The organism is Pseudomonas palmensis (assembly GCF_017848315.1).
Lineage (GTDB): Bacteria > Pseudomonadota > Gammaproteobacteria > Pseudomonadales > Pseudomonadaceae > Aquipseudomonas > Aquipseudomonas palmensis.
Window position 1 is genome coordinate 1 of record NZ_JAFKEC010000022.1, and the last position, 53,282, is coordinate 53,282.

Genomic DNA, 53,282 nt, shown 5'->3' on the forward strand with positions numbered 1-53,282 from the left:
GTTGATTCTCGCTGCCGTGTGGGGGGCCAGTTTTCTGTTCATGCGCATCATTGCGCCGGTGCTGGGCACCCTGCCCACCGCCTTCTTTCGCGTCTCCATCGCCTGCGCCGGGTTGCTGGTGATTCTCGCCCTGCTGCGCGTGCGCTGGGACTTCCAGGGCAAACTCAAGGCCTGCCTGTTTCTGGGCATGATCAACTCGGGAATACCCGCAACGCTCTACTCGGTGGCCGCCCAGGTGCTGCCCGCCGGCTACTCGGCGATCTTCAACGCCACCACGCCGCTGATGGGCGTGCTGATCGGCGCGCTGTTCTTTCGCGAGGCCATGACCCTGCCCAAGCTGGGCGGCATCTTCCTGGGCCTGTTCGGGGTCGGCATTCTCAGTGGTGCGGGGCCGGTGGCCTTCGACGCCAGGCTCATGCAGGGCGCCCTCTCGTGCCTGGCGGCCACCACCTGCTATGGCTTCTCGGGGTATCTGGCGCGGCGCTGGCTCGACCAGCAGGGCGGCCTGGACAGTCGCCTGTCGGCGCTGGGCAGCATGATGGGTGCCACCTTGCTGTTGCTGCCGCTGTTCGGCTTCAGCGTGATCACCCAGCCACCTGCCAGCTGGGGCGGCTGGCAGGTGTGGTTGTCGCTGCTGGGGCTGGGCCTGTTGTGCACCGCCTTCGCCTACACCCTGTACTTTCGCCTGATCAGCGAAATCGGCCCGGTAAAATCCACCACCGTGACCTTCATGATCCCGGCCTTCGGCGTGCTGTGGGGCGCGTGGCTGCTGGACGAGCCCCTGTCGATGGCGCACCTGTATGGCGGGCTGCTGATTGCCGTGGCCTTGTGGCTGGTGCTCAAGCCGGCCCGCCAGGCCCGTCAGCTGGCCAGCGACTGATCCACCGTGTCAGGCTTGGTCGCGGGCTTGCGGAACACGAACAGCAGGCCCACCACGATCAAGCCCATGCCCAGCAGGCTCAAGGCCGCCAGGCGATTACCGAAGATCAGGTAGTCCATCACCGCCGTCACCGCCGGCACCAGGTAGAACAGGCTGGTGACATTGACCAGGTTGCCCTTGGCGATCAGCCGGTACAGCAGCAAGGTCGCCAGCAACGACACCACCAGGCCCATCCACAACACCGAGAACACAAAGCTGGCATTGGGGTTGACCGCCAGCGGCTGGAACGGTGCAAACAGCGCGCACATCAGCAGGCCCGCCAGGTACTGCAAGGGCAGCGTGCCCACCGGGTTGCTGGTGATGCGCTTCTGCATGATCGAGCCGAACGTCATGCTGGCCAGCGCCAGCAGCGCGAACAGCATGCCCGCCAGCGAGATGCCGCCCAGGCCGATGCCCTGGTACACCACCATCACCAGCCCGATCAGCCCCAGGCTCAGGCCGAACAGCCGGCTGAACGAACGCTTGCGCTCCATCAGCACCACCGTGAGGATCGGCTGCACGCCCATCACGGTGGCCATGATGCCGGGCGTCACCTTCAGGTCCAGCGCCAGCAGGTAGAAGATCTGGTAGGCACCGAGCAGCACGCAGCCGGTGGCGATGGCTTGCAGCAACGGGCCGCGACCGCGTGGCCAGTGCAGGCGCAGCAACGGGCCGAGCAGCAGCAGGCCGACAAAGGCAATCGCAAAGCGGATCAGCAGAAAGGCAAAGGGCGAGGCCTGCGCCAGGCCGAGCTTGGAGACGATGGCGCCGCTGCTCCAGAGCAGGACGAACAGGCTGGTGGTGGCCGCCGAGGCCACGGATTGTTTCGAGATAACTGACATGAAATGCCACCTGTATTCGGGCAAGTAAGCCGAACGGTCGAGCTGCGCGGTGCAGCCGGCCGTATTCAGTAGGGTTCAGGTGTGGTGGGGGCGCAGCCAGTGGCCGCTCAGCCCAGCACTACAACCACGCCGGGTGGTGCGACAACGCACGCCACGGGGCTACTGACAGGTGGTGGGTAGTGACTGATCATGACCGGCTGCTGGGACCCACGCACGACCACGACCGCGTCGGGCGCGGTAGCGAATACGGTGGTGGGGCAGGAAGCTGGCATGTGCAGGTCTTCGGTGAGGTGAACTGTGGGTGAATATAGCCACACTCGCGACACGGTGCAAGGCCCGCCCCGGCAGGGGCCAACCTTGCACCGAGTGTGGTCAGAACAGCCAGCGGTACAGCAGGTAAGCAACCAGCACCGCCAGCACCGGGCGCAGCACGCGGTAGGCCTTGGGGTTGGCGCGCTTGAAGGTCTTGACCCGGCTGCTGATCACGGTACTGAAGCGTTTGCTCCAGGCATACGCCTGGTTGATGCCGCCCACGCGCTCGTCGTCGGTGTTCTGCGGCGCGGTGGCCCGGCCCAGGAAGGCACTGACCTTGCGGTTGATGCGGGTCATCAGCGGGCTGGTCAGCGGTCGCTCGATATCGCAGAACAGGATCACCCGGGTGGTCTCGGTTTCGTTCTTCACCCAGTGCACGTAGGTTTCATCGAACATCACGTCTTCGCCATCGCGCCAGGCGTACACCTGGCCGTCGACATAGATGCGGCAGTCGTCCGAGTTCGGCGTGGACAGCCCCAGGTGATAGCGCAGCGAACCGCCGAACGGGTCGCGGTGCGGGTTCAGGTGGCTGCCGCCCGGCAGCAGGGCGAACATCGCGCCCTTGACGTTGGGGATGCTGTTGACCAGCTCGACGGTGCGGGGGCACAGCGCCTCGGCCGATGGCAGCGCCTTGTCGTACCACTTCAGGTAGAAGCGCTTCCAACCCTTCTTGAAGAACGAACCGAAGCCGGCATCGTTGTCTTTTTCGGCGGCGCGGATGTAGCCCTCGTCGAACAGGTGCATGGCCTCCTCGCGGATCACCTGCCAGTTGTCCTTGAGCACGTCCAGCTCGGGGAAGCGGCTACGGTCCAGGTAGGGCTTGGAAGGCACCCCGGAAAACAGGTACATAAGGGCGTTATAGGGGGCGAACAGCGCCGAATGGTTGACGAACTGGCGCAACACGGGCAAACGCGCCTTGCCGCGCAGGTGCACGTACAGGGTGCTGCCGAAGAACAGCAGCAGTACACCTGCCTTGGCGACAAAGGAAAAGGTCATGCAACACTCCTTGAATTTCGATCAGGCCATCGCTGCCGGATAATCGGACATGATAAACCGATCCGGCCCCGGTAAAAACAACCGGGGCCGGACATTCAGTGTTGGCAATTGTGCAACAACGCAGTGCGCCGAACATTGAGGCGGATCAGCCTCGGTGGAGCCTGGCGGTGGTTACTGCTGGTTTTCCTGCTCGGTAAACAGGTCGCTGAAGAGCATGCTCGACAGGTAGCGCTCGCCCGAATCGGGCAGGATCACCACGATGGTCTTGCCCTGCATTTCCGGCTTTTCGGCCAGGCGTACCGCCACGGCCATCGCCGCGCCACAGGAGATACCGCACAGGATGCCTTCCTCCTGCATCAGGCGCAGGGCCATGGCCTTGGACTCCTCGTCGCTGGCCAGCTCGACCTGGTCGACCATCGACAGGTCCAGGTTGTTGGGTACGAAACCTGCGCCGATGCCCTGGATCTTGTGCGGGTTGGGCTTGATTTCCTGGCCGGCCAGGGCCTGGGTGATCACCGGAGACACCAGCGGCTCGACCGCCACCGACAGAATCGGCTTGCCCTGGGTGTTCTTGATGTAGCGCGACACACCGGTGATGGTGCCGCCGGTGCCCACGCCGGCAACCAGCACGTCGACCCCGCCGTCGGTGTCGTTCCAGATTTCCGGACCGGTGGTCTTCTCGTGAATGGCCGGGTTGGCCGGGTTGTCGAACTGCGCCGGCATGAAGTAGGTGGCCGGGTCGCTGGCTACGATTTCGGCGGCCTTCTCGATCGCGCCCTTCATGCCCTTGGCAGGCTCGGTCAGCACCAGCTCGGCGCCCAGCGCCTTGAGTACCTTGCGCCGCTCGATGCTCATCGAGGCCGGCATGGTCAGCATCAGCTTGTAGCCGCGCGCAGCGGCCACGAAGGCCAGGCCGATACCGGTGTTGCCCGAGGTCGGCTCGACGATGGTCATGCCCGGCTTGAGCCGGCCGCTGCTTTCGGCGTCCCAGATCATGTTCGCGCCGATCCGGCACTTGACCGAATAGCCGGGGTTGCGCCCCTCGATCTTGGCCAGGATGGTCACGCCCCGCGGGGCGATGCGGTTGATCTGCACCAGCGGCGTGTTGCCGATGGAGTGCGCGTTGTCAGCGAAGATACGGCTCATGGCTTGGGTCCTTTTGGCACCGTGCGAAAACTTCAAGGGTATGCCTGCCCCTGCGGTGCGTCCACCCCGAACGAACCGATGCGCCCGTGCGGCGGTCAACCGATCATCCTCAATCACGGAACCCACGCCGATGAAACGCCGCTACCGCTGGCCCCTGTGGGGGCTGCTGGGCATTGCACTGTTGCTGCTGGCCCTGCACCTGACGCTGCCGATCCTGGTACGCAACTACTTGAACGAAAAGCTCGCCGACATGGGCGACTACCGCGGTCAGGTCACCGATGTCGACCTGGCCCTGTGGCGGGGTGCCTACAAGATCAACGGCCTGACCATCGTCAAGACCACGGGCAAGGTGCCGGTGCCGTTTCTGGAGGCGCCGCTGATCGACCTGTCGGTGAGCTGGCATTCACTGTGGTACGACCATGCCGTGGTGGCCGAAGTGACCTTCCTGCGCCCGAAACTGAACTTCGTCGATGGCGGCAACACCCAGGCGTCGCAGACCGGTAAGGGCACCGACTGGCGCGCGCAGCTGAGCAAGCTGCTGCCGATCACCCTCAACGAGCTGCGCATAGACGACGGCACCCTGACCTTTCGCAACTTCAATTCCAAACCGCCGGTCAGCCTTGAAGCGACCCAGCTCAACGCCAGCGTCTACAACCTGACCAACGTGGTGGACGTCGAAGGCAAGCGCGACGCCCGCTTCGAGGGCAAGGCCCGGCTGCTGGGCGACGCGCGGGTGGAAAGCACGGCCACCTTCGACCCACTGAGCAACTTCGAGGACTTCCAGTTCCGCCTGCGCGCCACCGGCATCCAGCTGCGCCAGATGAACGACTTTGCCAGCGCCTACGGCAAGTTCGACTTCAATGCCGGGCACGGCGACGTGGTGATCGAGGCCGAGGCGAACAAGGGCCAGCTCAAGGGCTACATCAAGCCGTTGTTGCGCGATGTCGAAGTGTTCAACTGGCAGCAGGACGTGGACAACAAGAACAAGGGGTTTCTGCGCTCGATCTGGGAAGCCCTGGTGGGCGGTACCGAAACGGTGCTCAAGAACCAGCGCAAGAACCAGTTCGCCACGCGCGTGGAGCTTAGCGGCAGCGTGCATCACAGCGATATCAGCGCGTTCGAGGCGTTTTTGCAGATTCTGCGCAACGGCTTCGTGCAGGCATTCAATGCGCGGTATGAACAGGGGCCGCCGAAAGCTGACTGATCCATGGCGGTACTGGCCCTTTCGCTGGCAAGCCAGCGACTAGGCCAGGCCTGCCACCCCGGTTCCATGACCAATCATCCACAGACTGAATACCCCGTCCGCGTTCACAGCCACGCAAGCCCCGCGTTATAGTCGTCGCATGATAGTCACCGCATGACCATTTTTTGAGGATCGGTACATGAAGTTCGAAGGCACCAGCGCATACGTCGCCACAGATGACCTGAAACTGGCCGTCAACGCGGCGATCACCCTGGAGCGCCCGCTGCTGGTCAAGGGCGAACCCGGCACCGGCAAGACCATGCTCGCCGAGCAACTGGCCGAAGCCTTCGGTGCCAAGCTGATCACCTGGCACATCAAGTCCACCACCAAGGCCCACCAGGGCCTCTACGAGTACGATGCGGTCAGCCGCCTGCGCGACTCGCAGCTGGGCGTGGACAAGGTGCACGACGTGCGCAACTACCTGAAAAAGGGCAAGTTGTGGGAGGCCTTCAAAGCCGAGGAGCGGGTCATCCTGCTGATCGACGAAATCGACAAGGCCGACATCGAGTTCCCCAACGACCTGCTGCAGGAACTCGACAAGATGGAGTTCTACGTCTACGAGATCGACGAGACCATCAAGGCCAAACAGCGCCCGATCATCATCATTACCTCCAACAACGAGAAGGAACTGCCCGACGCCTTCCTGCGTCGCTGCTTCTTCCACTACATCGCCTTCCCCGATCGCGCCACGCTGCAGCAGATCGTCGACGTGCACTACCCCAACATCAAGCAGGACCTGGTCAGCGAGGCGCTGGACGTGTTCTTCGACGTGCGCAAGGTGCCGGGCCTGAAGAAAAAACCCTCCACCTCCGAGCTGGTCGACTGGCTCAAGCTGCTGATGGCCGACAACATCGGCGAAGCGGTATTGCGCGAGCGCGACCCGACCAAGGCCATCCCGCCGCTGGCCGGTGCGCTGGTCAAGAACGAGCAGGACGTGCAGTTGCTGGAGCGCCTGGCGTTCATGAGCCGGCGCGGCAACCGCTGAGCCAACGGGGTCATTGCCATGCTGCTGAACCTGTTCAATGAAATGCGCGCGGCCAAGGTGCCGGTGTCGGTACGCGAGTTGCTCGACCTGCTCAATGCCTTGAAGCAGCGGGTGATCTTCGCCGACATGGACGAGTTCTACTATTTGGCGCGCGCCATCCTGGTCAAGGACGAGCGCCACTTCGACAAGTTCGACCGGGCCTTCTCGGCCTACTTCAAGGGCCTTGAAAACCTCGACCACCACCTGGAGGCGCTGATCCCCGAAGACTGGCTGCGCAAGGAATTCGAGCGTTCCCTGACGGATGAAGAGCGTGCGCAGATCCAGTCCCTGGGCGGTCTGGACAAGCTGATCGAAGCGTTCAAGAAACGCCTGGAAGAACAGAAGGAACGCCATGCCGGCGGCAACAAGTGGATCGGTACCGGCGGTACCAGCCCGTTCGGCTCGGGCGGCTTCAACCCCGAGGGCATTCGCGTGGGCGATGCCGGCAAGCGCCAGGGCAAGGCGGTCAAGGTATGGGACCAGCGCGAGTACAAGAACCTTGACGACGGGGTGGAACTGGGTACGCGCAACATCAAGCTGGCCTTGCGCCGGCTGCGCAAGTTCGCCCGTCAGGGCGCGGCCGAAGAGCTGGATATCGACGGCACCATCGACCACACCGCGCGCGATGCCGGGCTGCTCAACATCCAGATGCGTCCGGAGCGGCGCAACAGCGTGAAGTTGCTGCTGCTGTTCGACATCGGCGGTTCGATGGACGCCCACGTGAAGATCTGCGAAGAGCTGTTTTCGGCCTGCAAGACCGAGTTCAAGCACCTGGAGTACTACTACTTCCACAACTTCGTGTACGAGTCGGTGTGGAAGAACAACCTGCGCCGCACCTCCGAGCGCACCTCGACCATGGACCTGCTGCACAAGTACGGCGCCGACTACAAGGTGGTGTTCGTGGGCGATGCGGCCATGGCGCCCTACGAGATCACCCAGCCCGGTGGCAGCGTGGAGCACTGGAACGAGGAAGCCGGGTATGTGTGGATGCGCCGCTTCATGGAGAAATACAAGAAGCTGATCTGGATAAACCCCTACCCCAAAGACACCTGGGGCTATACCGCTTCGACCAACATCGTGCGCGAGCTGGTCGAGGACCGGATGTTCCCGCTGACCTTGCGCGGGCTGGAGGAAGGGATGCGGTTTCTGTCCAAATAGCGGTGAACCCTTCGCCGGCCTTGCCGGCGAAGAGGCCCTGTCAGTCGGCAAACCTCTGCAGATAAACCTGCTGCTCTCGCCATGCCATCTCCTGCACCACGGCCCGCAACCGCACCACACGCCCCGGCAGCAACTGCGCCAGGCCGGCCAGCGCCAGCGGGGTCAGCGCCCCCAGTCGCGGATAGCCGCCAATCGTCTGCCGATCATTGAGCAACACGATCGGCTGCCCATCCGGCGGTACCTGCACCGCGCCCAGCGGTATCCCCTCCGAGATCATCGGTTGCCCCTGATACTGCAACGCCGGGCCCAGCAGGCGCATGCCCATGCGGTCGGCGCGGGTGTCCAGGGTCCAGTCGCGGTTGAAGGCATCGAACAGGCTCTGCCCGGCAAATTCGCCGATCTGCGCCCCCATCACCAGGTCCAGCACGGTGCAGGTGCCAGGCACGGGTCGAAGCCCTTCGGGCACCTCACGCACACCCGGCGCGTTGCCGGCGTAGCCCAGGCACTCGCCTCGGGCCAATGCCCTGCCCAGTCCCGTCAGCCCACCCAGCTCCTCGCGCACCACCGTAGCGCAACTGCCCAGCACCTGTGGCGCAGCGAATCCCCCTGGCGCCGCCAGGTAGGCCCGCACACCCTGCAGCGGCTGGGTGAACTGCAGGCGCTGCCCCTTGGCCATCACGAAACTGCGCCACGGCGCCAGCGGCTGGTCGTCGAGCCGTGCGCCCAGGTCAGCACCGGCCAGTGCCAGGCAGCACGCCTGCTCGGCCACCAGCATCAGCCCGCCCAGGGTGATCTCCACCACCGCCGCCTGCGGTGCATTGCCCAGCAGCCAGTTGGCCCAGCGCATCGATACCCAGTCCAGACCACCGCCCTGGGTCACGCCCAGGTGGCGCACGCCAAAGCGCCCGGAATCCTGCAACAGGCACAGCGGCGTGCTGGACTCGATCAGCAAGCGGCTCACGGCGACACCTGCAGGGGCGTGTCGTCGCCGCCGAGTGCAAGGAATTCGGCACGCTCCACCGCCACGAAGCGCACCCGGTCGCCCGGCTGCAGCAGGCTGTAGCCCTCGCGCTGGCGATCGAACAGGCGGCTGGGGGTACGCCCGATCAGGTTCCAGCCCCCGGGCGACACCGCCGGGTAGGCCGCCGTCTGGCGCTCGGCGATGCCCACACTGCCGGCTGCCACGCGCTTGCGCGGGGTGGCCAGGCGCGGCGCGGCCAGCGCCTCCTCGACCAGCCCCATGAACGCGAAACCCGGGGCGAAGCCCAGGGCGAACACCTGGTACTCGCGCGCGCTGTGGCGGCGGATCACCCCCGCCACGGAGTCGCCGCTGCGCTGCGCCAGCAAGGCCAGCTCGGGCCCGACGCTGGGGTCGTACCACACCGGAATGTCGTGGCGCTGCCCTGCCCCGCCCTCGTCGGGGCGAAGACCTTCGAGCGCCTGCGCGATACGCTCGCGGGCCTGGGTGGGCGACAGGTCGAAATGCACCATCACGGTGGTGTACGACGGCACCAGATCGATCAGCTGCGCCGCAAAGGCTGCACGCAGACGCTGAGTGGCAGCGAGCATCCAGGGCATGTTGGACTCGTCGATCGCATCGAACAGGCGCACCATCAGGCAATCGACAGCAACCACCTCGACGCGCCACTTCATGGCGCCGCCTGCGCATCGAGAGCCTGACGAATCTGCCGCACCGCAGCCACCGAGCTGGCATTGTCGCCATGCACACACAGCGTATGGGCCTGCAGGCGCAGTGCGCTGCCATCACTGGCAACCAGCGGCTCGCCCCGTGCCAGGCGCAGGGCCTGCTCGACGATCAGGGCCGGGTCGTGGTGCACGGCACCGGGCAGGCGCCGCGACAGCAGGCGTCCGGCGGGGTCGTAGGCACGGTCGGCAAAGGCCTCGAACCACAACGTGACGCCATATTCGTCACCCAGTGCCTGGGCCGCGCGATTGTCGGCCGTGGCCATCAGCATCAGCGGCAGGCTGCGGTCGTAGGCGGCCACCGCCTCGATCACCGCACGCAGCTTGCCCGGCTCGGCCATCATGTCGTTGTACAGCGCGCCGTGGGGTTTGACGTAGGCCACCTGGGTCTTCTGGGTACGGCAGATACCGTCCAGCGCGCCGATCTGGTAATGCAGCAGGTCGCGAATCTCTTCATTGCTGCAGGCCATCGAGCGGCGCCCGAAACCGGCCAGGTCCTGGTACGCCGGGTGCGCCCCCACCAGCACGCCCCCGGCCACGGCCAGCGCCACGGTGGCGCGCATGATGCCCGGGTCGCCAGCATGAAAACCGCAGGCGATGTTGGCGCAATCGATAAAGGGCATCACTTCGGCATCCAGCCCCATGCTCCAGCTGCCGAAACTTTCACCCATGTCGCAATTGAGTAGCAGGCGGCTCACGCGCGTTGCTCCTGTGTCGGGTGGGGGGCGGCCCGGAGGCCGTCTAGCGCCAGCTCGGCTCCACCGGCTTGCGCCGACCGCCGAGGATCGCCCAGCCGATCAGCATCAGCAGGCTCTCGATCACCAGTGCCAGCAGCATGGCGCTGGCCAGGCCCCAGGCCATCGCCTCGGGCGCCAGCAGGATCTGGTAGCTGTAGCCCTTGAGGGTTTCCTCGCGCAAGGCCGGGTCGGCCGCCACCAGTACGTGCCAGGTGCGTACCAGCCACGGGCGCTGCAGGGTCTGCCACTCTTCTTCAAGCAGGCGATTGCGCGCCACCAGGCTGTCGATGCTGTCGGCATCGCTGTTGAACACCGGGTCGTCGCTGGCACGGTAGTGACGTACCAGCGCCTGCAGGTCGCCATTGAAAAAGCGCTGCGCGGTCTGGTTGAAGCCCTTGAGGCCCTCGCGCGATTCGAGCAGGTGCGCCTCGACCCGCTGGGTGTAATCGTTGATCAGCCCGGGGATCTGCACACCGACCAGCAGGCCGAAGGTAAACAACAGCAAACGCAGGTAACTTCTGAACATGAAGGCTGATCCTTAGCTGGCCTGACCCTGGGCAATGCATTCACCGCGCCGCCACAGGCCCCACTGGCCAGGCTCGTAGCGGTGCCAGATCTCGTCCTCGGTCAAGGCCTCGGTGGCAATGACGGTGACCACGTCGTTGGGCGTGGTCTCGGCCTGGAAGTCGACGATCATGTCCACGTCCTTGAGCCGCGCCGGGCCGAACGGTGCACGCCGGGTGATGTGTACCAGCTTGGTCGAACAGAAGCAGAACAGCCAGTCGCCATCGCTGAGCAGGCAGTTGAACACGCCCTTGCCACGGAACTCGGCGCAGGCCTGCACCAGCACCGGGATCAGCTCCTCGACCTCGACCGGTTCGGGGAATGCCTCGCGGATGCGGTTGAGCAGGTCGCAGAAGGCGGCCTCGCTGTCGGTATCGCCCACCGGGCGGTAGAAGGTGCGTTGCCCCTGGAAGTCGCCCAGCTGGCCGTTGTGTGCGAAGCACCAGTTGCGCCCCCACAGTTCGCGCACGAACGGGTGGGTGTTGGACAGGCACACCTTGCCCACGTTGGCCTGGCGAATGTGGCCGATGACCACCTCGCTCTTGATCGGATAACGCTGCACCAGGTTGGCGACTTCCGACTCGCAGCTGGCCGCCGGGTCCTGGAACAGGCGCAGGCCACGGCCTTCATAGAAGCCGATGCCCCAGCCGTCACGGTGCGGCCCGGTACGTCCGCCACGCTGCATCAGCCCGGTGAAGCTGAACACGATATCGGTAGGGACATTGGCGCTCATGCCCAGTAATTCACACATGCAGGGGTCGCTCCAGGGCGGATCTTACAAACGCGGTTCGAGGCGCTCGCGGCTGCCGCCGGCGGGTGCTTCAGGGGGTTCGCTGCGGTAGCGGTCACGGCTGTCGGCGGCGAACGGCTGGTCGTCCAGCGGCTCGTCGGCATCGCGCCTGGCGGCGGCTTCGGCAGCGGCGCGGCGGGCCTTGGCACGGCGCTCCAGCGGCCAGCGCAGCAGCACGAACACGGCATACAGGATGAACGCGATCATGCCGTACATGGCCAGGTCGGACGCGGCGCGCAGAACGTTGTTGCCGACCTTGAAGGCCAGGTCCAGGGCAGTGATGGCAATGGCCGGGGCAAACTTCTCCTTCACCGGGTCGATGATGGTCGGGGTCAGCAGCAGCACTGCCATGATCACCCGCAGCGGCTCGCGCAACCAGCGCCACATCCACGCGGTCAGGCGAAAGCCCACCAGCAGGCAACCCAGGGCGGCCAGGGCATAGAGTCCCCAGGCGAGCAGATAATCGTTCTCGGTCATGGCGTCCGTGGCAAGCTAGGCAAATAGATGCTTATGATAACGACTTTTCAGCGCGCAGGCGCGCCCCAGCAAAGAGAACCCCGCATGTCCGCAGCTGCCAACGCCCCCCAAGCCCCGATCGCCCGCCAGGATGCCGGCACCGATCCCTATGCCTGGTTGCAGGCCCGGGACACCCCCGAGGTGCTGGCCTACCTGAACGCGGAAAACGCCTATCAGGAGGCGCAACTGGCCGACCAGGCCGGGTTGCGCGAGCAGCTGTTCGAAGAGATCCGTGGCCGCATTCTCGAAACCGACCTGTCGCTGGCCTCGCCCTGGGGCCCCTACCTTTACTACACCCGCACCACCACCGGCGACGAGTACCCGCGTCATTACCGCTGCCCACGCCCGGCCGACGATTCGCCGACGGTCGATGAAAGCCGCGAAGAGCTGCTGCTGGACCCCAACCTGCTGGCCGCCGGTGGCTTCCTCAGCCTGGGCGCCTTCAACATCAGCCCCGACCACCAGCGCCTGGCCTACAGCCTGGATACCAGCGGCGACGAGGTCTACACCCTGTACGTCAAGGACCTGGCCAGCGGCGCGGTCGAGCAGCTGCCGTTCGAAGACTGCGACGGCAGCATGACCTGGGCTAACGACAGCCAGACGCTGTTCTTCGCCGAACTGGACGACACCCACCGCCCGCACCGGCTGATGCGTCATCGCCTGGGCACCCAAGGGGCGGTGCAGGTGTTCGAGGAGGCCGACGGTCGCTTCTTCCTGCACTGCTACCGCGCCAGCTCCGAGCGCCAGCTGATCCTGCTGCTCAACAGCAAGACCACCAGCGAGGCCTGGGTACTGGATGCGCACACCCCGGAACAGGCGTTCACCTGCCTGGCACCACGGGTCGAAGGCCATGAGTACTACCCTGACCATGGCCAGTTGAACGGCCACTGGCACTGGTTCATCCGCAGCAACCAGCAAGGCATCAATTTCGCCCTGTTCCACGGCCCGGCCGACACCCTGCCAACCCACGAGCAGTGGCAGGTACTGGTGCCGCACCGCGACACCGTGATGCTCGAGGGACTGACCCTGAACGCCAGCGCCCTGACCCTGAGCCTGCGCGAGGGCGGCCTGCCGATCATCGAGGTGCGCCCCCACGGCCTGCCCACCTACCGCGTCGAGCTGCCGGATGCAGCCTACAGCCTGTACGTGCAGGACAGCCTGGAGTTCGACAGCCCACGCATCCGCCTGCGCTACGAGGCGCTGAACCGCCCTGCGCAGGTACGCCAGCTGACGCTTGCCGATGGTCAGCAGCAGGTGCTCAAGCAGACCCCGGTGCTCGGCCCGTTCGACCCCGACGCCTACGTCAGCCAGCGCCTGTGGGCCACCGCCGGCGACGGCACGCAGGTACCGATCAGCCTGGTTCAGCGCCGTGAGGACCTCGGCAAGCCGGTGCCGCTGTACCTGTACGGCTACGGTGCCTACGGCGAAAGCCTGGACCCGTGGTTTTCCCATGCGCGCCTGAGCCTGCTGGAGCGCGGCGTGGCCTTCGCCATTGCCCACGTGCGCGGCGGCGGCGAACTGGGCGAGGCCTGGTACCGGGCCGGCAAGCAGGAGCACAAGCCCAACACCTTCAGCGACTTCATCGCCTGCGCCGAACACCTGATCGCCACCGGCGTGACCGATGCCGAGCACCTGGCGATCAGTGGCGGCAGTGCCGGCGGGCTGCTGATCGGCGCGGTGCTCAACCAGCGTCCCGAGCTGTTCAAGGCGGCGATTGCCGAGGTGCCGTTCGTCGACGTGCTCAACACCATGCTCGACCCCGATCTGCCGCTGACCGTCACCGAGTATGACGAGTGGGGCAACCCGCAGGAGCCCGAGGTGCACGCGCGCATCAAGGCGTATGCGCCCTACGAGAACGTGAAGGCCCAGGCCTACCCTGCCCTGTTGGTGGTGGCCGGTTACAACGACAGCCGCGTGCAGTACTGGGAGGCGGCCAAGTGGGTGGCCAAGCTGCGCGTGCACAAGACCGATGACAACCTGCTGCTGCTCAAGACCGAGATGGGCGCCGGGCATGGCGGCATGAGCGGGCGCTACCAGGGGCTCAAGGACGTGGCACTGGAGTACGCGTTCGTATTTAAAGTGCTGGGCCTGGTGTAATTCAGGATTTCTGTTGTCTGAATCAGCAATTCGCCGGCAAGGCCGGCTCCTGCAAGCTATGCACTGGCCATTGCAGGAGCCGGCCTTGACGGCGAAAACCAGACACCACAAACCTCCAAGAAAAAGACCAACCGCGATGCCCGACCCGACCTCCCTGAACAACGAAATTCGCGACATGCTCATGGACTGCGGCCTGTTCGACCAACTGCTGCCGCCTGACTTTCAGACCGCTGCCGGCTACTTCAGCATCAGCACCATCGCCCAGGGCGAGGAAATCTTCCACGAAGGCGATGCCGGCACCTTCATGTGCATCATCCACTCGGGCCAGGTATCGGTACGCAAGACCGACCCCGACGAGCATCAGGTGGAGATCGCCACCCTGCGCAAGGGCCGCGCCTTTGGCGAGATGGCCGTGCTGGACGGCGAACGCCGATCGGCCAGCTGCGTGGCCGCCAGCGACTGTCAACTGCTCAACCTGGGCAAGGACTCACTGGAAAAAATGCTCAACGAAACGCCCAAGGTGGCCGCCAAGATCATCCGCGCCCTGGCCGTGGCACTGTCGCGTCGCCTGCGCATGCTCGACGGCCAGCGTCTCTCGCAGCAGGTCTAGCCCTCGCGCGGTTCCTTGCCGGCATCCGGCGCAAGCCCTGGCAGCGGCTGGTCCTTCGGCGGGCTGGGCAAGGGAATCGGCGGCAACAGCGGCGCACCCGACGAGCCCTGCCCTGCACGGGGGATGGTCGACGGGGCCACCTGCGGGTAAGGGGTGGGCGTGGGCGTACCCGGTGCACCCGGTACCGGTGCGAGGGTGCGTGGCTGCAGGTCCGCAGCCTGGGCCTGGCCGAGCCAGGCAATCAACAGCAGGGCAATGCTCGCATGGCGCATGGGGCGGGCTCCTGGAGAGTGCTGCCTACAGGCTACGCGCAAGCGCTGCGGTTTGCCTGTCCGAAATGCCCGTCATGGCGCTAAACTTCACGGCATAACCGTAACAAGCCCGAGAAAGGTACAACCATGAGTTCGGCAACCTCTTCCGCCGCCGCCACCGCGCGGCTGGACCGCATCCTCGCCGATGCCAAGCGCGACAAGGAAATGGGCTACCGCGACAAGGCCCTGCGCATGTACCCCCACGTGTGCGGCCGCTGCGCCCGCGAATTCGCCGGCAAGCGCCTGAGCGAACTGACCGTGCACCACCGCGACCACAACCACGACAACAACCCCCAGGACGGTTCGAACTGGGAACTGCTGTGCCTGTACTGCCACGACAACGAGCACTCGCGCTACACCGACCAGCAGTACTTCAGCGAAGGCTCCACCGCCAGCCCAAGCATCGCCAAGGCCACCCATAACCCGTTCGCCGGGCTGGCCGGGCTGCTCAAGAAAGACTGACCCTGCGCCCCACCCGTGCCGGCAAGCCCGTATAATCGCGTCTTTTTTCTCAAGGGCCCCGGCACGTGGCGAACAAACGGTACAGCTGCATTGGTCTGTTCAACCCCAAATCAGCGGAGAACGTCGGTTCGGTGATGCGTGCGGCGGGTTGCTATGGCGTGAACTCGGTGTTCTACACCGGCAAGCGCTACGAGCGCGCCCGCGACTTCGTCACCGACACCAAGCGGGTGCACTATGACATCCCGCTGATCGGCATCGACGACCTGCAGAAGATCATCCCGCTGGGCTGCACACCGGTTGCCGTCGAACTGGTCGAGGGCGCCCGCCCGCTGCCCGAATACACCCACCCCGACCGCGCGATCTACATCTTCGGCCCTGAAGACGGCTCTCTGGATGCCGACGTGCGCGCCTGGTGCGAAGAGACCATCTACATCCCGACCAATGGCTGCATGAACCTCGCTGCCACCGTCAACGTGGTGCTCTACGACCGCATGGCCAAGGGCCTGAACACCCGCTCCGGGCCCAAATTCAAGTAATCCGCGGGAACGTCCTGGCGGCCCTGGCGGTCTGCTGACTATCCATGCCCCCACAGGAGTACGACCATGTCCCAGAACAAGACCCTGACCCTGGCCACACCGTTTCAGAGCAAGACCGAACACAACGTGCAAGGCTGGGAGCGCGCTGGCTCCCTGGCCACGGGTGTGGTGATGGTCGGCAAGGGGCTGCGTCGCGGCGGTTTCTTCGGCCTGATCCAGATCGCCATCGGCGGCGTGGCGCTGGCCCGGGGCATCACCGGACACAGTTCGGCCAAGAGCCTGATCGAGCGCGGGCGCCGCGACCTGGATCAGATCCGCAGCAAGATCGAACGCACCGGTGAAGAGCTCAGCGTGCTGAAGGCCAATGCGCAAGCGGCCACCCACAGCGCCACGGTCACCGGCAACGACTCGCTCAAAAGCCCCAAGGCCTAACGCAACAGCTTGGTGTCCAGCACCTCGGAGCCACGTCCCAGCACGTTTTCACTGAGCTGGATGAACTCTGCGGTGCTGACGCTGTTGAGGCGCATCAGGCCCTGGGTCACGTCGTCCAGCGAACGCTGGTTATGCGTGTGCAGGCGGATCTCGCGGTCCAGCGCCTGCAGCAGCAACACCGCACGGGCCACCCCCGCATCGGTGATCTGCTCGCCGCGCAGCGTGGTGACCTTTTCACCCTGCCTGGCCAGCCGGGCCTGCACGGCCTGGTAGCGGTCCTCGGTGATGCCGCCGGCACGGCGCAGCAGTTCGATGCCGTAGTATTCGGCCAGCCCCTCGCCAATCCAGTCACTGCGCTCCTGGTCGTTGACCTGGGCGAACACCCGCACCAGTTCGCGCAACAACGGGCTGCTGCCGTTCTCGTTGACCAACGGGCGATTGCTGTTGAGGTAGATCGAGTGGTAGCCGGCCCGGGTGCCGCGCCACAACTGGTCGCGGGCGCCCACCAGCAGCAGCTTGGGCGGGTTGCGCGGGAACACGCTCTGCAGCTGTGGCCACACGAACGTCAGCAGGGTCAGGGTGTCCATGCGCCGCAGGCCCTGGCCCTGGGGCCCGGCGACGGTGACCTCGGTCTCGCCCAGACGGGTGCGCCGGCTGCCCAGGTTGCCGGCGAGCATCCAGCCGGTAGGTCGGTCGAACAACCGCGAAGGGTTGTCGATGCGGAAACGCTGCTTGCCAATCCGCGGCCAGGGCGTTTCGACACTCTTCCAGTCGCCCGGCAACTCGAACACCAGGCGCGCGACCAGCTCGGTGCCGTCCTGCTGGTCGAGGCGCGCGGCAGGCACCAGGTCATCGCCCCGGAACAAGGCCCATTGCGCAGTGATGCGGCTGTCGTAGCCGGCGTTCTTCAGGGCATGGTTAAGCTGTACCCGGTAGCTCAGGCTGGACACTCCCGCCCCCGGCTGCCACAGGCCACGGCGTGCTCCGGCCTGCAACTGCCAGGCGCCATCGGCCTTGAAATCGCTGTAGACGGCTTCCTTGCCCAGGTCGAAATCCAGGCTGCGCACCGCTGCGCCGCCGGCCAGGGTCAGGCGCACCTCGGCCTGCCCGCTCTGGGGCAGCAGGCGCACGTGGTAATCCAGATCGACCTTCTTCGCCCAGGCGCCATGGCTCGCCAGCAACAGCGCAGCCCCCAGCAAACAGCGACGTATCTCCATTCACATCCCCTTGCGCCGCAGCCTCAGCCGGCGCGGAAAATCAGATAGTCTTCCCAATCGTCTTCGGCCACGCTGTCTTCACTGAGCATGCGGCCAGACCACGAAATGCGTTGCTTGTGCACCTGCTCGCGATCGCCACTGACCAGGTGATGCCAGCTGGGCAGGTCCTTGCCCTCGCTGACCAGCCGATAGCCACAGGTGGGCGGCAGCCACTTGAACTGGTCGGCCTTGCCCGGGGTGAGCTGGATGCAGTCGGGTACCGAGGCAAAGCGGTTGGGGTAATCGCTGCACTGGCAGGTCTTGAGGTCGAGCAGCTTGCAGGCAATGCTGGTGTAGTAGACGCTGTTGTCGTCTTCGTCCTCGAGCTTTTGCAGGCAGCACAGGCCGCACCCATCGCACAGCGACTCCCACTCCTGGCGATCGAGCTGATCGAGGGGCTTGCTGATCCAGAAGGGTTGGGTGGCAGGCATGGTGCGTTTTGTCCTGTTTCAATTCAAGTGCGCGCGCGTGGCGGCGCCAGTCTAGGGCGTGTGGCCGGGCTTTGCCAGACCGCTTGTCAGGGCTGGCGCCACGCAGTAGTTTGACAGGCTGTGTGTTTTCCAACCCCGTCAGGAACCCCTCCATGAGTGCCAACCCTCGCGTTGCCGACTATGCCATTGCCGAGCAGTTCATCCAGCGCTGGTCGCCCCGGGCGTTTACCGCCGAACCGATTGCCGAAGACACCCTGCTGAGCTTCTTCGAAGCGGCGCGCTGGGCCCCCTCGGCCTACAACTCGCAGCCGTGGCGCTTTCTGTTCGCGCGCCGTGACACGCCGAACTGGGAGCGCTTCCTGGGCGTGCTCAACGAATTCAACCGCAGCTGGGCCCAGCACGCCTCGGCGCTGGTGCTGGTGATTTCCAAGACCACCTTTACCGCCCCTGGCGCCAGCGAAGAAACCCCGGCGCTGTGGCACACCTTCGACACCGGCTCGGCCTGGGGCCACCTGGCGTTGCAGGCCAGCATCAGTGGCTGGCATACCCACGGCATGGCCGGGTTCGACCAGGCGCTGGCGCGCAAGGAGCTGAAGATTCCGGACGGCTATGAACTGCATGCGATGGTCGCCATCGGCAAGCTGGGCGACAAGGCCAGCCTGGCCGAGTACCTGCAGGCCCGTGAAGTGCCAAGCCCGCGCAAGCCGTTGAGCGAGCTGGCGGCCGAGGGTGATTTCAGCCTGTAGGGCTGAAGTTCGCGGCGCCCCGTTCGCCGGCAAGGCCGGCGCCTAAAGGATCTCCTGTAGGCGCCGGCCTTGCCAACGAAGGCTGCGACGCGGTTTCAGTCAGTAGCCCCGCTCGAAATCCACCTCGCCACGCAACGCCTGCCCCGCCTCGTATGCCCGCAGATTCTCCACGAACAAACGCACCATCGCCGTCGGCGAGGTCGGCGCCGAGCTGTGCCCGGTCAGCAGCAGGCCCCAGGCGGTCCAGAACGGATGACGCTGCGGCAGCGGCTCCTGGCGGCAGACATCGATCACCGCGCCCGCCAGGTGCCCCAGCTTCAGCGCCTCGACCAGGTCGGCATCGACCACCGATACCCCACGCCCGGCATTGATGAACAGCGCCTGGGGGTTGAACCTGGCGAACAGCGCGGCGTTGTACAGGTCGTGGGTGGCAGGCGTGTCGGGCAGCAGGTTGACCACATAATCCACCTCGCCCACCAACCGCCCCAGCTCATCCAGGCCGGCCACCTCGACAAACGGCGCCTGTACGCGGGCCTGGCTGGCCACGCCATACAAGGTGACACCGAAGGGCAGCAGGAACTCGGCAACCTGCTGGCCGATGTCACCGGTGCCCACGATCAGCACGCGCCGCCCTTCCAGGCTGCGCCCCAGGCGCCCGTCCCACTTGCGTTCCACCTGGCTGAGCACGCGCGCGAGCACCTCGCGCTCATGGCCGAGCATGTAGGTGAGCACGTACTCGGCCATCACCTGGCCAAAGATGCCCACCGCCCGCGTCAGGCGATAGCCACGCGGCAAGCCGTCGACCAACAGCGGGGTGATGCCGGCCCAGGTCGACTGCACCCAGGCAGGGCCGTGGCCCTGACGCAGCAGGGTGGCCAGCAGATCGGGCTGGCCGAGCCACACCGGGCATTCTGCTGCCAGCTTCGACAGTTCGGCAGAGTCGCCGCTGGTCACTACCTCGAGGTCCGGTGCCATCTCGCGCAGCAGGCGAGCGTAAAGGGCATGATCCTGTTCAACGATCAGAACGCGCATGTTTTGGATAACCTTGGCATAAACCACGGCGCTGGCCCGCTCACTGCGCGGGCCGCGCCATGCAAGACAGAAAAAAGCTCAGACCGGGTCGTTGCGCCGCAACAGCTCTTCGGGAAGATGCTCGATGTACTCGTCTTCAAGTGGCGGCATCTGCAGGTGGTAGCCCTGCTTCTCCAGATTGGCCAGCACCTGGGTGATGTCTTCGCGGGCCAGTTGGCGTTCGGGGGTCAACACCAGGTCGAAGGCATGCACCGGCTTGCCAAAGGCCGGCAGCAGCCCCTCGGGCACGCGCTCCAGGCCATCGGCCTTGAGCACGTAGAGGTACATTTCATTCTTGCGCGGGCTCTTGTAGATCGAGCAGATACGTTTCATGGCTGGTCTCCGGTGCCGGCCAGGCAATCGAGCAGCGCCTGGCCCATCCGCTCGCGGCGCCAGCCGCGCAACGAATCAGGCAGTTGATAGGGCCCGTTGGGGTAGCCGCTCTTGAGCAGCGCCTCGAGGGTTTTCTTGCGCAGCATCAGTTCGGGCGCGATGCCCAGGCGCTCGCCTTCGGCCTGGCCGATGGCACGCAGCTGCTTGAGCAGCGCCGAAGCCTCGATCGGCAAGGGCTCGGGCAGGGCCGGCGGCCACTCGCTGGGCGGCACGCTGGCGGCCTTCTTGATCAGCTCGAGCAGGAACTCGCCATCCTGGCGAATGGTGCGCGGGTGCATGTCTTCGATCTTGGCCAGGGCCGACAAATTGTCGGGCTGGGTACGGGCCAGAGGCCACAGCGATTGCTCGCGCAGCACCCGGTTGCGCGGCAGGTTGCGCGCACGCGCCTCGCGTTCGCGCCAGGCGCACAGCTCGCGCAGCACCGCCAGTTGCGCACGCGACAGCTTCCAGGCCAGCTTGGCATCACGGTACAGCTCGTAGGGGTCGGTTTCGCGGCGCAGTTGGGCTACCAGCTCGGCGCCGTCTTCCAGCACCCAGGCATTCTTGTCTTCGGACAGCTGCGGGCGCAGGCGCTCGTAGACTTCGGCCAGGTGCACGGCATCTTCGGCGGCGTAGCTGACCTGGGTTTCCGACAGCGGGCGCTGCAGCCAGTCCGAACGGGTCTCGCCCTTGGGCAGCTCGATGCCGAGTACTTCCTGCACCAGTCGCGAGTAGCCCATGGAGAACCCGAGATTCAGGTAGCCGGCGGCCAGTTGGGTGTCGAACAGCGGCGCCGGCAGGCTGCCGGTCAGGCGCATCAGCACTTCGAGATCTTCGCTGCAGGCATGCAGCACCTTGGTCACGGCGCTGTCTTCGAGCAGCTCGGCCAGCGGCTGCCAGTCGCCGATCAGCAACGGATCGATCAGAAAGGCACGCTGCCCGTCGCCGACCTGGATCAAACCGGCGATGGGGTAAAACGTGTCAACCCGCATGAATTCGGTATCAAGCGCTACATAAGGCAACTGCCGCCACTGTCGGCAGTGCTCGGCCAGGCTGCGGTCGTCGCAAATCCAGTGAATATCGATGGCCACAAGGCTCTCCCACGAACAATGGCGCGCAGTATATACGGCGCAGGCCACCGCCGGGAAACCGCTCGACCGCCGTTCCCTCGCCAGCCTGCGCACGCGGTCAGTGTGTAGCGACCACCGGACGGCAACTGGCGAACATGTCCAGTTGCGGGTCGTACACCGAGGTGTGCACCCGCAGCAGGCCGAGCATCGAATGGAACAGGTTGTCCTGGCTCAGCGGCTGGTTGCGCGAGCGCTGCAGGCAGTCGGTATCGACGGCATAGTCCTTGCGATAGCCATCGGAAAACCACGCCAGCATCGGTATGTGCTTCTGCTGCTCGGGAGCGAGCATGTAGGGCGTGCCGTGCAGGAACAGGTTGTACTCACCTAGCGACTCGCCATGGTCGGACAGGTACAGCATGGCGGTGTCGACCTTGTCCTGGCGACTGCGCAAGACGTCGATCAGCGTGGCCAGCACGTGGTCGGTGTACACCAGGGTGTTGTCGTAGCCATTGATGATGCTCTGGCGGTCGCACTTGTCCAGGGCATTGCTGCGGCACACCGGGGTGAAACGCTCGTAGGCCTTGGGGTAGCGCTTGAAGTACTCCGGCCCGTGGCTGCCCATCTGGTGCAGTACCAGCACGGTGTCCTGCTGCAGGTTGTCGAGCATCGCCCCCAGCCCCTTCAACAGGATTTCGTCGTGGCATTCGCTGTCGGCGCACAGGGCCGGGTCCTTGAGGCTGCTGACATCCTCGAACGCCACGCGATCGCAGGTGCCCTTGCAGCCGGACTGGTTGTCGCGCCAGTGCACCGCGATGCCGGCACGCTGCAGCACGTCGAGCAGGCCCTCCTGGTTCCTGGCCTTGCTGGCGTCATACTGCTTGCGGGTGAAGGTGGAGAACATGCAGGGTACCGACACCGCCGTTTCGGTGCCGCACGAATGCACGTCGCTGAAGGCCACCAGCCCCGCCTCCTTGCTCAGCTGAGGCGTGGTATCGCGGTCGTAACCGAGCAGGCCGAAGTTCTGTGCGCGGGCGCTCTCTCCCACCACCAGCACGGTCAACGACTTGCGCGCCTGGGGCGTTACCGCCAGCGGGCGCACGGCATCTTCGCCAATGCGGCGCAACGGTACATGCGCGCTGCCTACCTGCTCGCTGACATAGGCTACTGCGGCGCCGACATAGTTGCTGGGCACGACCATCAGGTGCAGTTCATGGTGATTGCGAAACAACGAGGAAAGCCCCTGGTAATTGAGCAATGCCACAGCGCCCAGTACTGTTGCGCTGACCGTGCCGACCACCAACTTGCTCAACAACTCGCGGGGGAAGGTGCGATAAAGAATCGGGGTTTTATATAAAAGAATACTCGGCACTACGCCCAGTAACAGGATATAGCCGGCCAACGTGAACGAGAGCAGATCACGCACTTCGGTGGCATTGGTTTCCATGGTATTGCGCAACATGCCCACATCGATCAGCACGCCGTAGCGATTCATGAAGTAGGCCACCCCCGCGCTGACAAGGAACAACCCCGCCAGCACCGGCTTGAACACGGGCCGGAAGGCCACCAGGGTCAGCACCAGGTTGAACGCGCAGAACACCAGCACGGCAAACGCCAGGCGCAGCACCAGGCCCGGGGCATCCCCCGGCACGATACTGAAAACATGCTGCCACAGTACCGCGTTGAAACCGATCAACAGGTACAGGCTGGCAATCAACGTTACCCATTCGGCACGCAGGGGTTTTAACTTGAACATGGCGCTTCGCTTCTTGAAAGTCCGGGACGATGTCATTGCAACATCAATTAAAAACAAGGCGGACTGTAGGCAGGGTGCCATCAATTTTTCGTGAAAAAGACGCCAACAAATAATTGCACTTTATTGAGCGAAGGGCAGAACACTTCTTGTTCAGCCTTTATTCAGGAACAGGGCCTTGTCGCCCTGCTCCCGAACAGCGGTCAGGCGGGCAACAGCACCTTGGCGTAGCTGTCACGGTCCATGTCGACCAGCTCGACGCTCAACTGAAGCTCGCGACCGCTCACCTCGACCACCGCATCCTTGAGCACCTCGAGCAGGCTGCCCGAGAGCTGCTTCTTGACCTCCGGGGAGCGGCCGCTGAGCAGTGACAGCCGCACACAGACAAATGCCCGCTCGACCGGGGCCACGCCCACACGAAAATGTTCGAAGGCGCGCGCGCGACTCTTGATATCCAGTTCCTGGGCGAACTGACCACTGCCGACCAGCGCGTGATTCAGGCGCAGCAGAACCTTGTCGACTTCAAGCTCGCGCAGGTTGGCGCTGTATTCCAGGTGCAGATGGGGCATGACTCGGGCGTCCGTCGGGGGAAATGATTCGACAGACTACCCCATCTGCGGGGGGCGGCAAACGCGTCTATCCTGAAGGTTCATGCCCACCAACCTATCAGCAGAGGTGAAGAGATGCCGGTCAAACACGATTTGCTTGCAGACCTGAATCTGACCAGGGAAGCCTTCGACGAAAAAAAGAAAACCGATCCGCGGCTCAGTACGTTGCACGAGAAGTACAACGCGATCGACGCCCAAGTGGTCGAGGCAGAAAGCGGCAGCGCCACGGACGATCAGGTGACGGAACTGCGCAAGAAACGGCTGCTGACCAAGGATGAGATCGTCGACCATCTCAAGGCCTAGGCGTTGTACCGCTGGCCGTGCTGGATAAATCTTGGTTGACCACAACAGTTAATATCATTTTGATATCAAATTTTTTGCCAGATAATTGGCAAGCCAAAAAAAACCCCGACACTTGACGTGTCGGGGTTTCTTGATCAGGCCTCAATGGCCTGATCACGCCAAACTTACTGCTGCTGCGGCAGTTTGTCGATTGGACCGCAGCCACCAATAACCTTGGAGATGGAAACCGAAGGGTGGAACAGGTAATCGTACGAGCAGTTCTTTGGCTGGTTGTACACTTGGCCAGTGCAACCGGACAGCAGGGCAACACCCGAAACAACAGCGATTGCGACCGATGCCTTGATAAACTTTTTCATTCTAAATCCCTTAAATTACGATTCGCCGTCTTACTGATGGCGCGGCGATTGTAAGGAGGCCAGCACAATAAATCAAAAGATTTGTTACACCTTTCAAAGCCTTATGGAACGTTCGTGCTAGTTGCCCGGGCAGGGCCTGCGAATCGACTTCGACGGTCATTCTGATTTTCGACTCAGATTCTCGAGCTTCACACCGGCGACACTTCGCCTGCTGCCGAGGCTTCGGCGGGCATGGCAAGGCGCAGTGCGCGCCTGATGTCTGCATTGATATCGTCAGTGTCTTCCAGCCCCACAGAGATTCGGACCAACCCGGGAGGTACGCCCATTCGCTCCAGGTCGGTGCCGCCTGCTCGGGCAAAACTACCGTAGTGATAACACAGGGATTCAATGTTCCCGAAGGTGGTACCTGTTCGTATCAATTGCAGTTGACTAACAAAGATTGTGCCCGCTTCCTGCGAAGGCAACACAATGGCAATAAGACCTGTATGCAATGACGGATCAATGCCGTTGGCCTGTGCGCTCCTGGTCGACCATACGGCACGCCATTGCAACGTGGGAAACTCCTGATTCAACATGGCAATGACAGCAAGTGCATTGTCGGCATGCTTTTTCAATCTGAGCGCAAGTGTTCTCAAACCACGCACCGTAAGCCAGGCCGAAAACGGGTCAAGGATCAGCCCGGCACTTTCCCTGTGAGACTTCAATGCCTTGAACAGATCCGGGTCATTGGTACTTACCATCCCGCCCATTACATCACCGTGTCCATTGATATGCTTGGTGGTGGAATACAAGGTCACTGCCGCCCCCAGCGACAACGGCTTCTGGCAAAGTGGCGTTAGAAAGGTATTGTCGACAACCAGAAGAACGGCGTTCTTCATGCAAAGTTGCGCCAGTTCCGCAATATTGATGTCCAGAAAAGCCGGGTTGGTAGGTGCCTCGATAAAGATCATTCTGGTGTCGGGCCGCAGGGCCGCCTGAAACGCCGCCGTTTCGTACGCTTCAATGACCGACAGCGTCATGCCACGCTGACGTGTTTCATGCTCAAGCTGTTCGATCACTTCATAGAACAGGCCGCGGGGCACGATGACGTGGTCACCTGCGCCCAGCAGCGCACGAAAGACCAGCAGGCAGGCGGTCATTCCGCTGTTGACTGCCAGACTGTAGGCACAGTGTTCGATGGCACGAAACTTCGCCTCCAGGACGGAAACGGTGGGGTTGGCGTAGCGCTGGTAGGCAAAGTTTTCCCCCTCTGCATTGCCGAGCATGTCCCTCCCCGCTTCAACGGAGTCCAACAGTGCCGCGGAATTGCAGATCAGTGCGGGCACTGGAAACTGATCCAGGCCCGCCTCATGTTGCCCCAGGTGGATCGCGCGGGTAGCAGCGCCGAGTGGCGAAGACAGCAGATAATCACGGCGCTGCCGTTCACGCGGGCTCACGTTTTTGGTTGGGCTCATGAATGGCCTGATTCCGAAAGAGAGGGCTGATCCAGCCCGTTGATGATGACCTGCCCCTGGCGACCTGAGGGTGGTGCCGTTTACTCGTACTTGTAGCAAGGCACCACTTTTCCACCCAGCGAGACGATGGAGAACCTTTCCATTTTCGGCATGACGGCACAGGCCAGGCTTACTTGGGCCGCGCTGCAATGCAGCTCCTTTACCCAGATGGGATGATCCGCCTTGAAGCACTCGTGCTTCAGGTGCAGCAAATGTTGATCCAGTGGCATTCTGTCCGGGTCGCGTGGCATGGGGGCAGATGTCATCCTGGCGCGCTGCGTCGAATCAAACGCCAGGCGCAGGCACCGCAGCAGCCGTGGGTGCCGTGCCAGGTTGTTCCTTGAACCTGTCCATTCCCGGGTGACCTCTTCCAGGCCTTCGGCGACTTTGTATTGCTGCACCAGCTCCTTGATGGCGCGTGCTGCGGCGTGGCTCGGGTACAGCGAACAGCCACCGCCAACCACATGCACATCGGCGATTGTCTTGTCTGGGCAATAGGCAATGAAAACGGGATAGGGTATCTGGCTGGTGGCGTCGAACACTTCGATCGAGGCCCCGATAGCACCTTGCGCATCGCGCAAGGTTTGCAGCAATGCTTGCGGCATCGAGGCGTGAGCGATCTTTCTTATGGGTGTTTTGCACTCGTAAAAGAAGTGCTGTGCAATAAAGCGGCCGATACCGTGGCGCTCTATGACTTCGCTCGCGGCATGTATCGCCGCCTCGGCGAACCCGTAGCCTGCTGCCACACCCGTACCACAGGAATATCGGCGCGCAGCGCCATAGTCGGTATCATCGCCAGCGATGGCTTCATTGGCATACTGATGATTGATCAGGAATGACGGGTAGTGCAGATCAGCGCCGCCTGATGCTTCATGCGCCGCAAAGTGGATGACAGCCATCTGTGCAGTCTTCGAATGACGAAGCATCTGCACCGGCAGTACGTCCTGCAGGGCCGGTTGGGAAACTACCGAATCAAAACACTGCAAGGCGCTATGGGAGCGTAGTTGAAGTGGCCCCATGCTATGTTCATACGCTTCATACTTGGCGCCGATGCGCGCCTCTGCTTCATACCCTTTTCCGCAGCCGACAGACTCCATGTCACGGCTGTCAAAGGGGAATTCAAGCGTGGCCACAGTGCTGGACAGCGGGCTACCGTAACGGTTCAGGGTTACCTGTATTCCTTCGTTGATAAAATGCTGATCTATCACACTTTCTGCATCTTGCAATGACAACGTACGCTCGGGAGCAATCATGTTCATCGGCTGGAATTTCCATATACGCTGAAAGAAAAATGAGGCGCAGCAAGCGCCTCATTCATTTTCATCACTCAGCCAGTACAGCAGCTTCTTCTGGCGTGAACTCTTCTTCCAGCTTGACGCTATCCACTTCGTCTTCAGCAGGTTGGTCGACTTTGAACTCGTTGATATACATGCAGCAGTACTTACCCATGGAAATATCCTTTTCATGATGGATTCATGTGCGCACTTGTTTTCAGGTGCAGGTCGAGAGTAATACCGGCCACTTTCACTGCCCATAGGAAAAGTCCTGACTCCAGGCGTGAATACGTGGTTTATGGGGTGTTACTTGAGTGCCAGAATGCGCCGAAACAGGGAACAGTGCTTCCTACGCACAATTGCTGTGCGCACACGAAAAGCAAAAAGCCCCTGAAACCGTAGGTTTCAGGGGCTCTTGCATGTATGGCGGAGAGATAGGGATTTGAACCCGTCCGATTTAATCCATAGGCCGGAATAGGCCAACAAACACGGTGAAATAGGCTTTGGAGCTGGCCTACGACGGCCTCTCGCGGCCCCTGTTTTGCCCTAATTTTGCCCTAAATGAGCCCCTCTGATACCGCTACGCTCGCTGCTTCAACCGCTGCTGTAGGTACTGCTTCGCCTTGGTCTCCTCAGCCTTCAGAAATTTCTTCATAGCCTTGTTCGCCTGCTCGACTGCGCGCTCAGTGGAGCGGCGCGATGCAGCCATCCGCTCTTGCAAAATGGGAGGCTGCTGCTGGAGTTGATCAGGGTCAAGGATCGGCGTCTCTTCTTGAGGATCGCCTATCACCATCACGATTTGGTTTTTGCGCACTGAGGCAGGTACGAAGCCGTATCTTTCGTAGCGAGGCACCTGATGCACGTCGCAGGAGAGGCTGATGATCGAGTATCTACTGACAACATCACGCATGATCAAACTCATGATGCCCTGGTTACGCCGGGTCTTGCTTACCGCAATGTAGTAGACGCCGCACTCACCACTGGGTGACAGACCGCACAGGGCAAAACCCAGCATCTCTCCATGTTCGGTCGCGGTCACCAGCTCGATCTGAGATGGGGTGGAGCGAGCCAGATAAGCACGAACCTCGGTGAGCAAGATCAAGCGATACGCGCTGAACAGAGGGTGTGAGGCAGGCGGGTGGGCCATGGCCAGATCTGTGACGTTCTCAGCAACGAGGTCCAACACCTGCTCCCCAAGCGCTTGAATGACGGGAGCAGAAACTGTATCAATTACGATCATCGTGGGTCCTTGGCTGGGTGGCTTGAGATGGCGGCGCGCTGACATTACCACCACATACCCCGATTGTGCTGGTGCATTAATGAAAAAAGGCGCTCAAGCCCATATGTGCTGGACTTGAGCGCCTTTTATCGACAGTGCGCTAGGAGTGCTTTTGGCATGGGTTGGCATAGAGTGGCGAATGATTCGCCCCATATTTGCCCCAAATATCACGCTAATGAACCTTCTGTGTAGGTGCTCCAAGCGCTCGTAACTGATAGTCGTGAACCGCCTAGAACAGAGACTCTGCCAGCCCCCGTAACCGCTCCACCTCCTGGGCCGAGCTACCTGCTGCCTTCGCCTCGTGGTAGCACCGCATAGCTCTTGCGTCGTGATAGCATAAAAACATCATGATCCACTGCTAGCCGCCTGATACTTATACCATCGACATGGCTAGCCAGACACAACCAAACCGAAAATCAAGCCAACTCGGGAGTCATCTAAAGATGATCGACGACATTACAACAACAATCAAAGCACAACTTTACGACAGAGTAACCAGCCCACTATCAGGGGCATTCCTACTATCATGGGTAGTATGGAACTGGAAATTTATAACAATAGTTCTTTCAGACCTAAAGGCCCCAGTCAAACTAACCTACATTGACCTATATATATTTCCAAACACAACCACAATACTATCCCATGGAGTTTTGCTTCCACTAGTTTCAGCAATACTACTTTTGACTGTCTATCCGATACCCGCAAAGTGGTTTTATAAAATATCCCACAGACATAAAAAAACACTAAAAGGTGTACAGCAGTCGATTGAGGATGAAACGCCCATGACTCTCGAAGAAGCAGCTGACCTACGAAAAAGCTATAGAGCGGTGCAATCTCAACATGAAAAAGATATCGCGACAAAGACAACTGAATTAGCCAGCACCAAAAACCTACAGAACCAACTTGAGATCTCTATAAATCAACTGAGTGAGCAATTAAAATCCTCATCAATGCAAGTCGCGCAGCTTGAAGAAAGGGTATCATCTCTAGAAATAAAAAATGAGTCCCTGTCTTCTACAGTTGGCCGGCTCTCTCTATTTTTACGATCAATCTTACCCACCATCCACTTCAATCAAGAGGAGAAAAAACTAAATAGGCATAACCCTATAAGCTTAGCCGATAGTAAATATGAGAAAATAATCCCCCCTGCCACAGTGGCTGAAGACACTATAGAGCAAGCGCTTCAAATACACATCAGCAGGACTGGCATCTTTCAGCAGCACTCACCAAAAATATTCGCAGCAGGGGGTGTGATTTATCTGCAAACGAGCAAGATAAGCAGAGATTCATTCATAATTGGAAAATTTGACGCTAGCAACCCTACCCTTTCACTTGACCCTGCTTATACATTGTTGAGCCACCTCCACAAGGACGGCCCCCCTGCACAGCGAAGTTAGTAATCCGCAGTCTATACAGACTACTCATGGAGGAGTTCATAAGACCGCTGACATGCAAAGCCTGCTATCGTCGCTCGATCATATGCTTGCGCCAGCTCTCCCGCTCGAGCGTCAGCCCGTGCGAGCAGGTCGGAGAGCACCATTGCGGCGCGCGTGGCTGAATGGCCTCTTGCGGCAGCGGCGGAATCCGCGGCGCAGTTACTCGCAGAGCTGGCGTATCGCACGGTGGTGACGCGCAGCCGCTGGCTAGCAGCATCAGCACCAACAGCACCAACTGTTGCAACTTGTTCCTGTAGTCGAGCATTCGCCCTCACCTCTTCTAGCACCACAGCGCGGCGCTGCTCCTCATGTCGGGCCTGTTGCTCAGCAATGGCCCAGGCCTGTTTGTCGCCGGCATCGCGGGCAGACCACCTGTCCTGCCACTCGGCATCCATCGTCGTACGCCCGTGCTGATACGTGGCCCAGTACGACGCCACCACCACCAGCAGTGCAATCGCACGGTAGATCCGACCGTTCACGCCAACCTCCCGCCGGCGGCGATGTAGTGCGCCAGCAGGTCATCCAGCTTGCGCTCATGCTGCCCGTACCCAGCGCCCGGCAGGCTGGCCCAGATATTCCGGCACTTCGTGATTGCGGCCTGAATGCGGCCGGCGTGCACGTCCGCCAGGGCGCCACGCTCCTTGATCAGGTGCAGGGCCAGCTTGTCTTGGCTGGTGGGCCCGAAGTCAGGCAGCTTGAGTAGGTCGCGGTAATGGGGCCAGTAGCGCTGGAGTTGCTGGTACCGGCCAGCGGCCGTGGACTTCAGGCCCTTGTTGTTCACGGTCACCAGCACGCCAGGGTGGGTGCTGTAGGTCTTGAAGGTGTTCGGGCTGTCGATGCCGCCAACCACCACGTCATATCCGTCGTCGCGGGTGTGCTTGCTGATCGACGTACCTTCGGACCATGCCAACATATCGAGGAAAGCGAGCGCATTCTTGCTGCCCGCCAGGGAGTCGGAAATTCGAGCCATGCGTTTCTCCAGGCAATAAAAAGCCCGCTCAAGGCGGGCACAGGAAAGAAAAAGCCCCGTCAGTGCGGGACTTTATGGGGTCAGGTCGGCCAACCAGGTCGGCGGCACAGGGCGGTGCTCGATACCAGGGAACAACTCCGCTTGGGGCCAGTCGCGCAACTGCTGGATGTAGAGCAGAAGAGACATGAACTGATCAGGCTTCAGCGTGGTGGGAAGGCCAAGCTCCTGCTGGTCGCGGTGGCGGTCGCGTAGACCCGCAGCGCGTAGCATCACGCCATCCCGCCAGATGCGCTCTTGCTCCTCGACCACAGCAGCAGGCGCCGGCGGCGCTGCCTGAAACGATATGACGCCCCCCGAACAGACAATCACCTGCCCATCAGCCCGAGCGGCAATAATCTGACCGCGACGTTCGGTGCTGACTTCGACGATGCCTGCGGGCAGGTCCGTACCATGGATAACAGTGTCCAGAAACCCGCCAGTTGCGGGGTTGTAATAGATCATGTGCCAGGACTCCTAGCGGCCAATAACGAAACCAATGACGCTCTGCACGCCTTTCGATGCTTGCGCTGCGTTGAAGACTGAAAGGTTCATACCGGTGGAGTTCATCCCGTTGGGCGTCACCACCATGCCCACCTCGGAGGCTGTTGCGCCGGTGGCAATTCCCCACGGCACCATTGGGCCAACAGGAAACGTCAGGGGCCAGGTCAGTGTTTTAGTTACAAAGCCACCCGATGCGAGGCTGGGAATGGAGCCAGCATTGACCCACTGAAGAATCCACCCGCCCATCCAGCTCGGGAGCGCGATGTACCCCGTACCGTCGAACTGCACCGAAAACCCGTTGCGCAGCTTCTTCGGCGTGACAAAAGTTGTGTCATCGTTGCCGGCATTCGTTGCTGACTGCCCGGCGACCTTTGCCCAGCCGAACGCGGTTTCCGTAGCTTGCGACACAAAGCTGGTGAACGCCCTGAAGACGCCCAGCGGTGTCACCCACTTAGTGTCGTTTACCCCCGACTCAGCATCAGTCTGCGTGGCTTTGTTCGCCACACTAACCGCATCGGTAATGCCGTACCCGGTGAGCGTGGTTGCTTTGCTCGCCTTCCCCTGCAGCGCACTGGACATAGCCGCCAGTGCGTTGGTCGTAGTGGTTGAGAAATTTGGGTCACTCCCAATCGCACTTGCCAGTTTTTTCAGCGTGTCCAGCGAGGACGGCGCTTCCGCAACCAGCGCCGATATAGCCACCTGAATTGCCTCAGTGGATTCGATTTTGGTGATCGCGTCGAGAATGCCGAACCCCTGCAGGGTTGTTGGGTTGGCCCCGCTTCTGACATGACCGTAGGCATCTACAGAGACCTTGAAGTAGGGCCCGGGAGTCACGCCCGTTTTACCTCCTGCCTGTTCAAATACCAGGGCCGTCGCGCCGAGAACGGGCTGCGTGGTGTTCGACAACTGCCACGATGTGCCGGCGTTTCGCGTGCCAGCCTGCACCGGTACCAGGTGGCCCGGGGCACACTCAATACTCTCATCGGCATCCTTCGCTCGCACCCAGGCCCCTGCGGCGGCGGTGTAGATCCAGTTTTGTACAGCGTTGGCCTGGTTCTTGACCAGAACACGATCCCCGGCCACCAGGGCAACATCGTCAATGGTCTGCAGGCCGCTCAGCGCGATAGCCCCCGTGGTGGCCACCCGCACCGACTTCTTGACATCCGACGCGGCGATAGCCAGAACCGCAGACAGCAACTGACTGACGTTGGCCTCGTCGGGCACCATGCCGGCGCCCTTGATAACGTTCAGCACTTCCTGGGTGATCGCGTCGCCCCAGGCGGCCGGGATCAATGAGCCGATTTGCCCGGTGACCGGATTCTCATCGACAAAATGCCCGTCCACCAATCCGATGTTGGGCACGCTCTTGGGATAGTCCATCCACTACTCTCCATACTTAATAAATTCGACGGCATGCGCAGGTGCGCCACGCCGCAAGACACACTCTAGGGCGCCGCTCGGACTGCCCCCGAACTGCTCGCCAAAGTACGACACCCCGAAGCGACGCCCCAGGCGGCGCCGGGGTCCCGTGTCGAGTGTCCACATGAACTGCGCGAACCAAGTGCCGAAGTGCGCCGCACCGAAGCGTGAGCGGCCAAAGCGCGGCGCCCTGTGCTCGATCACGCGCGCATGTGGGTACCCCTGGCCGATGGCCAGGTCGACGAAGTACGCCGGCGACTGCCCGCCGACCTCGACCAGGCGACGGCGCACGGCCAACTGCCGGTCCTCAAACTTGGGCGAATCGCCCAAGCACGGATCGGGCAAGTCCATTACCCGCTCCCAATCCGGCACCAGCTCGCGCACGGTGTACGGATCGGACTCGGCCAGCAGGTCGGCGGCGCGCAAGTCTTCCTTGGCCAGCCGCTCGGCACCCGCCTGCAGCAGCTCGTCCAGCCCCGGGTTGAACTCCCGGTCCCATGCCGGCCCAGGCGGCAGCAGCAGCCGCAGCTGCGCGTGGTAGGCCTCGGCGGTCATGATCGCCACAGCACACCCCCGTAGGTCAGCAACTGGTTGGCAGCGGCCGAGACGTTGCCGGATGGGCTGATAACGTCGTGATCGCGCTCGCCCGTGGCGCCGCTGATGGCCTCGCGAATATGCGACAGCAGTAGCTCGGCGCCCAGGGCGGATTCACGGTTGTGCAGATCGATCAGCGCGGCCTCAACGGCCCGGCGCACGGCGCTGCTGTCGGGGGTGATTTTCAGTTCGTACTGCACCGGCTTTTCCGCCGGCGGCAACACGTACAGCTCGGCAGTCACCGGCCGTTCTTTCTCGATGTACGCCCGCACCACCTCGCACGCGGCCGGGCTGGGGATCGGGTCGACGTCGCTGTCGCGCATGAAGAACAGGCCAACCGTGCCCGGCCCCATCCAGTGCCGCACGACCCAGGCCCGGGTGACCCCGGCCACCTCCAGCGCCCAGGTCACGTAATCGCTCTGGCTGCCGCCGTGGGGAATCACACGGTACGAACGAAGCACACGGGCGCGCAGGGCCTCAATGCTCTCCTGGGCCACGCCGCCCTGCAGGCCGGGCGCATCGACGGTGACCGTCTCTTTCACGCCCAGCACCGGCGAGACGAAGCGCAGCACGGTGCCCGCTGGGGTGTTGCCCAGCGGGCCGGCGTCCAGGGCTTCAAGCTTCGCGGTACCGCTCGCGCCGGTCAGGGTCGTTGTGGTCATCACACGAAAGCGCACGCCGTCGTCACGCTGCAGCAGCGCGCCGGCATCGAGCAGCGCCGAGGCCGCGCCGGCGAATGTCGCGGTACCGGTGGCGGCCACCGCCTCCAGGCGGCCACGCTTCAAGCGCGCGTGAGCCATGCGCAGTAGCGTTTCCTCATCCGCCGTGTCCGGCAAAATCTGGTCAGCAATGTAGGCCTGATGCCCGTAGCGGCCATACGATGCGGCGGCCAGCACCCGGGCCAGCACCTCGGCGTCAGAGCGCAGCAGGGCGCTAGAGCCCGCCAGGCGCGACAGCTCGGTGCTGATCAGCTCGGGCAGGCTGGGGGTGTTAAACGGCATTGATCACCTGCCATAAGTTGTCTAGTCGCAGATCGATGGTTCGCCCGTCTCGCAACGTGAGCACCACCCCCATGTTGAGCCGGTCGATACCCCGGGCCACCGTTACCGTAACGGCAGTGACCCGACCGTCATCGAGCATCCAGGCCAGCGCCTCCCTCGCGAAGGCCTCGGCCTGCTGCAGCGTGGCATCGGTCAGCGTGCGGCGGCGCAACTGCCACAGCCGTGACCCGATACGGTCGTCGGCCTGACTGGGGAAACTGTCGCCCCACCAGCCGAAGCGCTCGGCGTCGTCCAGACGGTCATCGGCGCCGGCGCGGCGCCAGGTCAGCAGGCTGATCACCGCCGCCCGCTGCCAGGCCGTATCGGTTTCGTCGCCTTCAATCAGTGCCATGCGCTACCCCTTGACCGGCTTCTTGTCCGAGCCTTCGTGCACGTGCAGGGACGTGCTAACGCCGGCGGCGACCTGATCCCCGACCGACTCGATACGGCCGGTGGTGCTGATCAGCGGCGTGTCGAACTCGACCGCCGTGCCGGCCTTGATACGTAGGGTCATCGTTTCGATCGAGATTTCACGACCGCGCTTGAAGTGCAGAAAGTCGCCCTCGTCGGTGTAAAGCGCGACCTCGCCGGTCTTGAGCGCCTGCAGGCGAAAGCGCCGGTCGGACACTTGAATCACAAGGCCGTGGGATCGATCACCACCGACGAATACCGCCACGGCTTCGGCCCCTGGGTGCGGGTTGGACGTGAACCCGTAGGGCTCAAAATGCTCCATACCGTCTTTCACCTCATCGGCATTCAGGCGCATCTGCATCGTCTGCATCATGCCGTCAGGATTCGATAGGGCCAGCTCGCCCCGGGCTATCACGTTATTGCTCGGTTTCATGTGCCTGGCTTCCAGTCAGCGGGAATGAGGTATTCGAAGTTGTCGGCCTTGCCGCCCTTCTTGAGCTTGCGTGTGCTGTGCGGGTCTTTCGGCTCAGGCTCAAACGCATCCGGCGGCGCCACGGTCAAGTTGGCCACCGTTCCGCCTTCGTCCAAGCTGTATTCGATTTCGCTGATCAGCATGTCGCGGTCGATGCCGATCAGCGGATCGACCACGCGAACGATCATGTTGGGCAGCCACAGGGCGCCGTTGGACTGCCTCCAGCCCTGCACTTTGTAGTTGAGGGTCAGGGCCTTGCCCATGCGGTTGCCGCGCTCCCAGTTGGCCCGAGCGGCGGCCAGGTCCGGGGTCATCTGCCCGCTTTCGTGAATCACCAATACACGCTTGCGTGCGGCGCGCGGGTCAGTCACGGCGGCCTGCACCTCGGAGGCCTTGGCCCCAAAGGCGTCATCCGTGCCCGAGCGCTGGCCGGTCACTTTGTAGTCAGAAAACACCCCGGAAAAGTCGAGCGCCGCGTCACCGGTCAGGATGTTCTGCCCCAGCTCCAGGCGGTCGACCGCCCGGCCGGCTGACCCTGGGCGAATGATCACCAGTCGGCCCCGCGTGTCGTCCGTTGACAGCAGCCGCGATAGGGTCAGCAAGCGGTCGATGGATTCGAATACCGTCTCCCCGGGCTCGATGGCGTGCTCGGCAAGCTTCGACGTTTCCGCCGCCTGGCTGATGACCTGCACACCGTAGGGCTCGGCCAGGGCCTGCACGATTTGTTGCACCGTCTGGCCCTTCCACTGCCCGGGCTTGTTGATCGCCGAGCAGTCCACCAGGTCTGCGGTCAGCGACCGGCCTTGAATCGAGCGCGTCACCTGCTTGCTGTCGTAGCTGACCGGCGTACCGAAGATGTAGCCCGTCAGAGCCAGGTCATCGCCGATCTTGACGACGCAGTGATCGCCCTGGCGGATCGGGATTTCATCCGCCTGGCCGGGCCACCGCCAGGTCACGTCAAGTTTGAAGTCCCGGCTCTGTCGCTCGATGCCGGCGCTGATGCTGACTTTCTTCCAGCCGCGATAATCCAGGCCGTTCACGCTCAGCGTGACGGCGTTCTGTTGATCCATGGGTTACTCCTGGGCGACCTGCAGCACCCCGGCCGGCAGAAACCCGGGGTGCTTCACTTTGTTACGGGTAACGATTTCGCCGGCGCGGGATGCGTCAGCGAACAACTGATAAGCCAGCACCACCGCCGGCAGGCTTTCCTTGCGCTCAACCTCGACCAGGCGCACACCGGCGCCGGCCACGGCTGTCAGGTGATCCCGCACGCGCTTGCGCACCGCCTCCAGCAGTTGGAAGTGCTCATGTGTGGCCACCAGCGACGCCGACCACAGCGCATCACTGATTGCCTCGCGTAGCGCGATCACGTCCGCCGCCACCGGCACCTGCGGCCGATCAATCGGCGCCGCCACCTGCTGCGCCAGGCCCGGCACCCCGGGCAACGCCGCCGGCGCCGACACCACTGGCATCGACGCGGCAACACGCACGGCCTGCACGATCAGCGCGTCACGCATCAACTCGCGTGCCGCCTGCACCACGGCGGCCGTGGCCAGCCCGCCGTCGGCATTGACCGCTGTAGCACTGTCCTGCAGCTCGCCGTTCAGCCCCTGGGCCAGCTCGATCTGGTTGGTGATGTCGCGTGACGCCGACACAAAGCTGCTGAATCCCGGCTCAGTGTCTGCAAGGCGCGCCACGGTGCGCGAAAACTCGGGGTCGGCCTCGACCCCGGTTGCGCCCGCGCTCCCCCCCGAGGGGCCCCAACGGTAGCCAGACGACCGGTTACTACCCCCGACACTGGCGAACTGTGCGCGGATCATCGCCGCGAAGTTGCCCGGGGCGTTGATCAGCATGTCAGCCAGCGCCTCGACCGACGACACCAACCCCAGCACCTGGCCCAGCTCGCGCTGGATGGCCATCTGAATCCCGGCTATGCCGTTCTGCAGGGCGACCACGGCCAGCCGCGCTTTGTTGACCACGGCCATTGCTGCCTTGTAGCGAGCAATGGCCGACTCAAGCAGGCTTTCCGAATCGTCCTCCAGCTGGCTGGCCGGGTTGGGCACCCCGACCGGGTAGCCCTTCTCGCCGGCTTCGATGAACTCCAGTTCAAAGCGCACCAGGCCACCCTCGCGGCGTTCGTGCGACACGTCGCAGGCCTCGCCCGGGGTGACCGTCATGCGCCCGAACCATGGGTGCACCAACTCGCCAGCGCCGGGTTGGTTCAGGGCGTGCAGCAGGTTGTCACGTTGAAACAGGCAATCCTCGCCGACGACAAACGCCGTCATCTTGACTACCCGAGTCTTCGCGCCCATGTCTTCCACCAGCGGCTTGTCGCGCTGAGGGTACTCATGCAACTGCGTGCGCCGGCCGACCGGCGTTGAATCACTCTCGACAAAGAACGGCACCCCGCGAAAGGATGCCGGCTGCCGTTTCTCCCGCCATGTACCCGACATTTATCCAGGCCTCCCCAATGAGCGATAGCCCACGCTCGGCGTGACCGACAGCCCGGGCTGGTTGGTTTGCGCTGGGTTGACGACCATGCCCGCCGGGGCATTGTCGAAGCGCACGACCATTGAGCCCTGCAGCTCGGTTTTCGAAGCAGCGGCTGTTTGCTGAACCAGCGAACCGCGCGCCGTTGGCAGGCTGTCGCCCGGGGTTGCCCCAGGCAGCGGCCGACCACGCGCCGCGTCCCGGGCCAGCGCTTCGGCCTTGGTCGTCACCGGCACAGCGGCCGGCTTGGCCAGCGACTGCGCGGCCGCTGCAGACTGCACCGCACTGGCCGGTACCGACGGCACGGCCATCAGCGGCACCCGCCCATCATTCGCCGGCGCCCGCATCATGCTGGCCACCGTCGTCGCCTCGGGCAGCAGCTGGGGCATCGGGGCAATGGGCTTGACCAATCGCCCCTGGCCCGCCTGGGCCTGTTCGTTACGCGCCTTCTGTTCCTCGGTCCAGGCGTTGACCTTATCGGTCGCCCCCTTGACCACGCCGTCACCGTCCGAGCTGAACCCTAGAAACTTCATCATCGGTTCAATGATCGGTTTGAGCTTGTCCCACAGGCCTTTAAAGAATCCGGTAATCGGCTCCCAGTGCTTGAGGATGATGCCCAGCGGCGACCAGTCGAACAGGGTTTTCATGAAGTCCAGGAACGGCACCGAAAGGGCTTTGATCAGTTCCCACACCGCGCCGAAGAACTCAGTGATCGGCCCCCAGTTGGCGACGATCATGCCGAGCGGGGTCCAGCTGAAAGCCTGTTTCATCCAGCCCCATACGGCCATCGCCGGGCCCTTCACCATATCCCAGACCTTGGCGAAGTACGGCCCCACCGTTGACCAGTTGCCGATCAAAAGGCCGGCGGCCAAGGCGATACCCCGCACAACCAAGCCAATGGGGCTCATGCTGGCCACCGCGTTCATCAGCGTGAGCGCGCCGGTTGCGGCGGCCGTGGCCAGGCGCAGCACGGTAAAGCCCACAGCGGCGCCGAGGATGCCCTTGATCAGCCACGGGTGCGCGCCGGCCAGCTCGGTCACGTTGCTGATGATCGGCCCCACCGTGGCCATGAAGTCGTTGAACGGCGGCAGTAGCGCCGTACCGACTGTTATGCCCAGGCGGGTTACCCGGTTCTGCAGCAGTTGCAGGCCGTTTTCCGTGGTGGCCGCCCGTGCGGTGTACTCGTCTTGCATCGAGCCGGCAAAGTCGCCCTCCTTGCCTACCGACCTGAAGTTCTTCTGCAGCGTGTCCAGGTTGGTCAGCAGTGGCGCAATGGCCCCTACCGACTCCTTGCCGAACAGGCTGGTAAGCACCGCCGCCTGCTTGGCCTTATCGACCTTGGCCAGCGTCTTGAGTACGCGGGTCATGGTCCCTTCGCTATCGGTCTGCATGCCCTGGGCGATTTCGTTCGCGTCCAGTCGCAACGCCTTGTAGGCCTCGCGTTGCGACTTGGTGGCCGCGTTACCGGCGGTCATCGTGAGCATGAAGTTCTTGATGCCAGTGGCCGCCACGTCCTGGGCGATACCCACCCCGGCCAGCGCCGAGCCCATCGCAGCCAGTTGCCCGGCGTTGACCCCCGCTACCTCGCCCAGCGGGCCGATGGCGGTCACGATGGCGGAGATTTGCGCCGTGCTGGCTGCACCCGTGTTACCCAGGTAGTTGATCTTGTCGGCCAGGGTGACCACTTCGTCCTGGTTCATGTGGAACGCGGTGCGCCACTTGGCCATCATTTCCCCGGACTGCGCGGCGGTCTGGTCGAACGCCACGCCCATCTTTACCGCGTCTTCGGCGAACTTGTTCAGTTCCTCCCGGGCAATACCCGACTGCCCGCCGGCCGCAACGATTTGCGCGATGCCATCGGCCGCCATTGGCAAGCGCTCAGACAGGTCGAGCACGTCGTTGCTCATGGCCTTGAACTGCTCGGGCGTGTCGAAGTTGACGACCTTCTTCACGTCGGCCATGGCGCTTTCAAACTTCATCGCCGCCTGAACGCCCATGACAAAGGGGGCCGCGATGGCCCCCCCTTGTACTGCATCCATGAACGTGATTTTGCCCAGGCCCGAGCTGTTCAACTGCTTGCGCAACATGGCCGCGTTTTTGCGCACGCCGGTCATCACCGGCGACAGCTTATCGACGCCGGTAATCAGCGCTTTAAGCTGGAACTTATCCGCCATTGTTCGCCCCCGCTAACTCTTGGATTCGCCAAGCGTTTTCTTCACTTTCGAACAGCACGTCCAGCGGCCACGCCTTGACCTGTTCCGGGTTGGTTTTCCAGTACCAGGCCAGGTCGTAGGACAGATCAATCAGCTCGCTGATGGTGGCGAAGCGGGGGACATGAAAAAACCAGCAATCAACCACGCGAAGCGGTTGAGGTCGGACAGGTCCAACTGATCCACCGACCCCGGGGGGATGGCTGCGCATACACCCAGGTACTTAGCGGCGACGTCAAGATCGAGCGAGACTGCTTCGTCTTTGTCGATGTGGTAGGGCAGCGACTTGATAGCGCGGCAGTCCTGTACGGTGGGGCGGCGAATGGTCAGTTCGACCAAAGTTTCGCCGTGTGCCTGAATCGGTGCGCTCAACGTGTGAGTAGTGGTGCTCATTATTGCCAGTCCCCTGCGATGCCTTCGAAATTGAGTGAAACCTTGCCGTCGTCACCGGTGACGTTCACGTCGTCCACCAGGTAGGCGCCGGACAGCACATAGCTGCGCCCGGTCTTGAACTCGGTTGTAACGGTCATGTTGATGCCGTTGGTCAGCTTGGTAATGGGAAAACCCGGCGTCATCACCGCGTCAACCTTGGTGAACGGAACGCGGTCTTCCTCCTTGAAGTAACCCTTCACAACGGTTTCGCGCTTGACGCTGGAAAGCGCCACCTCAACGCCACCCGTGATAACCAACTGCTCGCCATCGACCTTGATGTAGCAGGTGCCTGCGACTTTCTGACCCATAAAAAGGGCTCCCATAAAAAGGCCCGCACAAGGCGGGCCGGGGTGGATTGATGCGGTTTACGCCGCGTCGGGGTACTGCAGGCGGAATTGGTACAGCAGCGCGAACACGCGCAACTGGTTGACCAGATCCGGCGGGAACAGCACGTTCAGCCGGTTCGGGTTGGTCGCGTCACGCTCGACCACCAGGTGCTCTTTGAACGCCTCGATGTTCTCGACAATCCCGGCGCGCTCAAGCTCGCCATACGCCGCGATCAGCTCGCCCCGGATCACAATCGGCGTGACGATGGCCGCGCCGGCGCCGAAGCTGGTGCCGTCGTTGGCAAGCTTGCTGCGCCCGTATTTGCTGGTGATGCGGCTTTGCAGGTTGCGAATCACATACGCCGACTGGTGCAGCGGTTCGCTGTCCAGGTAAGAGTCATCGGCCTGGCCAAACGCATTGCGCTGGTAGGTAGTGATACCCCGCTGAATGCGGTAGCTGCCGCCTTCGTAGTACGCCGTGGCAATGCCATTCATCAGCAGCGATTGCCGCTCGGTCAGCATGAAGCGGCTGCTGGCCGGCGCCGGATCGATGCCCGGCAGCGTGCCGGTTTGCGTCGGCCGGGCTGGGTCGGCGCTGATGAATACAGCGGTGCGTGCGGCGTACTGCGCGGCAATTTCCCAGACCGGCTGGGGAACACCGCGCTCGAACCCGTGAATCGTCATGTGCGGGTCATTGCGCGCCCGGCCGGCAGCCACCAGCTCGCCCAGGGTGCCGCGCTTGGCGGTGTACACATGGCCATAGAGCTGCTTGGCCCAGGACCAGCGGCCGGCCGTGTCTTCCATCGTGACTTTCCAGGCGTCCAGGGTCGCTACGTCGCTCCAGGGCTGGGTGATGAACTCGAAAGGCTCATCACCCAGGGCGGCCAGCGCGGCGGCCATGTCGGGGCTACCAACGCCGCCCGTCATCACGGACGCCACCAGCGTCAGCCCGGCCGGGGTTTCCTCGCCGTTGGTGCGGCCCAGGCGGTTCAGCTCGACACGAATGTCGTTGCCCAGGTCGCCTTTGAACTTGGCCAGCAGGGTCACCACCGCCTCCGCAACCGTGGCCGTGACCGGCAGATCGAGCGCGGCGTTGACGCTGGCCGCGACAGCGGTGGCCACCGCCTCGGCCGACATACCCAGAGTGACGGTGGTACGCACGCGCTTGCCAGCCACGTACAGATTGACCAGGCCGGCCGCCGACGGTGTGCCCGTTACGGTAACGGTAACCGTGGCCGCAGTGCCTTCGGTCACCTGCAGCGGCAGACACCAGACCTCGCCGGCGATATCGATGGCGCGGTGCTTCTCGTACATCGCGGCCAGCATCGAGCCGGTACCGCCGATGGCGGTGGCTTCGGCCTGGCGCGACACCAGCACCAGGGTGCCGACCTCTTCGCTGTCTACGCCGTCGTTGACCTGGCCCACCAGCAGCCGTCGCAGCGCGGCGCCGGCATTGCTGTTGGCCATCGAATTATCAACCTCGGCGTAGAACAGCGGCACGCGCAGGTCGGACGGAATGTTGCTGAAACCGATGCTCATGGCTTAGCAGCCCTCGCTTTTTTGGGTTCGACGACAACCGCATCGCCATCAGCCAGGCGGCGCTGCCACCAGGCGTTGTGGGGCACCTTGGCCCCTTCGTCGGGCAGCAGCTCGCCGCCCTTCTCCGGCATCGGGCAAGCACGCCCCGAGGCCGGTTTCAGGTGAATCAAGGTCATTGAGGTAGATCCTCTCGGGTTATGAATTCGACACGGCCGTCAGGCCCCGTCTGCGCGACATTGCGGTCGACCAGGGGGTCGATGAAGTCGAACGAGATATCGAGCCCCTGCAGAGCGGGCAGGCCGTCCACTTCGTGCTCGTACCATGTTTCAGCGGGGTCGCTGTCATTGCTGCGTCCCAACTGGAACTCGGCACTGAAGCTGTAGCGGTAGACCACCCGAGCCCTGTTGATGAAAATCAGTGCACCACCGCCATAGGTGACCTGGTCGTACTCAGGCTCAGGCTTCCACCCCACCAGCGCACGCCAGAGATCAGCCCTTAAAACGTGCAGGTCGTGCACAGCCTCCTGGCCGCGCTCGTCCGACGTGTCGAGCACGACAATGACGTCGAAACCGTCAGAGATAACCTGACGGATACCATTTCTCAGATCGTTGGGTTCGGCCTCATCATCAGAGGCGATGACATACGCCGACGGGTGTTTCAGGTTGGAGCTGGTCGCGACGGCGTCCCAATCGATCCCTGCGGCAATCCTGCCCCCAAAGGCAGGGCACCAGGTACGCAGATGCGCGACGATCACATTCAATCTCATCGTGATTTCCGTGTGTAGGGGTTAACTCAATGCGTCAGCGAAGGCCGCCGCCAGCAGGCGCTGCACCTGCGAACTCGAATCCTGCAGCGCATCGGCCATATAGTTGTCACGCGGCGTGATGCGCCACTCGCCAGACGCCCGGGCAGCAAGCGCTTGTGCGCGAACGCCCTTCGCCCGACGATTCGATTTCCCAACGCCAGCGCCCGGGGCCAGCTTCCCGGGGCGCCGCCCCTGCTTCACGCCGTAATGCAGATAGGCGGGGTAGTAGGCCTTCATTGCACCGGTCTTGGTCGGGGCCACTCGGACCAGAAAGCCGGAGCGCGATACCTTGGCCTTGATGGAGTCGAGCGTGGCACCGGTTCGATTCACCGGGTAGCCGTCCCGGCCACCGCCCAAGGCAAGGTTCATTTGGGCTTTCTGCATGACCAGCCGACCCGCCTTGCGCATGCCAGCCCGGATCTTCTTGCGGTCGAAGGCATCGCGCTCAAAGCTGTCGAAACCTTCGAAATGCACGTACCCATCGAGAGAGGCGCTGTTAGACATAAACGCCACCCCCTGCCCGCATGTTGCCCAGCGCCTCGACTTCAAGCACCGTAAAACGGTGCGTGCCGTTCAGATCCGCGACACGCCGTACCCGGTAGATCTTGGACCCGTGAACGACTTCGTGATCGTCTTTGATGCCATCAAGGAATCGCAGTGTGATGCGGTGTGTAACCTTCGCATCGAGCTGCACACTGGCGCTGTAGGCGGCGGCCCCTACAGGGACAATGCTGGCCCAGCGGCGTTTTTCATCCGTGAAAACCGAGTCGATGCCATTGTCTGGGGCAGGCAAATCGGAGCGTAGGCGTATGGTGATACGCCGGTTCAACTCACCGGCAGACGGTTCTCTCAGTGCCATGACTAAAACCTCGGGGGCACGCTGACCTCAGCCAGCAGATTATCCAGAAAGGTCGACGGCAATTCAGTGAGCGCCTGCCCCACAACGAGCATGCCGCGATGGGTATAGGCCGTCTCTGCTGCCATCAACAGCCAACTGCGAACACCGGGATAAGCGTCAAGATCAACCCCAGCCCGATACTGGATGCGCAGCGGGCCGTCAGGCCGACCATCAGGGAAGATCAGGTAGCTCTCGCGCCCGCCCTGGTGAACCTGCACAGGGCCGGTGTACGGCTCAACCGCACCGGTGACAGACAGCAGGTGCACCGATTCGATTTCGGTGGCCTGCCCCACATCCAGTGCATGCCCCGAAGGAAACCGACTGGGCCAGTCCTCTTCGTACAAGGCGCCACGGATAGCGGCGCCCGTCTTTGACTCGGCTTGCGCAGTCACGCCGGGGATGATGATCAGGTCGATCAGCTCGGGCTGCAGATCTTCGGGTTCAAGCCGGCACTGAAATGCCACCTGGTCCAACGTCAGCACGGGCGCCCCCGTGTAGGCGATGCGACGCGCCATGATCAGGGCTTGTCTTCGTCGTCAGTCTCATCATCACCGCCAGCATCCGTATTAGGCAGGGGGCCTGCCAACGGGCCGGGCTGGGCAGGCACCTTGGTCGCTGCGCCCCCCTTGCCCTTTCCGCCTCCCGACTTACCCGACTTCTTGCCTTCGTACAGCTGAGCACGGCCACCATCGACCAGCGACTGCGCCAGATCCTCTTCGAAGCCAGCCACTTCGCCTTTGCCATAACCGCGCCAAGACCCGGTGAACTCAACAATTACCTGTGCCATAACCTTCCATCCAGTTGAGTGGCCCCGGACCATCCGGGGCCAGGGATTACATGCCTGCGCCCCATTTCACGCCAACCGCTACCACGATGCTCTCGACGTGACGCGGGCCGAAGTCGTGCTTGGCGATCACGCGCAGCAGCGTCTGGTCGCGTTGAAAAGCACTGACCAGATCGCCGTTGGAGTCCTTGTAGGAAGCCTCGTTGCTGAAGCTCAGGGTCAGGTCCATGTCTTCGCCGATCATGCAATCCGCGAAGTTGACGAAGTAGATTTCGGTCTCGTTGCCGTCGGCGCCCAGGTTCACGGGGATCTGGTTGCTCAGACCCACCGGGTAGCCCTTGAGCATGCCGGTATCAATCTCCGCATAGGCCCGGTTACCGTTGCCGTCACGCAACGATTGCAACCAACGCAGTACACGCGGCGCCATCAACCAGCCGCACGACTTCATCATCACGTTCGCCGTTTCCAGGCGCAGCATCATGCCGCCCAGGAACAGATCGATCTTTTCCAGGGTCAGACCATCCACAGCCGGGGCCGGCAGGATGTTGTAAGGCAGCGCCCAGTGACGCATGCCTTTGGGCAGCGAGCCGGAACCGTCGGCGCGAATGAAGTGCAGATCCTCCGACAAGCCCATGCTGACGGTCAGGTCGTTGAGCACTAACCCATCGATACGCGGGTTAACCCCGCTCATGGCCAACAGATCGTTGGAGATCGGCACGATGGCGGCGGCCTTCTTCGCCGACAGTTTGGTGTCACTGAACGTCATCCCGGTGATTGGGATATCACTGTCACTGCCGATGTACGTCACCACGGTGTTGCCGGTGATACGCGGCTGGGTGAGGTTGCCATTGTTCAGCGGCAGGCTGGTAACGCCCATCTTGCGAACAATGGATACGGGGCGCAGCGACTCGATTACGTCGGTGGCGAAGTTCTGCGGCACCAGAACACCACCAGCACCTGGGGTCACGACGCTCAGCGCCATGTGGACATCTGCCGGGAACCCGCCCTCTTTGGCCATCTGGGCGGCCGTCTGCTGGTTGCCCTGGGCAGCGGCCAGCAGGCGCGCCATCTGCGCCATGCCGGTACCAGGTTTGGATTTTTCGCTGAAGGGGCCAGAGATGCTGCCGGCGGGTGGACTGTTGTTGCCTTGGGCAGTCTCGCTCACCGGTACGGCACCAGCCGCGGCTAAACGCTCAGCCGATTCCGCGCGGCTGATCTTGGCAGTCAGCTCGTTGATCTGGGTTTCCAGCGTGGTGAACTGACTCAACTGCTCGGCACTCAGGCTACCGCCGCCCGCTTCGATCTGGGCAAGCGCCTGGACCTGGGCAACCAGTTGAGCGCGGTCGTTACGCATTTGAAGTACAAGGGACATGGTGCCTCCTGGGCATAAAAAAACCCGCACTGGGCGGGTCGACTGCTACCGCGAAAGCGGTCAATTAAGTGATTGCATACTCAGCGCTGCGGCGCGCAGGCCGATGCGGCCGGGCTGCCTCGTTGCGCGGTTCAGTGCAACAGCGCGCGAAAGCTCATCGACTGCATGCTGTGGGCTCTGCAGGCGGTCGGCCAAGCCGACGTTGATCGCCGTCTGACCTCGGAAAAGGCCAGCCTCGGTGGCAATGACCTGCTGTACTGAAAGGCCGCGATAGTCGGCCACGGCACTGACAAACATCTGATAGCTCTCCTGCACCAGCTCGTTGAGGAAGCGCAGCGACTGTTCGGTCAGTGGTTCATGTGGCGACAGGTCGTTTTTGTGCGCCCCGGCGAACACCGTGGTCACCTTGACACCCTTGTCCTCCTGCATCTTGGAGCGGTCCATATGGCTGGCAATCACCCCGATGGACCCGACACCGCTGGTCTGGCTGACAACCAGCTCGCTGCAGGCAGAACCGAGCAGGTAGCCGCCGCTGTAGGCCATGAAGTTGACCAGCCCGGTGATAGGCTTCTGCTGAGTCATTGCCCGAATGTCGGCGGCCAGTTCGAAGGCGCCTACCGCTGAGCCACCTGGGCTGTCGATGTCGAGCACGATGCGCTCCACCGTCGGGTCAGCCACAGCGCGCTGCAGCTGGCTCCGCAGCCCTTCGTAACTGGTCATCGTCTCGCACATGCTCAGGTGGCTACCCCGGCTGACCAGCACCCCGCTCACCGGCACAATTTCAATGCCGGTCTGGGCAATCGCCGTGCGGCGCTGCTCATCTGCCAGCGCCACGCGATCAATGGGGTCGTCTTTCCACAGCTCGGCCGCACCACCGCCGAGGTTGACGATGTTCAGGCTCATCGCCTGGTTGGCCCAGCGCATGCCCAGGTCGAGCATGTCCGGGGTCACCAGCAGGGGTTGATTGAACAGCAGGCTGGAAGCCCGAAGGTACGTTCGACTCATTGGGCCAGGATCCTTTCGATTTCGGCGTGCTGCAGCTCCAGCTGCGCCCGCACTTGTGGATTGTTGAGATCGGGCGGCGTTTTGCCGGCATCGACCATGTTCAGCGGCTGCAGGTAGATATCACCACCAGGTACGGGCGGCATGTTCTCGAGCCGGCGAATATCGTTGACGCTCAACCAGCCCCACTGGCGCCCGATGGCGTAGGCCTCATACCGACTTTTCTGGTCACCGCGCAGCAACCCGGAAAGGTTGAACTCGATGAAGTATTCACGCCGATCCGATGGCAACAGGAAGTCGCGCATCATGGCCTGCTCATGCCGCTTGACCCACGGCAGCAACGCGAAGATCACGAACTGGATCATCAGTTGCTCAAGCGTGTTGTAGTTGGACTTCTCCAGATCGTTGACCATCGGCAAGGGGATCTTGTAGATCCGGGCAATGTCGGTACCCGTCAACTTGAGGATGCCCACAATCTCGGCATCGACGTTGCTCATGGATACCGGCTTGAATGTCATGCCCTCCTGCAGCAGCGCGACCTTCTTGGCGTTGTCCATGCCGCCGAACTTCTGGCCCCATTGATCGACGATCTTGTCGATGCTGCCCTGATCCTTGATGGCCGGTGCTTCCCGAGGCCGCTCGATCACACCGGACACCGCGACACCGTTGGCGAAGCTCTTGCCGGTGTACTGGCGCACGGCTTGCGCAAGTCCGACCGCATCCGCGTGCAGCTCAATCGGCGACAACCCCACGTAGGGATTGGTACCGAACCAGCGGACGTGGTGAACCATGCGCATTGGCATCACATCACCGCCGGCAATACGGTAGCAAGGCAACATGTCGGCGCCTTTGAGCACCTGCACCTGGTCGTTGTGCAACGCCCACAGCGCTTTGATATTGCCGTCGTCCCGTCGGTCGATGAAGCTGAACGAGTTGCCACGCAACCCTGCGGCGCCTTGTTGCCGCTCACGAAACTCGAAAGGCGTCTGGAAGCCATTGGGCGCGTAGCGCAGCACGTCATACGCTGGATGGTTGATCGCCGGTTCACGCTGGCCCTTGTCCTGCCGCCGGTACAGCTCCAGCGGAAGTTGGGCCACCGTCTCAGCCAACAGGGTCAGGCAGTTCTGCAGGATGGGCAGGCCAAGTGCACTTTCCGGGGTCACTGGCGCGCCCGACGAGCTACGACCACGACCGATCAACCCGCGCCAAAAGCCGCTGTCCGGGTTGGTGAGGGTGCCCGCGCCAGAAGCACGGACGCTGGAAAAGAACATGCTCAACCCTCCCCGGCCGTGGCCTGCACCGCAGAGGCACGGTCAGCAAGCCACGACCAGAAAAGCAAACCGCCCCCCGCAACCACCAAGCCAGCGGGCAGGGATACCAGGGCCACACCGGTTACCAACAGGGCAAAGCCCAATAGGCCGGTGAGCCAGGACAGGTACACCAGTTTCATATGCCGACCCCTTTGTCGTAGATAGATTCGCCACTCTCGGCACCAATGGCACTGCTGATGCCGACCGCGATAAGCGCCGCAACAATGCCGTCGATGCGGCCGATGGCTTTGGATTTGTCGACCTTGCGGTTGTTGGCCGGGTCCGAGACGATCACCGCGTTGCCCGCGCACCAGGTCATGACCGGGTTGTCGTCGTGCAGCAGTGTCTCCACCACCTCCTCGGCCTCGGCGGGCGCCTCCAGCACCTCGTAATCCTCGGGCCCAAGATCGATCACGTCCGCGCTCTCGACCTTGCGGCCCAGCAATCGGCGTTCGAACTCGTCCACGGCCGGGCCCATGTCCTTGAAGCCCTGACCGAACGGCATCAGCTCCGGCAGCGCAATGTCGTGTTCACTCATCAGTTGCAACAGGTCTTCGATGCGCCAGCGGTCATAGCCAATCCGGCGCACGTCGAAAAAGTCGCAGATGGTGCGCATGCGTCGTAGCACATGCAGTTTGCTGATGGCCCGCCCCGGCGTGGTCTCAAGGTGCTTGTCCTTGATCCACAACGCATAGGGCACCTTGTCGCGCTTCTCCCGGCCGAGCAGATCGTCGTCAGGGATCCAGAAGTACGACAGGGATCGCCAGTGCGGGTCGTGGGGTACCGGGCTGAACATCAGGACAAAAGCCGTGAGGTCGGTGGTACTGGACAGGTCGAGCCCACCCACACAAGCCCGCTCGCGCAACACCTTCATGCGCACACGGTCAGCGGCCTGGCTCCAGATCTCCCAGGACAACCAGGGCGACGTGGCCTGCGTCCATTCGCAGAAGTTGAGGCGGCGCACCACCGCTTCCTTGGCGGGCAGGCCCCGTGCTTCCTGCACCTGCTCGCGCAAATACTTGCGGCCCGGAATGCCGTCTGTCTGGCCCTCCAGGATGAAGTCCAGCGAAGGGTTCACTTTTGGCCAACAGGCCTCATCCTTGAACGGGTCTTCGCCCTCATCCAACGAGCAGATGAAGGCGAAGAACGCTTCGTTTTCCTCTTGCCCTGCACACACCCGCACACCGTGGTCATGGTACTGGCCGCAGGTCGACTTCTTGTCTGACCCGCTGTTGGTGATCATTGCGATCAAGGCTCGCCGCCGGAACTTGGTACCGGCACGCATCATGTTCACGGCGCTGGCGTTCTTGTGTTCGTGCAGCTCATCGATCAGCGCGATGTGCGGTCGCGGGCCCGACTGGCCTTCGTCCGAACTGATCGGTCGGAAGAAGCTGTTGGTGTTCGGGTAGAACAGGTTCCAGACCTTTTCGTCGCGGCCCGACTGGACCAGCCGAGCGGCAAGGTGGCTGGACATATTCACCATGCTCACCGCGTCACGGAACAGGATCTGAGCCTGGTCCTTTTTGGTGGCTGCCGCGTACACCTCGGCACGCTGCTCACCATCGGCCACCAGGCCATACAAGCCGATGCCCGCCACCAAGGGCGACTTGCCCGAGCCCTTTGCCGTTTCGATATAGGCCATCCGGAAGCGGCGATAGCCATCATCGCTGTACCAGCCAAACAGGCTCCCAACGACGAATGCCTGCCACGGCGCCAGGATGAACGGCAAACCTTCATAGTCACCGCCGTTCAAGCACAACACGTCTTCGAAAAAGCCAATGGCCCGGGCAGAGGCGTCTGCGTTCCAGATCAACCCTCTGGCACCACCTTCTTCCAAATCGCGCAGGTGCCGACGTGCGGCGTTGCGGACGTTCGGCCCGGCGACAAGCTTGCCGCCCAGGACGGCATCGGCGAATGCCTTCACTCGGCAGTCAGTTGAAGTACTGGGCAGCTGCGTCTCGTTGGTCATTTGGGAATAACTCACCTTGCGGGGCCGCCGACGCCCTCATGTTGCGGCGTGCCAACGGCGACAAACCGAACTGGGCCGCTGCCGCATTGGCACGCTTCTCGGCATCGTTGGCCAGTTGCCGCAGCACATGGGTCTGCTGGGCACCGGTCTTGAAGGTCTGGACTTCGCCGCCCAGGCCATCGAGAGATTCGCTGTTGCGCGTGGCGATCAGTTGCTGAAACCGGACCCAATCGGCGTAAGCCTGGCAGTAGGACGCCAACGCCATCAGGTCCAGGTTCGACACCCAGCCCAGTGCAATCAGCGCCGGCACCAGGCGTTCCCACTCAGCAACCGCTTCACCGGCCAGGAACTCCGGCATCGGCGGTGCATTCACTGGAACAACCGGATCCTTCACCGCATCGATCAAGCTGCCCAGGTTCTTTTTGCTTCGGTTGCCGTTGAGCACATGCACGGACGCCGGCAACGGCGGGCGCCCGGAATTTCCATTTCCAGCCATGGACTACCTCCTAGTCTGATACCCCCCCTCCTCCATATTTCCCGTCTTTGCGAAGAGAGGGGGGCAAGCGGTCAAGAAGAGGGTCGGAAAAATGTTTTTCACCCCCCCTACCCCTGCACGCTTGGGCAAATGGCCCGGCGCGCCAGATCAGCGGCGGTTCCAGTGGTGGTTGGGATCGAGGGGGATGCCGGTTGCCGTGCAACCCGCCAGCCGGCCGCTTCGTTCAAGCCGCTGTTTGGTCGAGTCGTGGCAAAGCTTGCAGAGTGGCTGCCAGTTGCGCTGATCCCAGAACAACTTCCATGCAGCCTTGATCCGGTCCGGGTCGCCTGACTCCTTGGCATCCATCAACCGGGGCGGGGTCTTGTGGTCGACCACCGACGCCGGCACGGGGCGGACACCGGTGGAGCACATCGAGCAGAACGGGTTCAGCGCCAGGAACGCATCCCGAGATTGTCGCCAGCGGTGGCCGTAACCACGGGATGCGCTGCTGCCGCGTCTATCACTGACCTTGGCCATTATTGGTCGGGCTCACATCGCATACACCCAAACGCTTGGCGGCCCAGCGTTCATACAGCCCGATGGCAACATCAGCACCGGCCATTGCAGTCAAACAGCCGACAGCCGCTGACGCCCAGATCGACACCCCCATCGAATACATCAGCATGTTGGTCGAGAGCCCACACACGATGCAGGCACCAGAGCGCAGCGCGATGCGCCGCACCAACCCCCAGCCACGAGCGCCCGCCTTGTCAGCCCTCCACATCTCACCTGATACACCACCGAGCAGAGACAGTACGATCACCATCCATAGCGGCATTTCGATTAACGCTTGTTGCTCATTGGTCATGCTGGCCTCATCGGTAGAAAGCACGGCGCCGGAAAAAGAAAACCCCGCCGGATGGCAGGGTTCTCGTTGCGCCGATTGCTCGGTGCGGGCTTGCACAGCACAGTGCTTGGGGGGAGCGCCTAAGCGCAATTTGCAGATCGTGGTGACTTTTTACCCTCGGACTGAAAGACCGAAAAGAGGCAATTTTCGGTCATTCGCTTCGACGCTACTTCGACGCAACTTTGGCACCAGTTGGGCGCATACCAACTCGACGAACGGTATGGGTGCGTTCGGGACCAGCCCGCACCAGCAGGATACGCATCACCTGAAGGTGCAGCGCCTTGACCCAGTTGAAGTAGGTACGCTCAGCACCCTCAGCCAATCCCACTTCCTGCATCTGCTCACGGATGCTCAGCGCGTGCAGGTAGCGGCAGTGCGCAAGGTGGGCGAGTGCCTTGCCGCGTGCATCCCGCCGATCCAGCTCGGCCAGGGCCGCGTCGACCTCTGCCGCAATGTGATCCAGACCGGCACCGCCGATAAGGATCCGCGTACCAGGTGTGCCCCGAGGCGCGTTGCCCTTCCATTCCATGATGCTGCCCATCTGGCTGCCCAAGCCTGACGCCAGGCCGAGCCTGGCTCGCTGCTCCGCCCAGTGACGCATCAACATCTCGACGTCAGCAAGCATAATTGGCTCCTCAGCTACGGCCACGCCCAAACGGATCTGCTGCTACTTCTTTTCGCAGCTCCGCATCGCGGGTGCGCATAGGTTCAAGCATGGCAACCAGAGCCAAATAATCCGGCAAGTGATCACCAATCAGGACGTAATCAATTATGTCCCCGTGAGCCTGAACATCGAAGATGTAGACGATCCCAGGCAGGTGTTCGCTGGAGGTTTCCACACCCCGCTGGTACTGGCGATAGACGTCCTTTGCATCATCCCAGAGGTGAAACCCCATCGATCTCAAGTATTCGTCACCATCCCAAGTATCGCCCCACTCCTGCCCGGAGTACTCCTCCAATTGCTCAGCAACACGTTTCAGTTGTCCATTCTCTACGGTGTAAACAGCCATTTTTTTGCTTTCCTATGCCTTATGGATAATGTCGGAACTTTGTCGGAAAACTGTCGGAATATCTAAACCCTTTAAAATCAATAACATAATGATTAATTCAGACAATCAGACAGGTATTTAGAGAAAGCCTTACGCGTAAGAGCGCGTGCACGCGCACATGGGAACATTCATTTTTACTGTCGGATTGTCGGAATGCCCGATTTCATTGGGGCAAGTACTGTCGGAATGCTGTCGGAATGTTGTCTGATTGTCGGAATCAAAAGGCGCCCGCCGCAGGCAACGAATGCCTATCAAAAACGGTGGAGAACTTGCGGCACTCCAGCCCGGCCTTACTTGCCCACTCTCGCCCCATAGCGCCCTTCTCAGCCAGAAAAGTCGGTGTCACATAGATGCGCTTCGTGATGAAGTCATCATTCTGCGTAGGGTACCTGATGTCGTTGCGTGACTGCTTCAAGTCCCTCAC

Annotated in this window: 64 protein-coding genes and 1 pseudogene (1 of these 65 running past the window's edge); 12 read left to right on the plus strand and 53 right to left on the minus strand. The window is 62.5% G+C overall.

The features are described 5' to 3' along the window. Position 1 precedes the first annotated feature (1 nt). The gene (locus JZZ72_RS13595; RefSeq protein ID WP_210014566.1) at positions 2–880 is read left to right on the plus strand and encodes a DMT family transporter; all 879 of its coding nucleotides are present in this window, start codon (positions 2–4) and stop codon (positions 878–880) included. Here the strand turns inward: JZZ72_RS13595 and JZZ72_RS13600 are convergent. The 3 genes from JZZ72_RS13600 to cysK all read right to left on the minus strand — a co-directional run bounded on the left by JZZ72_RS13600 (position 862) and on the right by cysK (position 4,215). Next, positions 862–1,761: a DMT family transporter gene (locus JZZ72_RS13600; RefSeq protein WP_054914957.1), complete on the minus strand. Its 900-nt coding sequence runs from the start codon at positions 1,759–1,761 to the stop codon at positions 862–864. The two genes, JZZ72_RS13595 and JZZ72_RS13600, sit on opposite strands and share 19 nt — an antisense overlap. A gap of 372 nt (positions 1,762–2,133) precedes the next feature. Further along, complete coding sequence (locus tag JZZ72_RS13605) at positions 2,134–3,069, minus strand: aspartyl/asparaginyl beta-hydroxylase domain-containing protein (protein ID WP_043864185.1); 936 nt, start codon at positions 3,067–3,069, stop codon at positions 2,134–2,136. Between the two features lie 171 nt (positions 3,070–3,240). Continuing rightward, the gene (cysK, locus tag JZZ72_RS13610) at positions 3,241–4,215 is read right to left on the minus strand and encodes a cysteine synthase A (RefSeq protein ID WP_043864186.1); all 975 of its coding nucleotides are present in this window, start codon (positions 4,213–4,215) and stop codon (positions 3,241–3,243) included. 130 nt (positions 4,216–4,345) lie between these two features. On the opposite strand from cysK, the gene JZZ72_RS13615 reads away from it, so the two are divergent. The 3 genes from JZZ72_RS13615 (at position 4,346) to JZZ72_RS13625 (ending at position 7,640) form a co-directional block, all read left to right on the plus strand. Next, complete coding sequence (locus JZZ72_RS13615) at positions 4,346–5,419, plus strand: DUF748 domain-containing protein (protein WP_210014567.1); 1,074 nt, start codon at positions 4,346–4,348, stop codon at positions 5,417–5,419. A gap of 178 nt (positions 5,420–5,597) precedes the next feature. Then, positions 5,598–6,443, plus strand: coding sequence for an AAA family ATPase (locus JZZ72_RS13620; protein WP_210014568.1), 846 nt, complete (start codon positions 5,598–5,600; stop codon positions 6,441–6,443). 18 nt (positions 6,444–6,461) lie between these two features. After that, positions 6,462–7,640 carry a vWA domain-containing protein gene (locus JZZ72_RS13625; RefSeq protein ID WP_043864189.1) on the plus strand — a complete coding sequence of 393 codons (1,179 nt, stop codon included), beginning with the start codon at positions 6,462–6,464 and terminating at the stop codon, positions 7,638–7,640. Between the two features lie 40 nt (positions 7,641–7,680). Here the strand turns inward: JZZ72_RS13625 and JZZ72_RS13630 are convergent, their stop codons facing one another. Genes JZZ72_RS13630 through JZZ72_RS13655 form a run of 6 tightly spaced genes read right to left on the minus strand, consistent with a single transcriptional unit; the run spans position 7,681 to position 11,912 of the window. Continuing rightward, positions 7,681–8,601, minus strand: a complete 921-nt coding sequence (locus JZZ72_RS13630; protein ID WP_210014569.1) for a 5-oxoprolinase subunit C family protein — start codon at positions 8,599–8,601, stop codon at positions 7,681–7,683. Further along, positions 8,598–9,293 carry a 5-oxoprolinase subunit PxpB gene (gene pxpB, locus JZZ72_RS13635; protein ID WP_210014570.1) on the minus strand — a complete coding sequence of 232 codons (696 nt, stop codon included), beginning with the start codon at positions 9,291–9,293 and terminating at the stop codon, positions 8,598–8,600. The genes JZZ72_RS13630 and pxpB overlap by 4 nt, the downstream gene beginning before the upstream one ends. After that, positions 9,290–10,042: a 5-oxoprolinase subunit PxpA gene (locus tag JZZ72_RS13640; protein WP_058541522.1), complete on the minus strand. Its 753-nt coding sequence runs from the start codon at positions 10,040–10,042 to the stop codon at positions 9,290–9,292. Before JZZ72_RS13640 ends, pxpB begins: the two co-directional genes overlap by 4 nt. Positions 10,043–10,085: 43 nt before the next feature. Beyond that, positions 10,086–10,607: a DUF2937 family protein gene (locus tag JZZ72_RS13645; RefSeq protein WP_054914961.1), complete on the minus strand. Its 522-nt coding sequence runs from the start codon at positions 10,605–10,607 to the stop codon at positions 10,086–10,088. A gap of 12 nt (positions 10,608–10,619) precedes the next feature. Further along, positions 10,620–11,396, minus strand: a complete 777-nt coding sequence (locus JZZ72_RS13650) for a class II glutamine amidotransferase (RefSeq protein WP_043864194.1) — start codon at positions 11,394–11,396, stop codon at positions 10,620–10,622. 24 nt (positions 11,397–11,420) lie between these two features. After that, positions 11,421–11,912 (minus strand): MFS transporter, encoded by a 492-nt coding sequence (locus tag JZZ72_RS13655; RefSeq protein ID WP_100634621.1) that lies wholly within the window; start codon positions 11,910–11,912, stop codon positions 11,421–11,423. An 84-nt stretch (positions 11,913–11,996) separates the two neighbouring features. Between JZZ72_RS13655 and JZZ72_RS13660 the strand changes: the two genes are divergently transcribed. Both JZZ72_RS13660 and JZZ72_RS13665 read left to right on the plus strand, forming a co-directional pair. Further along, positions 11,997–14,048, plus strand: coding sequence for a S9 family peptidase (locus JZZ72_RS13660; protein WP_210014571.1), 2,052 nt, complete (start codon positions 11,997–11,999; stop codon positions 14,046–14,048). A 136-nt stretch (positions 14,049–14,184) separates the two neighbouring features. After that, positions 14,185–14,658: a cyclic nucleotide-binding domain-containing protein gene (locus JZZ72_RS13665; protein WP_088514493.1), complete on the plus strand. Its 474-nt coding sequence runs from the start codon at positions 14,185–14,187 to the stop codon at positions 14,656–14,658. Here the strand turns inward: JZZ72_RS13665 and JZZ72_RS13670 are convergent. Beyond that, complete coding sequence (locus tag JZZ72_RS13670) at positions 14,655–14,930, minus strand: hypothetical protein (RefSeq protein ID WP_210014572.1); 276 nt, start codon at positions 14,928–14,930, stop codon at positions 14,655–14,657. The two genes, JZZ72_RS13665 and JZZ72_RS13670, sit on opposite strands and share 4 nt — an antisense overlap. 126 nt (positions 14,931–15,056) lie before the next feature. Between JZZ72_RS13670 and JZZ72_RS13675 the strand changes: the two genes are divergently transcribed. The 3 genes from JZZ72_RS13675 to JZZ72_RS13685 all read left to right on the plus strand — a co-directional run bounded on the left by JZZ72_RS13675 (position 15,057) and on the right by JZZ72_RS13685 (position 16,399). After that, entirely contained in the window at positions 15,057–15,431 is a 375-nt protein-coding gene (locus JZZ72_RS13675; RefSeq protein ID WP_043864199.1) for a YajD family HNH nuclease, read from the plus strand. A 65-nt stretch (positions 15,432–15,496) separates the two neighbouring features. After that, positions 15,497–15,967, plus strand: a complete 471-nt coding sequence (locus JZZ72_RS13680) for an RNA methyltransferase (protein ID WP_043864200.1) — start codon at positions 15,497–15,499, stop codon at positions 15,965–15,967. Between the two features lie 66 nt (positions 15,968–16,033). Then, positions 16,034–16,399 (plus strand): YgaP family membrane protein, encoded by a 366-nt coding sequence (locus JZZ72_RS13685; protein WP_043864201.1) that lies wholly within the window; start codon positions 16,034–16,036, stop codon positions 16,397–16,399. Here the strand turns inward: JZZ72_RS13685 and JZZ72_RS13690 are convergent. Both JZZ72_RS13690 and JZZ72_RS13695 read right to left on the minus strand, forming a co-directional pair. Continuing rightward, positions 16,396–17,616: a hypothetical protein gene (locus JZZ72_RS13690; RefSeq protein WP_210014573.1), complete on the minus strand. Its 1,221-nt coding sequence runs from the start codon at positions 17,614–17,616 to the stop codon at positions 16,396–16,398. The two genes, JZZ72_RS13685 and JZZ72_RS13690, sit on opposite strands and share 4 nt — an antisense overlap. A gap of 23 nt (positions 17,617–17,639) precedes the next feature. Further along, the gene (locus JZZ72_RS13695) at positions 17,640–18,086 is read right to left on the minus strand and encodes a YcgN family cysteine cluster protein (RefSeq protein ID WP_043864203.1); all 447 of its coding nucleotides are present in this window, start codon (positions 18,084–18,086) and stop codon (positions 17,640–17,642) included. A gap of 152 nt (positions 18,087–18,238) precedes the next feature. Here JZZ72_RS13695 and JZZ72_RS13700 point away from each other — a divergent pair, with 152 nt between their 5' ends. Further along, positions 18,239–18,832: a nitroreductase family protein gene (locus JZZ72_RS13700; RefSeq protein ID WP_210014574.1), complete on the plus strand. Its 594-nt coding sequence runs from the start codon at positions 18,239–18,241 to the stop codon at positions 18,830–18,832. A gap of 99 nt (positions 18,833–18,931) precedes the next feature. Here the strand turns inward: JZZ72_RS13700 and JZZ72_RS13705 are convergent, their stop codons facing one another. From JZZ72_RS13705 to JZZ72_RS13725, 5 genes are all read right to left on the minus strand, one after another. Further along, on the minus strand, positions 18,932–19,864 hold the full coding sequence (locus tag JZZ72_RS13705; protein WP_043864205.1) for a D-2-hydroxyacid dehydrogenase: 933 nt from the start codon (positions 19,862–19,864) through the stop codon (positions 18,932–18,934). Positions 19,865–19,942: 78 nt separating this feature from the next. Further along, the gene (locus tag JZZ72_RS13710; protein ID WP_043864206.1) at positions 19,943–20,236 is read right to left on the minus strand and encodes a YcgL domain-containing protein; all 294 of its coding nucleotides are present in this window, start codon (positions 20,234–20,236) and stop codon (positions 19,943–19,945) included. After that, positions 20,233–21,366 (minus strand): ribonuclease D, encoded by a 1,134-nt coding sequence (gene rnd / locus JZZ72_RS13715; protein WP_043864207.1) that lies wholly within the window; start codon positions 21,364–21,366, stop codon positions 20,233–20,235. The genes JZZ72_RS13710 and rnd overlap by 4 nt, the downstream gene beginning before the upstream one ends. Before the next feature lie 97 nt (positions 21,367–21,463). Beyond that, a complete protein-coding gene (locus JZZ72_RS13720) occupies positions 21,464–23,098 on the minus strand; it encodes a phosphoethanolamine transferase (protein ID WP_210014575.1) in 1,635 nt (544 codons plus the stop codon). Positions 23,099–23,298: 200 nt separating this feature from the next. Continuing rightward, positions 23,299–23,664 (minus strand): 5-carboxymethyl-2-hydroxymuconate Delta-isomerase, encoded by a 366-nt coding sequence (locus JZZ72_RS13725; RefSeq protein WP_058541519.1) that lies wholly within the window; start codon positions 23,662–23,664, stop codon positions 23,299–23,301. Between the two features lie 114 nt (positions 23,665–23,778). On the opposite strand from JZZ72_RS13725, the gene JZZ72_RS13730 reads away from it, so the two are divergent. Further along, on the plus strand, positions 23,779–24,006 hold the full coding sequence (locus JZZ72_RS13730; protein ID WP_043864210.1) for a YdcH family protein: 228 nt from the start codon (positions 23,779–23,781) through the stop codon (positions 24,004–24,006). A 164-nt stretch (positions 24,007–24,170) separates the two neighbouring features. On the opposite strand, the gene JZZ72_RS13735 is transcribed toward JZZ72_RS13730, so the two are convergent. The 5 genes from JZZ72_RS13735 to JZZ72_RS13750 all read right to left on the minus strand — a co-directional run bounded on the left by JZZ72_RS13735 (position 24,171) and on the right by JZZ72_RS13750 (position 28,369). After that, the gene (locus tag JZZ72_RS13735) at positions 24,171–24,362 is read right to left on the minus strand and encodes a YhfL family protein (RefSeq protein ID WP_043864211.1); all 192 of its coding nucleotides are present in this window, start codon (positions 24,360–24,362) and stop codon (positions 24,171–24,173) included. Positions 24,363–24,550: 188 nt separating this feature from the next. Beyond that, entirely contained in the window at positions 24,551–25,816 is a 1,266-nt protein-coding gene (locus JZZ72_RS13740) for a trans-sulfuration enzyme family protein (protein WP_058541518.1), read from the minus strand. Positions 25,817–25,896: 80 nt separating this feature from the next. Beyond that, positions 25,897–27,114, minus strand: coding sequence for a YcaO-like family protein (locus JZZ72_RS13745; RefSeq protein ID WP_054914966.1), 1,218 nt, complete (start codon positions 27,112–27,114; stop codon positions 25,897–25,899). Positions 27,115–27,178: 64 nt separating this feature from the next. Beyond that, positions 27,179–27,304, minus strand: a complete 126-nt coding sequence (locus tag JZZ72_RS28010) for a hypothetical protein (protein WP_254996984.1) — start codon at positions 27,302–27,304, stop codon at positions 27,179–27,181. Between the two features lie 405 nt (positions 27,305–27,709). Next, on the minus strand, positions 27,710–28,369 hold the full coding sequence (locus tag JZZ72_RS13750; protein WP_210014576.1) for a GNAT family N-acetyltransferase: 660 nt from the start codon (positions 28,367–28,369) through the stop codon (positions 27,710–27,712). 482 nt (positions 28,370–28,851) lie between these two features. On the opposite strand from JZZ72_RS13750, the gene JZZ72_RS13755 reads away from it, so the two are divergent. Continuing rightward, complete coding sequence (locus JZZ72_RS13755) at positions 28,852–29,805, plus strand: hypothetical protein (protein WP_210014577.1); 954 nt, start codon at positions 28,852–28,854, stop codon at positions 29,803–29,805. Positions 29,806–29,825: 20 nt separating this feature from the next. Here JZZ72_RS13755 and JZZ72_RS13760 read toward each other — a convergent pair whose 3' ends face one another. The 31 genes and pseudogenes from JZZ72_RS13760 to JZZ72_RS13910 all read right to left on the minus strand — a co-directional run. After that, positions 29,826–30,323, minus strand: coding sequence for a DUF2514 domain-containing protein (locus JZZ72_RS13760; RefSeq protein WP_078481882.1), 498 nt, complete (start codon positions 30,321–30,323; stop codon positions 29,826–29,828). Beyond that, positions 30,320–30,814, minus strand: a complete 495-nt coding sequence (locus tag JZZ72_RS13765) for a glycoside hydrolase family 24 protein (protein WP_078481881.1) — start codon at positions 30,812–30,814, stop codon at positions 30,320–30,322. Before JZZ72_RS13765 ends, JZZ72_RS13760 begins: the two co-directional genes overlap by 4 nt. Positions 30,815–30,886: 72 nt before the next feature. After that, positions 30,887–31,315, minus strand: a complete 429-nt coding sequence (locus JZZ72_RS27815; protein WP_236066273.1) for a phage tail protein — start codon at positions 31,313–31,315, stop codon at positions 30,887–30,889. Positions 31,316–32,068: 753 nt separating this feature from the next. Then, positions 32,069–32,734 (minus strand): annotated as a pseudogene (locus tag JZZ72_RS28100) (phage tail protein); the annotation flags it as partial. Positions 32,735–32,737: 3 nt separating this feature from the next. Continuing rightward, positions 32,738–33,328: a YmfQ family protein gene (locus JZZ72_RS13780; protein ID WP_210014615.1), complete on the minus strand. Its 591-nt coding sequence runs from the start codon at positions 33,326–33,328 to the stop codon at positions 32,738–32,740. Further along, on the minus strand, positions 33,325–34,368 hold the full coding sequence (locus JZZ72_RS13785) for a baseplate J/gp47 family protein (RefSeq protein WP_210014579.1): 1,044 nt from the start codon (positions 34,366–34,368) through the stop codon (positions 33,325–33,327). The genes JZZ72_RS13780 and JZZ72_RS13785 overlap by 4 nt, the downstream gene beginning before the upstream one ends. Beyond that, positions 34,358–34,753, minus strand: a complete 396-nt coding sequence (locus tag JZZ72_RS13790; RefSeq protein ID WP_408004343.1) for a phage GP46 family protein — start codon at positions 34,751–34,753, stop codon at positions 34,358–34,360. Before JZZ72_RS13790 ends, JZZ72_RS13785 begins: the two co-directional genes overlap by 11 nt. A 9-nt stretch (positions 34,754–34,762) precedes the next feature. Next, a complete protein-coding gene (locus JZZ72_RS13795; RefSeq protein WP_210014581.1) occupies positions 34,763–35,251 on the minus strand; it encodes a phage baseplate assembly protein V in 489 nt (162 codons plus the stop codon). Next, positions 35,248–36,360 carry a phage baseplate assembly protein gene (locus JZZ72_RS13800; protein WP_210014582.1) on the minus strand — a complete coding sequence of 371 codons (1,113 nt, stop codon included), beginning with the start codon at positions 36,358–36,360 and terminating at the stop codon, positions 35,248–35,250. Before JZZ72_RS13800 ends, JZZ72_RS13795 begins: the two co-directional genes overlap by 4 nt. Before the next feature lie 3 nt (positions 36,361–36,363). Further along, entirely contained in the window at positions 36,364–37,743 is a 1,380-nt protein-coding gene (locus JZZ72_RS13805; protein ID WP_210014583.1) for a DNA circularization protein, read from the minus strand. Further along, positions 37,744–39,954: a phage tail tape measure protein gene (locus tag JZZ72_RS13810; protein ID WP_210014584.1), complete on the minus strand. Its 2,211-nt coding sequence runs from the start codon at positions 39,952–39,954 to the stop codon at positions 37,744–37,746. Positions 39,955–40,083: 129 nt separating this feature from the next. After that, positions 40,084–40,383: a phage tail assembly protein gene (locus JZZ72_RS13815; protein ID WP_104571800.1), complete on the minus strand. Its 300-nt coding sequence runs from the start codon at positions 40,381–40,383 to the stop codon at positions 40,084–40,086. Then, positions 40,383–40,730: a phage tail tube protein gene (locus JZZ72_RS13820; protein WP_104571801.1), complete on the minus strand. Its 348-nt coding sequence runs from the start codon at positions 40,728–40,730 to the stop codon at positions 40,383–40,385. The genes JZZ72_RS13815 and JZZ72_RS13820 overlap by 1 nt, the downstream gene beginning before the upstream one ends. A 57-nt stretch (positions 40,731–40,787) precedes the next feature. After that, a complete protein-coding gene (locus tag JZZ72_RS13825; protein ID WP_210014585.1) occupies positions 40,788–42,287 on the minus strand; it encodes a phage tail sheath subtilisin-like domain-containing protein in 1,500 nt (499 codons plus the stop codon). Further along, positions 42,284–42,463 carry a DUF2635 domain-containing protein gene (locus JZZ72_RS13830; protein WP_210014586.1) on the minus strand — a complete coding sequence of 60 codons (180 nt, stop codon included), beginning with the start codon at positions 42,461–42,463 and terminating at the stop codon, positions 42,284–42,286. Before JZZ72_RS13830 ends, JZZ72_RS13825 begins: the two co-directional genes overlap by 4 nt. Beyond that, positions 42,460–43,053 carry a phage tail terminator protein gene (locus JZZ72_RS13835; protein WP_210014587.1) on the minus strand — a complete coding sequence of 198 codons (594 nt, stop codon included), beginning with the start codon at positions 43,051–43,053 and terminating at the stop codon, positions 42,460–42,462. The genes JZZ72_RS13830 and JZZ72_RS13835 overlap by 4 nt, the downstream gene beginning before the upstream one ends. A 21-nt stretch (positions 43,054–43,074) precedes the next feature. Further along, entirely contained in the window at positions 43,075–43,596 is a 522-nt protein-coding gene (locus JZZ72_RS13840) for a hypothetical protein (RefSeq protein WP_210014588.1), read from the minus strand. Continuing rightward, on the minus strand, positions 43,589–43,951 hold the full coding sequence (locus JZZ72_RS13845; protein ID WP_210014589.1) for a phage head closure protein: 363 nt from the start codon (positions 43,949–43,951) through the stop codon (positions 43,589–43,591). Before JZZ72_RS13845 ends, JZZ72_RS13840 begins: the two co-directional genes overlap by 8 nt. A gap of 2 nt (positions 43,952–43,953) precedes the next feature. Next, positions 43,954–44,505 (minus strand): hypothetical protein, encoded by a 552-nt coding sequence (locus tag JZZ72_RS13850; protein ID WP_210014590.1) that lies wholly within the window; start codon positions 44,503–44,505, stop codon positions 43,954–43,956. A gap of 2 nt (positions 44,506–44,507) precedes the next feature. Continuing rightward, positions 44,508–44,777, minus strand: a complete 270-nt coding sequence (locus JZZ72_RS13855) for a hypothetical protein (protein ID WP_210014591.1) — start codon at positions 44,775–44,777, stop codon at positions 44,508–44,510. A gap of 46 nt (positions 44,778–44,823) precedes the next feature. After that, entirely contained in the window at positions 44,824–46,146 is a 1,323-nt protein-coding gene (locus JZZ72_RS13860) for a phage major capsid protein (RefSeq protein WP_210014592.1), read from the minus strand. A gap of 60 nt (positions 46,147–46,206) precedes the next feature. Continuing rightward, positions 46,207–47,085, minus strand: a complete 879-nt coding sequence (locus JZZ72_RS13865; RefSeq protein WP_236066274.1) for a S49 family peptidase — start codon at positions 47,083–47,085, stop codon at positions 46,207–46,209. Between the two features lie 62 nt (positions 47,086–47,147). Next, positions 47,148–48,419, minus strand: a complete 1,272-nt coding sequence (locus JZZ72_RS13870; RefSeq protein ID WP_210014594.1) for a phage portal protein — start codon at positions 48,417–48,419, stop codon at positions 47,148–47,150. Positions 48,420–48,421: 2 nt separating this feature from the next. Then, entirely contained in the window at positions 48,422–48,598 is a 177-nt protein-coding gene (locus JZZ72_RS13875; protein ID WP_210014595.1) for a hypothetical protein, read from the minus strand. Then, positions 48,595–50,427 carry a terminase large subunit gene (locus JZZ72_RS13880; protein ID WP_210014596.1) on the minus strand — a complete coding sequence of 611 codons (1,833 nt, stop codon included), beginning with the start codon at positions 50,425–50,427 and terminating at the stop codon, positions 48,595–48,597. Before JZZ72_RS13880 ends, JZZ72_RS13875 begins: the two co-directional genes overlap by 4 nt. Next, positions 50,390–50,923 carry a phage terminase small subunit P27 family gene (locus tag JZZ72_RS13885; protein ID WP_210014597.1) on the minus strand — a complete coding sequence of 178 codons (534 nt, stop codon included), beginning with the start codon at positions 50,921–50,923 and terminating at the stop codon, positions 50,390–50,392. Before JZZ72_RS13885 ends, JZZ72_RS13880 begins: the two co-directional genes overlap by 38 nt. A gap of 147 nt (positions 50,924–51,070) precedes the next feature. Then, a complete protein-coding gene (locus tag JZZ72_RS13890) occupies positions 51,071–51,439 on the minus strand; it encodes an HNH endonuclease (RefSeq protein WP_210014598.1) in 369 nt (122 codons plus the stop codon). Further along, positions 51,423–51,770 carry a phage holin family protein gene (locus tag JZZ72_RS13895; RefSeq protein ID WP_043863295.1) on the minus strand — a complete coding sequence of 116 codons (348 nt, stop codon included), beginning with the start codon at positions 51,768–51,770 and terminating at the stop codon, positions 51,423–51,425. Before JZZ72_RS13895 ends, JZZ72_RS13890 begins: the two co-directional genes overlap by 17 nt. 205 nt (positions 51,771–51,975) lie before the next feature. Then, positions 51,976–52,434 (minus strand): hypothetical protein, encoded by a 459-nt coding sequence (locus JZZ72_RS13900; RefSeq protein WP_210014599.1) that lies wholly within the window; start codon positions 52,432–52,434, stop codon positions 51,976–51,978. Between the two features lie 10 nt (positions 52,435–52,444). Next, a complete protein-coding gene (locus tag JZZ72_RS13905) occupies positions 52,445–52,819 on the minus strand; it encodes a hypothetical protein (protein WP_210014600.1) in 375 nt (124 codons plus the stop codon). A gap of 256 nt (positions 52,820–53,075) precedes the next feature. Continuing rightward, a protein-coding gene (locus JZZ72_RS13910; protein WP_210014601.1) for a bifunctional DNA primase/polymerase crosses the window boundary here: on the minus strand, positions 53,076–53,282 show its end. 2,319 nt of this gene lie beyond the right edge of the window; 207 of the gene's 2,526 nt are visible here — the last part of the coding sequence; the start codon falls outside the window, past its right edge — the gene reads right to left on this strand; it ends in the stop codon at positions 53,076–53,078.

What these genes read in the sequence shown, in the direction of transcription:
- JZZ72_RS13600 (WP_054914957.1), bottom strand. Translation starts at nt 1,761, where the DNA reads ATGTCAGTTATCTCGAAACAATCCGTGGCCTCGGCGGCCACCACCAGC.
- JZZ72_RS13605 (WP_043864185.1), bottom strand. Translation starts at nt 3,069, where the DNA reads ATGACCTTTTCCTTTGTCGCCAAGGCAGGTGTACTGCTGCTGTTCTTC.
- cysK (WP_043864186.1), bottom strand. Translation starts at nt 4,215, where the DNA reads ATGAGCCGTATCTTCGCTGACAACGCGCACTCCATCGGCAACACGCCG.
- JZZ72_RS13615 (WP_210014567.1), top strand. Translation starts at nt 4,346, where the DNA reads ATGAAACGCCGCTACCGCTGGCCCCTGTGGGGGCTGCTGGGCATTGCA.
- JZZ72_RS13620 (WP_210014568.1), top strand. Translation starts at nt 5,598, where the DNA reads ATGAAGTTCGAAGGCACCAGCGCATACGTCGCCACAGATGACCTGAAA.
- JZZ72_RS13625 (WP_043864189.1), top strand. Translation starts at nt 6,462, where the DNA reads ATGCTGCTGAACCTGTTCAATGAAATGCGCGCGGCCAAGGTGCCGGTG.
- pxpB (WP_210014570.1), bottom strand. Translation starts at nt 9,293, where the DNA reads ATGAAGTGGCGCGTCGAGGTGGTTGCTGTCGATTGCCTGATGGTGCGC.
- JZZ72_RS13645 (WP_054914961.1), bottom strand. Translation starts at nt 10,607, where the DNA reads ATGTTCAGAAGTTACCTGCGTTTGCTGTTGTTTACCTTCGGCCTGCTG.
- JZZ72_RS13650 (WP_043864194.1), bottom strand. Translation starts at nt 11,396, where the DNA reads ATGTGTGAATTACTGGGCATGAGCGCCAATGTCCCTACCGATATCGTG.
- JZZ72_RS13655 (WP_100634621.1), bottom strand. Translation starts at nt 11,912, where the DNA reads ATGACCGAGAACGATTATCTGCTCGCCTGGGGACTCTATGCCCTGGCC.
- JZZ72_RS13660 (WP_210014571.1), top strand. Translation starts at nt 11,997, where the DNA reads ATGTCCGCAGCTGCCAACGCCCCCCAAGCCCCGATCGCCCGCCAGGAT.
- JZZ72_RS13665 (WP_088514493.1), top strand. Translation starts at nt 14,185, where the DNA reads ATGCCCGACCCGACCTCCCTGAACAACGAAATTCGCGACATGCTCATG.
- JZZ72_RS13670 (WP_210014572.1), bottom strand. Translation starts at nt 14,930, where the DNA reads ATGCGCCATGCGAGCATTGCCCTGCTGTTGATTGCCTGGCTCGGCCAG.
- JZZ72_RS13675 (WP_043864199.1), top strand. Translation starts at nt 15,057, where the DNA reads ATGAGTTCGGCAACCTCTTCCGCCGCCGCCACCGCGCGGCTGGACCGC.
- JZZ72_RS13685 (WP_043864201.1), top strand. Translation starts at nt 16,034, where the DNA reads ATGTCCCAGAACAAGACCCTGACCCTGGCCACACCGTTTCAGAGCAAG.
- JZZ72_RS13690 (WP_210014573.1), bottom strand. Translation starts at nt 17,616, where the DNA reads ATGGAGATACGTCGCTGTTTGCTGGGGGCTGCGCTGTTGCTGGCGAGC.
- JZZ72_RS13695 (WP_043864203.1), bottom strand. Translation starts at nt 18,086, where the DNA reads ATGCCTGCCACCCAACCCTTCTGGATCAGCAAGCCCCTCGATCAGCTC.
- JZZ72_RS13700 (WP_210014574.1), top strand. Translation starts at nt 18,239, where the DNA reads ATGAGTGCCAACCCTCGCGTTGCCGACTATGCCATTGCCGAGCAGTTC.
- JZZ72_RS13705 (WP_043864205.1), bottom strand. Translation starts at nt 19,864, where the DNA reads ATGCGCGTTCTGATCGTTGAACAGGATCATGCCCTTTACGCTCGCCTG.
- JZZ72_RS13710 (WP_043864206.1), bottom strand. Translation starts at nt 20,236, where the DNA reads ATGAAACGTATCTGCTCGATCTACAAGAGCCCGCGCAAGAATGAAATG.
- JZZ72_RS13720 (WP_210014575.1), bottom strand. Translation starts at nt 23,098, where the DNA reads ATGTTCAAGTTAAAACCCCTGCGTGCCGAATGGGTAACGTTGATTGCC.
- JZZ72_RS13725 (WP_058541519.1), bottom strand. Translation starts at nt 23,664, where the DNA reads ATGCCCCATCTGCACCTGGAATACAGCGCCAACCTGCGCGAGCTTGAA.
- JZZ72_RS13730 (WP_043864210.1), top strand. Translation starts at nt 23,779, where the DNA reads ATGCCGGTCAAACACGATTTGCTTGCAGACCTGAATCTGACCAGGGAA.
- JZZ72_RS13735 (WP_043864211.1), bottom strand. Translation starts at nt 24,362, where the DNA reads ATGAAAAAGTTTATCAAGGCATCGGTCGCAATCGCTGTTGTTTCGGGT.
- JZZ72_RS13740 (WP_058541518.1), bottom strand. Translation starts at nt 25,816, where the DNA reads ATGAGCCCAACCAAAAACGTGAGCCCGCGTGAACGGCAGCGCCGTGAT.
- JZZ72_RS13745 (WP_054914966.1), bottom strand. Translation starts at nt 27,114, where the DNA reads ATGAACATGATTGCTCCCGAGCGTACGTTGTCATTGCAAGATGCAGAA.
- JZZ72_RS28010 (WP_254996984.1), bottom strand. Translation starts at nt 27,304, where the DNA reads ATGGGTAAGTACTGCTGCATGTATATCAACGAGTTCAAAGTCGACCAA.
- JZZ72_RS13750 (WP_210014576.1), bottom strand. Translation starts at nt 28,369, where the DNA reads ATGATCGTAATTGATACAGTTTCTGCTCCCGTCATTCAAGCGCTTGGG.
- JZZ72_RS13755 (WP_210014577.1), top strand. Translation starts at nt 28,852, where the DNA reads ATGATCGACGACATTACAACAACAATCAAAGCACAACTTTACGACAGA.
- JZZ72_RS13765 (WP_078481881.1), bottom strand. Translation starts at nt 30,814, where the DNA reads ATGGCTCGAATTTCCGACTCCCTGGCGGGCAGCAAGAATGCGCTCGCT.
- JZZ72_RS27815 (WP_236066273.1), bottom strand. Translation starts at nt 31,315, where the DNA reads ATGATCTATTACAACCCCGCAACTGGCGGGTTTCTGGACACTGTTATC.
- JZZ72_RS13780 (WP_210014615.1), bottom strand. Translation starts at nt 33,328, where the DNA reads ATGACCGCCGAGGCCTACCACGCGCAGCTGCGGCTGCTGCTGCCGCCT.
- JZZ72_RS13785 (WP_210014579.1), bottom strand. Translation starts at nt 34,368, where the DNA reads ATGCCGTTTAACACCCCCAGCCTGCCCGAGCTGATCAGCACCGAGCTG.
- JZZ72_RS13795 (WP_210014581.1), bottom strand. Translation starts at nt 35,251, where the DNA reads ATGAAACCGAGCAATAACGTGATAGCCCGGGGCGAGCTGGCCCTATCG.
- JZZ72_RS13800 (WP_210014582.1), bottom strand. Translation starts at nt 36,360, where the DNA reads ATGGATCAACAGAACGCCGTCACGCTGAGCGTGAACGGCCTGGATTAT.
- JZZ72_RS13805 (WP_210014583.1), bottom strand. Translation starts at nt 37,743, where the DNA reads ATGTCGGGTACATGGCGGGAGAAACGGCAGCCGGCATCCTTTCGCGGG.
- JZZ72_RS13810 (WP_210014584.1), bottom strand. Translation starts at nt 39,954, where the DNA reads ATGGCGGATAAGTTCCAGCTTAAAGCGCTGATTACCGGCGTCGATAAG.
- JZZ72_RS13815 (WP_104571800.1), bottom strand. Translation starts at nt 40,383, where the DNA reads ATGAGCACCACTACTCACACGTTGAGCGCACCGATTCAGGCACACGGC.
- JZZ72_RS13820 (WP_104571801.1), bottom strand. Translation starts at nt 40,730, where the DNA reads ATGGGTCAGAAAGTCGCAGGCACCTGCTACATCAAGGTCGATGGCGAG.
- JZZ72_RS13825 (WP_210014585.1), bottom strand. Translation starts at nt 42,287, where the DNA reads ATGAGCATCGGTTTCAGCAACATTCCGTCCGACCTGCGCGTGCCGCTG.
- JZZ72_RS13830 (WP_210014586.1), bottom strand. Translation starts at nt 42,463, where the DNA reads ATGACCTTGATTCACCTGAAACCGGCCTCGGGGCGTGCTTGCCCGATG.
- JZZ72_RS13835 (WP_210014587.1), bottom strand. Translation starts at nt 43,053, where the DNA reads ATGAGATTGAATGTGATCGTCGCGCATCTGCGTACCTGGTGCCCTGCC.
- JZZ72_RS13840 (WP_210014588.1), bottom strand. Translation starts at nt 43,596, where the DNA reads ATGTCTAACAGCGCCTCTCTCGATGGGTACGTGCATTTCGAAGGTTTC.
- JZZ72_RS13845 (WP_210014589.1), bottom strand. Translation starts at nt 43,951, where the DNA reads ATGGCACTGAGAGAACCGTCTGCCGGTGAGTTGAACCGGCGTATCACC.
- JZZ72_RS13850 (WP_210014590.1), bottom strand. Translation starts at nt 44,505, where the DNA reads ATGGCGCGTCGCATCGCCTACACGGGGGCGCCCGTGCTGACGTTGGAC.
- JZZ72_RS13855 (WP_210014591.1), bottom strand. Translation starts at nt 44,777, where the DNA reads ATGGCACAGGTAATTGTTGAGTTCACCGGGTCTTGGCGCGGTTATGGC.
- JZZ72_RS13860 (WP_210014592.1), bottom strand. Translation starts at nt 46,146, where the DNA reads ATGTCCCTTGTACTTCAAATGCGTAACGACCGCGCTCAACTGGTTGCC.
- JZZ72_RS13865 (WP_236066274.1), bottom strand. Translation starts at nt 47,085, where the DNA reads ATGCTCGACCTGGGCATGCGCTGGGCCAACCAGGCGATGAGCCTGAAC.
- JZZ72_RS13870 (WP_210014594.1), bottom strand. Translation starts at nt 48,419, where the DNA reads ATGTTCTTTTCCAGCGTCCGTGCTTCTGGCGCGGGCACCCTCACCAAC.
- JZZ72_RS13875 (WP_210014595.1), bottom strand. Translation starts at nt 48,598, where the DNA reads ATGAAACTGGTGTACCTGTCCTGGCTCACCGGCCTATTGGGCTTTGCC.
- JZZ72_RS13880 (WP_210014596.1), bottom strand. Translation starts at nt 50,427, where the DNA reads ATGACCAACGAGACGCAGCTGCCCAGTACTTCAACTGACTGCCGAGTG.
- JZZ72_RS13885 (WP_210014597.1), bottom strand. Translation starts at nt 50,923, where the DNA reads ATGGCTGGAAATGGAAATTCCGGGCGCCCGCCGTTGCCGGCGTCCGTG.
- JZZ72_RS13890 (WP_210014598.1), bottom strand. Translation starts at nt 51,439, where the DNA reads ATGGCCAAGGTCAGTGATAGACGCGGCAGCAGCGCATCCCGTGGTTAC.
- JZZ72_RS13895 (WP_043863295.1), bottom strand. Translation starts at nt 51,770, where the DNA reads ATGACCAATGAGCAACAAGCGTTAATCGAAATGCCGCTATGGATGGTG.
- JZZ72_RS13900 (WP_210014599.1), bottom strand. Translation starts at nt 52,434, where the DNA reads ATGCTTGCTGACGTCGAGATGTTGATGCGTCACTGGGCGGAGCAGCGA.
- JZZ72_RS13905 (WP_210014600.1), bottom strand. Translation starts at nt 52,819, where the DNA reads ATGGCTGTTTACACCGTAGAGAATGGACAACTGAAACGTGTTGCTGAG.